This is a genomic window from Actinomadura hibisca NBRC 15177, from assembly GCF_001552635.1.
Classification (GTDB): Bacteria; Actinomycetota; Actinomycetes; order Streptosporangiales; family Streptosporangiaceae; genus Spirillospora; species Spirillospora hibisca.
This window is the reverse complement of record NZ_BCRO01000001.1, coordinates 167955-224221: the sequence shown is the minus strand read 5'-3', so window position 1 is coordinate 224221 and position 56267 is coordinate 167955. Positions and strand designations below refer to the sequence as shown.

The 56267-nt window shown below is 74.1% G+C and carries 49 protein-coding genes (2 of these 49 cut by a window edge); 22 read left to right on the top strand and 27 right to left on the bottom strand.

Translation table 11 applies throughout. The features are described from left to right. Nucleotides 1-903 carry the 3' portion of a cytochrome P450 gene (locus AH6_RS01035; RefSeq protein ID WP_067471840.1) on the top strand. 357 nt of this gene lie to the left of the window's left edge, so the window shows 903 of its 1260 coding nt (coding positions 358-1260); the start codon falls outside the window, past its left edge; it ends in the stop codon at nt 901-903. 73 nt (nt 904-976) lie between these two features. On the opposite strand, the gene AH6_RS01030 is transcribed toward AH6_RS01035, so the two are convergent. From AH6_RS01030 to AH6_RS00990, 9 genes are all read right to left on the bottom strand, one after another. Continuing rightward, nucleotides 977-1174 carry a hypothetical protein gene (locus tag AH6_RS01030; RefSeq protein ID WP_067471837.1) on the bottom strand — a complete coding sequence of 66 codons (198 nt, stop codon included), beginning with the start codon at nt 1172-1174 and terminating at the stop codon, nt 977-979. A gap of 116 nt (nt 1175-1290) precedes the next feature. After that, complete coding sequence (locus tag AH6_RS01025) at nt 1291-2280, bottom strand: aldo/keto reductase (RefSeq protein ID WP_067471834.1); 990 nt, start codon at nt 2278-2280, stop codon at nt 1291-1293. Nucleotides 2281-2357: 77 nt separating this feature from the next. Continuing rightward, nucleotides 2358-3776, bottom strand: a complete 1419-nt coding sequence (locus AH6_RS01020) for an aldehyde dehydrogenase (NADP(+)) (protein ID WP_067471831.1) — start codon at nt 3774-3776, stop codon at nt 2358-2360. A gap of 30 nt (nt 3777-3806) precedes the next feature. After that, nucleotides 3807-4808, bottom strand: a complete 1002-nt coding sequence (locus AH6_RS01015) for a proline racemase family protein (protein ID WP_067471828.1) — start codon at nt 4806-4808, stop codon at nt 3807-3809. Continuing rightward, nucleotides 4805-5734 (bottom strand): dihydrodipicolinate synthase family protein, encoded by a 930-nt coding sequence (locus AH6_RS01010; RefSeq protein WP_067471825.1) that lies wholly within the window; start codon nt 5732-5734, stop codon nt 4805-4807. Before AH6_RS01010 ends, AH6_RS01015 begins: the two co-directional genes overlap by 4 nt. Beyond that, entirely contained in the window at nt 5734-7185 is a 1452-nt protein-coding gene (locus AH6_RS01005; RefSeq protein ID WP_067471822.1) for an FAD-dependent oxidoreductase, read from the bottom strand. Before AH6_RS01005 ends, AH6_RS01010 begins: the two co-directional genes overlap by 1 nt. Next, nucleotides 7182-7496 carry a (2Fe-2S)-binding protein gene (locus AH6_RS01000; RefSeq protein WP_067471819.1) on the bottom strand — a complete coding sequence of 105 codons (315 nt, stop codon included), beginning with the start codon at nt 7494-7496 and terminating at the stop codon, nt 7182-7184. Before AH6_RS01000 ends, AH6_RS01005 begins: the two co-directional genes overlap by 4 nt. Next, nucleotides 7493-8656 (bottom strand): NAD(P)/FAD-dependent oxidoreductase, encoded by a 1164-nt coding sequence (locus tag AH6_RS00995; protein WP_067471815.1) that lies wholly within the window; start codon nt 8654-8656, stop codon nt 7493-7495. Before AH6_RS00995 ends, AH6_RS01000 begins: the two co-directional genes overlap by 4 nt. Before the next feature lie 87 nt (nt 8657-8743). After that, on the bottom strand, nt 8744-9355 hold the full coding sequence (locus AH6_RS00990) for a helix-turn-helix domain-containing protein (RefSeq protein WP_245679104.1): 612 nt from the start codon (nt 9353-9355) through the stop codon (nt 8744-8746). Nucleotides 9356-9751: 396 nt separating this feature from the next. Here AH6_RS00990 and AH6_RS00985 point away from each other — a divergent pair, with 396 nt between their 5' ends. From AH6_RS00985 to AH6_RS00950, 8 genes are all read left to right on the top strand, one after another. Beyond that, nucleotides 9752-10780 carry an NrtA/SsuA/CpmA family ABC transporter substrate-binding protein gene (locus AH6_RS00985; RefSeq protein WP_067472003.1) on the top strand — a complete coding sequence of 343 codons (1029 nt, stop codon included), beginning with the start codon at nt 9752-9754 and terminating at the stop codon, nt 10778-10780. Then, nucleotides 10777-11661, top strand: coding sequence for an ABC transporter permease (locus AH6_RS00980; protein ID WP_083982090.1), 885 nt, complete (start codon nt 10777-10779; stop codon nt 11659-11661). Before AH6_RS00985 ends, AH6_RS00980 begins: the two co-directional genes overlap by 4 nt. Further along, nucleotides 11658-12398 (top strand): ABC transporter ATP-binding protein, encoded by a 741-nt coding sequence (locus AH6_RS00975; protein WP_067471812.1) that lies wholly within the window; start codon nt 11658-11660, stop codon nt 12396-12398. Before AH6_RS00980 ends, AH6_RS00975 begins: the two co-directional genes overlap by 4 nt. Before the next feature lie 8 nt (nt 12399-12406). Then, nucleotides 12407-13432 carry an ABC transporter substrate-binding protein gene (locus AH6_RS00970; protein ID WP_067471809.1) on the top strand — a complete coding sequence of 342 codons (1026 nt, stop codon included), beginning with the start codon at nt 12407-12409 and terminating at the stop codon, nt 13430-13432. After that, entirely contained in the window at nt 13429-14364 is a 936-nt protein-coding gene (locus tag AH6_RS00965) for an LLM class flavin-dependent oxidoreductase (protein WP_067471806.1), read from the top strand. Before AH6_RS00970 ends, AH6_RS00965 begins: the two co-directional genes overlap by 4 nt. After that, nucleotides 14354-15553 (top strand): LLM class flavin-dependent oxidoreductase, encoded by a 1200-nt coding sequence (locus AH6_RS00960; protein ID WP_067471803.1) that lies wholly within the window; start codon nt 14354-14356, stop codon nt 15551-15553. The genes AH6_RS00965 and AH6_RS00960 overlap by 11 nt, the downstream gene beginning before the upstream one ends. Beyond that, nucleotides 15553-16467, top strand: coding sequence for an ABC transporter substrate-binding protein (locus AH6_RS00955; protein ID WP_067471801.1), 915 nt, complete (start codon nt 15553-15555; stop codon nt 16465-16467). The genes AH6_RS00960 and AH6_RS00955 overlap by 1 nt, the downstream gene beginning before the upstream one ends. Before the next feature lie 132 nt (nt 16468-16599). Continuing rightward, nucleotides 16600-17430, top strand: coding sequence for an NmrA family NAD(P)-binding protein (locus AH6_RS00950; protein WP_067471798.1), 831 nt, complete (start codon nt 16600-16602; stop codon nt 17428-17430). A gap of 62 nt (nt 17431-17492) precedes the next feature. On the opposite strand, the gene AH6_RS00945 is transcribed toward AH6_RS00950, so the two are convergent. Next, complete coding sequence (locus tag AH6_RS00945; RefSeq protein ID WP_067471795.1) at nt 17493-17999, bottom strand: hypothetical protein; 507 nt, start codon at nt 17997-17999, stop codon at nt 17493-17495. A 170-nt stretch (nt 18000-18169) separates the two neighbouring features. Here AH6_RS00945 and AH6_RS00940 point away from each other — a divergent pair, with 170 nt between their 5' ends. Further along, complete coding sequence (locus AH6_RS00940) at nt 18170-18571, top strand: hypothetical protein (RefSeq protein WP_067471792.1); 402 nt, start codon at nt 18170-18172, stop codon at nt 18569-18571. A 52-nt stretch (nt 18572-18623) separates the two neighbouring features. On the opposite strand, the gene AH6_RS00935 is transcribed toward AH6_RS00940, so the two are convergent. Then, nucleotides 18624-20468 (bottom strand): transketolase, encoded by a 1845-nt coding sequence (locus tag AH6_RS00935; RefSeq protein ID WP_067471790.1) that lies wholly within the window; start codon nt 20466-20468, stop codon nt 18624-18626. A gap of 106 nt (nt 20469-20574) precedes the next feature. Further along, nucleotides 20575-21459 (bottom strand): helix-turn-helix transcriptional regulator, encoded by an 885-nt coding sequence (locus AH6_RS00930; RefSeq protein ID WP_067471996.1) that lies wholly within the window; start codon nt 21457-21459, stop codon nt 20575-20577. A gap of 110 nt (nt 21460-21569) precedes the next feature. Here AH6_RS00930 and AH6_RS00925 point away from each other — a divergent pair, with 110 nt between their 5' ends. Next, nucleotides 21570-22988: an MFS transporter gene (locus tag AH6_RS00925; protein WP_067471787.1), complete on the top strand. Its 1419-nt coding sequence runs from the start codon at nt 21570-21572 to the stop codon at nt 22986-22988. Here AH6_RS00925 and AH6_RS00920 read toward each other — a convergent pair. Further along, the gene (locus AH6_RS00920; protein WP_067471784.1) at nt 22978-24159 is read right to left on the bottom strand and encodes a zinc-dependent alcohol dehydrogenase; all 1182 of its coding nucleotides are present in this window, start codon (nt 24157-24159) and stop codon (nt 22978-22980) included. The two genes, AH6_RS00925 and AH6_RS00920, sit on opposite strands and share 11 nt — an antisense overlap. A 64-nt stretch (nt 24160-24223) precedes the next feature. Then, nucleotides 24224-24829 carry a flavodoxin family protein gene (locus tag AH6_RS00915; protein WP_067471782.1) on the bottom strand — a complete coding sequence of 202 codons (606 nt, stop codon included), beginning with the start codon at nt 24827-24829 and terminating at the stop codon, nt 24224-24226. A gap of 237 nt (nt 24830-25066) precedes the next feature. Between AH6_RS00915 and AH6_RS00910 the strand changes: the two genes are divergently transcribed. From AH6_RS00910 to AH6_RS00895, 4 genes are all read left to right on the top strand, one after another. Next, a complete protein-coding gene (locus AH6_RS00910) occupies nt 25067-25537 on the top strand; it encodes a DUF2243 domain-containing protein (RefSeq protein ID WP_067471779.1) in 471 nt (156 codons plus the stop codon). A gap of 9 nt (nt 25538-25546) precedes the next feature. Next, nucleotides 25547-26356 carry a cytochrome c oxidase assembly protein gene (locus AH6_RS00905; protein WP_067471777.1) on the top strand — a complete coding sequence of 270 codons (810 nt, stop codon included), beginning with the start codon at nt 25547-25549 and terminating at the stop codon, nt 26354-26356. Between the two features lie 38 nt (nt 26357-26394). After that, complete coding sequence (locus AH6_RS00900; protein WP_067471774.1) at nt 26395-27270, top strand: hypothetical protein; 876 nt, start codon at nt 26395-26397, stop codon at nt 27268-27270. 214 nt (nt 27271-27484) lie between these two features. Then, nucleotides 27485-28522 (top strand): Gfo/Idh/MocA family protein, encoded by a 1038-nt coding sequence (locus AH6_RS00895; protein WP_083982089.1) that lies wholly within the window; start codon nt 27485-27487, stop codon nt 28520-28522. A gap of 61 nt (nt 28523-28583) precedes the next feature. Here the strand turns inward: AH6_RS00895 and glpK are convergent, their stop codons facing one another. The 6 genes from glpK to AH6_RS00865 all read right to left on the bottom strand — a co-directional run bounded on the left by glpK (nt 28584) and on the right by AH6_RS00865 (nt 37760). After that, nucleotides 28584-30101: a glycerol kinase GlpK gene (gene glpK, locus AH6_RS00890; RefSeq protein WP_067471771.1), complete on the bottom strand. Its 1518-nt coding sequence runs from the start codon at nt 30099-30101 to the stop codon at nt 28584-28586. A gap of 39 nt (nt 30102-30140) precedes the next feature. Beyond that, nucleotides 30141-30989, bottom strand: coding sequence for an MIP/aquaporin family protein (locus AH6_RS00885; protein ID WP_067471767.1), 849 nt, complete (start codon nt 30987-30989; stop codon nt 30141-30143). A 162-nt stretch (nt 30990-31151) separates the two neighbouring features. Then, nucleotides 31152-31880, bottom strand: coding sequence for a respiratory nitrate reductase subunit gamma (gene narI / locus AH6_RS00880; RefSeq protein WP_067471764.1), 729 nt, complete (start codon nt 31878-31880; stop codon nt 31152-31154). Beyond that, on the bottom strand, nt 31877-32470 hold the full coding sequence (gene narJ / locus AH6_RS00875) for a nitrate reductase molybdenum cofactor assembly chaperone (protein ID WP_067471761.1): 594 nt from the start codon (nt 32468-32470) through the stop codon (nt 31877-31879). Before narJ ends, narI begins: the two co-directional genes overlap by 4 nt. Then, the gene (gene narH, locus AH6_RS00870; RefSeq protein ID WP_067471758.1) at nt 32467-34116 is read right to left on the bottom strand and encodes a nitrate reductase subunit beta; all 1650 of its coding nucleotides are present in this window, start codon (nt 34114-34116) and stop codon (nt 32467-32469) included. Before narH ends, narJ begins: the two co-directional genes overlap by 4 nt. Continuing rightward, nucleotides 34116-37760 (bottom strand): nitrate reductase subunit alpha, encoded by a 3645-nt coding sequence (locus AH6_RS00865; RefSeq protein WP_083982088.1) that lies wholly within the window; start codon nt 37758-37760, stop codon nt 34116-34118. The genes narH and AH6_RS00865 overlap by 1 nt, the downstream gene beginning before the upstream one ends. A gap of 103 nt (nt 37761-37863) precedes the next feature. Here AH6_RS00865 and AH6_RS00860 point away from each other — a divergent pair, with 103 nt between their 5' ends. Then, nucleotides 37864-39201: a nitrate/nitrite transporter gene (locus AH6_RS00860; protein ID WP_067471755.1), complete on the top strand. Its 1338-nt coding sequence runs from the start codon at nt 37864-37866 to the stop codon at nt 39199-39201. Between the two features lie 85 nt (nt 39202-39286). Beyond that, nucleotides 39287-40135 (top strand): siderophore-interacting protein, encoded by an 849-nt coding sequence (locus AH6_RS00855; protein ID WP_067471752.1) that lies wholly within the window; start codon nt 39287-39289, stop codon nt 40133-40135. A gap of 16 nt (nt 40136-40151) precedes the next feature. On the opposite strand, the gene AH6_RS00850 is transcribed toward AH6_RS00855, so the two are convergent. The 6 genes from AH6_RS00850 to AH6_RS00825 all read right to left on the bottom strand — a co-directional run bounded on the left by AH6_RS00850 (nt 40152) and on the right by AH6_RS00825 (nt 49878). After that, nucleotides 40152-41498, bottom strand: a complete 1347-nt coding sequence (locus AH6_RS00850; protein ID WP_067471746.1) for an ABC1 kinase family protein — start codon at nt 41496-41498, stop codon at nt 40152-40154. A 148-nt stretch (nt 41499-41646) separates the two neighbouring features. Further along, the gene (lysX, locus tag AH6_RS00845; protein WP_067471743.1) at nt 41647-44916 is read right to left on the bottom strand and encodes a bifunctional lysylphosphatidylglycerol synthetase/lysine--tRNA ligase LysX; all 3270 of its coding nucleotides are present in this window, start codon (nt 44914-44916) and stop codon (nt 41647-41649) included. A 93-nt stretch (nt 44917-45009) separates the two neighbouring features. After that, nucleotides 45010-45780 (bottom strand): phosphatase PAP2 family protein, encoded by a 771-nt coding sequence (locus AH6_RS00840; protein WP_067471740.1) that lies wholly within the window; start codon nt 45778-45780, stop codon nt 45010-45012. A 59-nt stretch (nt 45781-45839) separates the two neighbouring features. Then, a complete protein-coding gene (locus AH6_RS00835; RefSeq protein WP_067471736.1) occupies nt 45840-48047 on the bottom strand; it encodes an MMPL family transporter in 2208 nt (735 codons plus the stop codon). Between the two features lie 108 nt (nt 48048-48155). Further along, on the bottom strand, nt 48156-48749 hold the full coding sequence (locus tag AH6_RS00830; protein ID WP_067471732.1) for an acyl-CoA-like ligand-binding transcription factor: 594 nt from the start codon (nt 48747-48749) through the stop codon (nt 48156-48158). A 127-nt stretch (nt 48750-48876) separates the two neighbouring features. Further along, complete coding sequence (locus AH6_RS00825) at nt 48877-49878, bottom strand: sigma-70 family RNA polymerase sigma factor (protein ID WP_067471728.1); 1002 nt, start codon at nt 49876-49878, stop codon at nt 48877-48879. A gap of 231 nt (nt 49879-50109) precedes the next feature. Between AH6_RS00825 and AH6_RS00820 the strand changes: the two genes are divergently transcribed. The 4 genes from AH6_RS00820 (at nt 50110) to AH6_RS00805 (ending at nt 54241) form a co-directional block, all read left to right on the top strand. Beyond that, nucleotides 50110-51078, top strand: coding sequence for a TIGR03885 family FMN-dependent LLM class oxidoreductase (locus AH6_RS00820; RefSeq protein WP_067471725.1), 969 nt, complete (start codon nt 50110-50112; stop codon nt 51076-51078). After that, on the top strand, nt 51075-52733 hold the full coding sequence (locus AH6_RS00815; protein WP_067471722.1) for an alpha-amylase family protein: 1659 nt from the start codon (nt 51075-51077) through the stop codon (nt 52731-52733). The genes AH6_RS00820 and AH6_RS00815 overlap by 4 nt, the downstream gene beginning before the upstream one ends. A gap of 174 nt (nt 52734-52907) precedes the next feature. Next, on the top strand, nt 52908-53123 hold the full coding sequence (locus AH6_RS00810; RefSeq protein WP_067471719.1) for a hypothetical protein: 216 nt from the start codon (nt 52908-52910) through the stop codon (nt 53121-53123). Between the two features lie 50 nt (nt 53124-53173). Further along, entirely contained in the window at nt 53174-54241 is a 1068-nt protein-coding gene (locus AH6_RS00805) for a YhaZ family DNA alkylation repair protein (RefSeq protein ID WP_067471716.1), read from the top strand. A 23-nt stretch (nt 54242-54264) separates the two neighbouring features. Here the strand turns inward: AH6_RS00805 and AH6_RS00800 are convergent, their stop codons facing one another. Then, a complete protein-coding gene (locus tag AH6_RS00800) occupies nt 54265-55140 on the bottom strand; it encodes an SDR family NAD(P)-dependent oxidoreductase (RefSeq protein ID WP_067471714.1) in 876 nt (291 codons plus the stop codon). A 148-nt stretch (nt 55141-55288) separates the two neighbouring features. Here AH6_RS00800 and AH6_RS00795 point away from each other — a divergent pair, with 148 nt between their 5' ends. Next, nucleotides 55289-56267 carry the 5' portion of a tetratricopeptide repeat protein gene (locus AH6_RS00795; RefSeq protein WP_067471711.1) on the top strand. Its footprint extends 815 nt past the window's final position, so 979 of the gene's 1794 nt are visible here — the first part of the coding sequence; the start codon lies at nt 55289-55291; its stop codon lies beyond the right edge, outside the window.

Here is a 56267-nt window from a genome sequence, read left to right as displayed (position 1 = left end):
ACCCGGCGCAGCGTGGGCGCGATGGAGCCGGAGATCCGCCGCATCGCCGCCGGGCTGGCCGGGGAGCTGGCGGCCGCGGGGACGGCCGACTTCGTCACCGGCTTCGCGGTGCCGCTGCCGGTGCGGGTGATCGGCCGGATGCTGGGCGTGCCGGAGGAGCGGCTGCCCGACGTCAAGCGCTGGTCCGACGACTTCGCCGTCACGATCGGCGCCGACACCCCCGACGAGCGGCGGATCGAGGCGGCCGAGGGCGTGCTGGAGTTCCAGCGCTACTTCGCCGGCCTGCTGGAGGAGCGGCGCGCCGAGCCGCGCGAGGACCTGGTGACCGGGCTGGTCCGGGCGCACCTGGGCGAGGACGAGACGCCGCTGTCCACCGCCGAGAACCTCAGCATCATCCAGCAGATCCTGGTGGCCGGGAACGAGACCACCACCAAGCTGCTGACGGGCCTGGCGCACCTGCTGGCCACCGAGCCGGAGCTGTGGAAGGCGCTGCGGGCCGACCCCGGTTACGCGGAGGGTCTGGCCGAGGAGGGGTTGCGGTTCCTGACGCCGGTGCAGGGCATGTTCCGCCTGGTCACGACGCCGACCGTGCTGGGCGGCGTGGAGCTGCCCGCCGGGGCGATGGTGGTGTTGTCCTATGCCGCCGCGAACCGGGACGGCGAGCACTTCGAGGCGCCGGAGGAGTTCCGGCCGGGCCGGTCGCGGGCCCGCGACCACCTGGCGTTCGGGTGGGGCGTCCACCACTGCCTGGGCGCGCCGCTGGCGCGGCTGGAGACGGTGGCGGCGCTCCAGGAGCTGGCGCGGGCCGTCACCTCGATCGAGCTGGCCGACCCGGCGGGCCTGGAGTACGAGCCGAGCTTCCTGCTGCGGGGCCTCAAGCGGCTGCCGGTGACCGTCGCCTGAGGTCAGCGGTGCCGCCGTGTCCGTTCCGGGGCGGTCCGCCGGTGTCGGCGGGCCGCCCCGGAGCGGGGCCGGGTCACTTGCTCGGCTCGGGCGTCTTGCAGGAGATCTTGGGGTTGAGACCCACGTAGTTGAGCGGCCCGGCGATGATCGTGACCAGGATGGTCCCCGCCTTGCTGCAGTTCTCCACCTCGCCGGTGTAGTAGCCGCGCTGGCCCGCGGCGATGCCGCCGATGACGAGCCAGATGATCAGCACCAGCGTTCCGATTCTCATGGGGCGGCCTTTCCGTTGACGGCGGTGTCCGGCTTGTCCCCTGAAAAAGCTTCGGAAAACGGCGCGCAGATCACGTCACGGTCACGCCCGGCCCGCCGTCCCGCCCGCTGACCTGGCTACCAGGCGAACGCCTCCGGGGCCGGTCCGGGCCCCGGAAAGATGCGATCCAGCTCGGCCAGGAACTCGGCGGACAGCTCCAGGTCGACCGCGCGCAGCGCCGAGTCGAACTGCTCCTTCACGCGCGGGCCGACGATGGGCGCGGTCACCTCGGGCCGGGTCAGCAGCCACGCCAGACCCACCTCGCCGGGCTCCAGGTCGTGCTTGGCGCACAGGTCCTCGTACTCCTGGACGGCGGCGCGTTTGGCGGGGTCGGCGAGCGCGTCGTCGGCGCCGGAGGTGCGGGTGTTGCCCTCGCGCCGCTTGCGCAGCACGCCGCCCAGCAGGCCGCCCGCCAGCGGCGACCACGGCAGCACGCCGAGCCCGTACGCCTCGGCGGCCGGCAGGACCTCCATCTCGGCGCGGCGCTCCATGAGGTTGTACAGGCACTGCTCGCTGACCAGGCCGAGCGAGCCCCGGCGGGCGGCGGTCTCGTTGGCGCGGGCGATGCTCCAGCCGGGGAAGTTGGACGAGCCGACGTACAGCACCTTGCCCTGCTGCACCAGCACGTCCATCGCCTGCCAGATCTCGTCCCAGGGCGTGGCCCGGTCGACGTGGTGGAACTGGTACAGGTCGATGTGGTCGGTGTTGAGCCGCTTGAGGGACGCCTCGGCGGCGCGGCGGATGTTGAGCGCCGACAGCTTGTCCTCGTTCGGCCAGGGCGCGCCGCCGGTGGTGGACATGCTGCCGTAGACCTTGGTGGCCAGCACGGTCTTCTCACGGCGGCCGCCGCCCTGCGCGAACCAGGTGCCGAGGATCTCCTCGGTGCGGCCCTTGTTCTCGCCCCACCCGTACACGTTGGCGGTGTCGAAGAAGTTGACGCCCGCGTCGAGGGCGGCGTCCATGATGGTGTGCGCGTCGGGTTCGGTGGTGTAGGGGCCGAAGTTCATGGTCCCGAGGACCAGGCGGCTGACTTTGAGACCGGTTCGTCCGAGTTGCGTGTACTTCATGCTCCCACCCAAGCACTCCGGGCGCGCGTCCGGTCAAGCCGGGTGGCGCGCCCGGAGTGTCGGGGGCGGGGTGCCGGTCAGTTCCGCTGCTGCGGGACCCGCCACGGGTTGTCGTCGCGCAGCGGCGGCGGCAGCAGGTCCTGCGGCCAGCCCTGGTAGGACACCGGGCGCAGGAACCGTTCGACGGCCGCGGTGCCGACCGAGGTGGTGGTCGGCGCGGTGGTGGCGGGGAACGGGCCGCCGTGCTGCATGGCGTGGGTGACCGAGACGCCGGTGGGCCACTGGTTCCACAGGACGCGGCCGCTGCGCGCGGCGAGCGCGGCGGCGAGATCGGCCAGGGCGCCGGTCTCGTCCGGCTCGGCGTGCAGAGAGGTGGTGAGCTGGCCGGGCAGGGCGGCGATCGCGGTGGTGACGTCGGCGAGGTCGTCGTAGACGACGACCAGGCCGAGCGGGCCGAAGCACTCCTGGGCGGCGGCGTCGCGGTCGGCCTTGAACGCCGCCAGGTCCATGACGAGCAGGCGCGGGGCCAGCGCGTCGTCGGGCCACACCGCGCGGCGCGCGCCCGGCAGGTCGCCGAGGGCGCGGGCGGTGTCGCGGTATCCGGCGGCGATGCGGTCGTTCAGCATCGGGGCGGGGCCGGTCGCGGCGACCGCGCCGGTGAGGCGGTCCACCAGGGCGGCGGGTGCGAACAGCAGGCCGGGGTTGGTGCAGAACTGGCCCGCGCCGAGGGTGAGCGAGCCCGCGTACCCGGCGGCGATCTCGTCGGGCCGGGCGGCGGCCGCGCCGGGGGTGACCACGACGGGGTTGACGCTGCCCAGCTCGCCGTAGAACGGGATGGGCTCGGGGCGTTCGGCGGCGATCCGGGCCAGGGCGAGGCCGCCGCGCTCCGAGCCGGTGAACGCTGCGGCGGCCAGCGCCGGGTGCTGAAGCGCCGCGACGCCTTCGGCCTCGCCCTCGATCAGCGCGAACACCCCGTCGGGCAGGACGCCGCGCACGATCTCGGCGGTGCGCCGCGACAGCCGGGGGTGGCCGGGGTGCGCCTTGAGCACCACGGGGCAGCCCGCCGCGAGCGCCGAGGCGGTGTCGCCGCCCGCGACGCTGAACGCGAAGGGGAAGTTGCTCGCGGCGAACACCAGGACGGGGCCGAGCGCGGTGCGGTAGCGGCGCAGGTCCGGGCGGGGGCCGGTGGGCCAGTCCGGGTCGGGCGCGTCGATGCGGACGTCCAGGAACGTGCCCGCGCGGGCCTGCTCGGCGAACAGGCCGAGCTGGAAGGTGGTGCGGGTCAGCTCACCGTTCAGCCGGGCGGGGCCGAGCCGGGTCTCGGCGTCGGCCAGCTCGACCAGCTCGGCGCGGGCGGCCTCCAGGGCGGCGGCGACGGCCTCCAGCGCGGCGGCACGGCCGGCGGGGGCGGTCGCCGCCCAGCCGGGCGCGGCCGCTACGGCGGCGTCCAGGACCGCGGACACCTCGGCCGGTGTCTCAGCGGGGGGCTGTGTCATGGCGTGCTTCCTTCGTCTGGAGCCGGACCGCTAGAGAACGAAGCCCTCGGGGAAGGGGTCGCTCGGGTCCAGCAGGTAGTTGGCGGTGCCGGTGATCCAGGCGCGGCCGGAGATCTCGGGGACGACGGCGGGCACGCCGCCGACCTCGGTGGCGCCGACCAGGCGGCCGGTGAAGCGGGTGCCGATGAACGACTCGTTGACGAACTCGGTGTCCAGCGGCAGCTCGCCGCGCGCGTGGAGCTGCGCCATCCGGGCGGAGGTGCCGGTGCCGCACGGCGAGCGGTCGAACCAGCCGGGGTGGATGGCCATCGCGTTGCGCGAGTGGCGCGCGTCGGAGCCGGGGGCCAGGAACTGCACGTGCTTGCAGCCGCCGATGAGCGGGTCCTCGGGGTGCTGTGGGCGGTCGGTCTCGTTGATGGCGGCCATGATGTCCAGGCCCGCCTTGAGGATGTCGTCCTTGCGGGCGCGGTCGAACGGCAGGCCGACGCTCTCGATGTCGACGATGGCGTAGAAGTTGCCGCCGTAGGCCATGTCGTAGCGGACCTCGCCCAGGCCGGGCACGTGGACCTTGGCGTCCAGCGCCGTCGCGAACGAGCCGACGTTGCGGAGGGTGACCTGCTCGGCGCGGCCGTCGCGGACGCGCACGCGGGCCTCCACCAGCCCGGCGGGCACGTCCAGGCGGACGACGGTCTCGGGCTCGGTCACCTCGACCATGCCGGTCTCCACCAGCACGGTCGCGACGCCGATGGTGCCGTGCCCGCACATCGGCAGGAACCCGCTGACCTCGATGTACAGCACGCCCCAGTCGGCGTCGGGCCGGGTCGGCGGCTGGAGGATCGCGCCGCTCATCGCGGCGTGGCCGCGCGGCTCGTCCACCAGAAAGCGGCGCAGGCCGTCCAGGTGCTCGACGGCGTACCGGCGGCGCTCGGCCATGGTCGCGCCGGGGACGGGCGCGACGCCGCCGGTCACGACCCGGGTCGGCATCCCCTCGGTGTGGGAGTCGACGGCGCTGATCGTGCGCAACGACCTCATGCGGCGAGCCCCTTCTCCAGCGCGGCGATCGCGCGCTCCATGTCGGCGGTGACGCCCGCGCGGTGCTCCTCGGTGAGCGGGCCGCGCGGCGGGCGGCACGGGCCGCCGTAGCGGCCGACCATCTCCATGCCGAGCTTGATGGCCTGCACGAACTCGGTGCGTGAGTCCCAGCGGAACGCCGCGACCAGCGGCTCGTACAGGGCGCGGGCCCCGGCGAGGTCACCGGCGAGCGCCAGCTCGTACAGCCGCGCCGACTCGGCGGGGAACACGTTGGGGAACCCGGCGAACCAGCCGGTCGCGCCCATCAGCAGCGCCTCCAGCGTCACGTCGTCGGCGCCCGCGACGACCTCCAGGCCGGGCGCCCGCTCCTTGATCTCCAGGACGCGGCGGACGTCGCCGGAGAACTCCTTGACCGCCACGACGTTGTCGATCTGCGCGATCTCGGCGAGCAGGCCGGGGGTGAGGTCCACCTTGGTGTCGATGGGGTTGTTGTAGACCATGACCGGCAGGCCGACCGACGCGACGGCCTCGAAGTGGGCGACGACCTCGCCGTGGTTGGCGCGGTACATCGTCGGGGGCAGGCAGAGCACGCCGTCCGCGCCGTCCTCGGCGGCGATCTCGGCCCAGTGCTTCGCCTGGTGCCAGCCGGGGCCGTGCACGCCGACGACCACGACGCCGTCGTCGCCGACGGCCTCCACGGCGGTGCGGGCGACGCGGCGGCGCTCCTCGTCGGTGAGCGAGGAGTACTCCCCGAGCGAGCCGTTGGGGCCGACGCCCCGGCAGCCGTTGTCGACCACCCAGCGGCAGTGCTCGGCGAACCGGTCGTAGTCCACGGCCAGCCCGGCGGGGGCGGAGGCGTCGCCGTAGTAAGGCAGGGCGGTCGCGACGATGACGCCGCCCAGACCAGTGACTTTCTCCTTGCTCATCAGAGGTTCTCCTTCGGGGGCCGGGCCAGTTCGCCGAGCCGGATCGGCTGGGCGACGGGACGGTGGTGGGGGGTCGCGGGGCGGTGTCCGCCTGCCGCGAGGTCGGGGGGCGGACTGCGGCGGGCCAGCAGCTCGGCGACGGAGGGGCCGCAGATCCGGGCCTGGCAGGGGCCGAGCCCGGCGCGGGTGCCGAGCTTGACGGCGCGGGCGGCGGCGGACGCCGGGGCGTCGGCGGCGCGGCACAGCGCGCCGTAGGTGGTCTCCTCGCACCGGCACACCACGGTCTCGGGGCGCAACCAGCCGGGCCAGCCGTCGCCGATCGGGTGGGCGGCGGCGAGGCGGGCGGCGAACGCGCGGGCCCGGTCGCGGCGGCGGCGGGCCGCGCGCGCCTCGGGGGCGGCGGCGTCGCCTCCCCCGGCGGCCCAGCCCGCCACCAGGCCCTCGACCCGCGCGGCGGGGGCTCCGGCGATGCCGGTGATCTCTCCGGCGGCGAGGACGGCGGGCGCGGTGGTGCGCTGGTCGCCGTCCACCTGGACGAAGCCCTCGCGCAGCGCGCATCCGGCGGCGAGGGGCAGTTCGAGTTGCGGGGTGAAACCGTGGCCGACGCAGACCGCGTCCACCGCGACGATCCGCTCGGTGCCGGACACCACCGACCAGTCGGCGCGCAACCGGGCGGTGACGACCTCCTCCACGCGGCCGTCGCCGCGCGCCTCGATCACGGCGCGGCCGGTCCGGTAGGGGACGCGGTGGCGGGCGAGCAGGGCGGTGTACTCGGCCAGCTCCCCCGCCTTCCCCGCCTGGGACGCCAGCTCCCACGGCCGCCTGCCCCAGCCGCGCAGCACGGTGGCGGCGGGGTTGGCCTCCAAGACCTCCAGCACGGTGGAGCCCGCCTCCAGGAGCGACGCGGCGACCGGCAGCAGGAACGGCCCGGCTCCGGCGACCACCACCCGGTCGCCGATCACGACGCGCTCGCCCTTGGCCAAGGCCTGGGCGGCTCCGGCGGTGAACACGCCCGGCAGGTCCCAGCCGGGGAACGGCAGGACGCGGTCGTGCGCGCCGGGGGCGAGCACGAGGGCGTCGGGGTCGAGGACGAGGCGTTCGCGGCCCGCGCCGTCGGCCGGGCCGCGCACCACGTGCACGCGCGGGGCCGTCTCGTCGCCGGGGCCGGGGCGTTCCAGCGACCACACCGACGACTCGGCCCACCAGGCGCAGCGCGGGTGCCCGAGGACGTGGCGGCGCAGCCGGTCGAAGGCCGCCCAGCCGTGGTGGAGGCGTTCGGGGCGCGCGGCCCGGTACTGCTCGGGCAACATCCGGTGGTACTGGCCGCCGGGCCGCTCGGCGGCGTCGACGAGGGTGACGCGGGCTCCGGCGCGCAGTGCGGCCGCCGCGGCGGCCAGTCCGGCGGGCCCCGCGCCGACGACGGCGACGTGCCGCCTCGTCCGGGCCGTCACCGGGCGTCCCCGGGCTCGCGCGACTGGGTCGTCACCACGTCGCCGTCGGCGGCGCGGCGGCGGCAGGCCCGCACGTCGCGCTCGCCGTTGACGGTGACCAGGCAGTCGAAGCACACGCCGATCCCGCAGAACACCCCGCGCGGCGCGCCGGACGGGCCCGCCCGCCAGGAGCGGCGGCCGGACGCCAGCAGCACGCCCGCGACGGTCTGGCCCGCGACGCCCGCCAGGGGCTCGCCGTTCACGGTGACGGTCAGGGGCGTGTCGTGCCGCCCGACGGGGTCGGCGTCGGCGCGCAGGAGTCTGGGGCTCACTGGTCGTCTCCTTCGAAGAGCACGGCGGGCCGGTCCACCCGGAACGGCGCGGGGTCGATCTGCGGTGCGCGGCCGGTGAGCAGGTCGGCCAGCAGCAGCGCGGTGCCGGGCGACAGGCCGATGCCCGCGCCCTCGTGGCCGCCCGCGTGCCACAGGCCGGGCAGGCGCGGGTCGGGGCCGATGACCGGCAGGTGGTCGGGCACGTAGGGGCGGAAGCCGCCGTAGGCGCGCATCACCGGGACGCCGGCGAGGCACGGGAACAACCGCAGCGCCTTGCGGGCGATGACCGACAGCACCTCCGGGCGCAGCCGGTCGTCGAAGCCGACGCGGCGGCGCGAGGAACCCAGCAGGATCGTCCCGGCGCGGGTGGACTCCACGACCGCCGACGCCTGGAGCTCCTCGGCGCCGCTGCCGACCGCGCCGACGTAGTCGGCGTCGTAGACCTTGTGGAAGACCAGCGGCGGTTGCGGCGTGGTGACCAGCACCTCGCCGCGCCGGGGCCGCACGTCCACCGGCGCGCCGAGGCGCGCGGCGACCTCGCCGGACCAGGGGCCGGTCGCGTTGACGAACGCGTCCGCCTCGATCGTCCCGGCGGAGGTGCGGACGGCGGTGAGGCGGCCGCCGGAGGTGACCGCGCCCAGGACCTCGCAGCCGGTGCGCAGCTCCGCGCCCGCGCGCAGCGCGCCGCCGAGCAGGAACGCCGCCGCGCCGGAGGGCTGCACCTGCGCGTCCTCGGGGTAGTGGACGGCGAGCGCGACGTCGCGGGTGACGTGCGGCTCGGCCTCGGCGAGCGCCGCCGCGTCCAGGGTGTCGGCGGTGATCCCGGCCGCGCGCTGGGAGTCGGCGAACCGGGCCAGCTCGCGGGCTCCGGCGTCGGTCGTGGCGACGACGATGCCGCCCTTAGCGTCCCACTCGACCGCGTCGGCGGGAGGGGCTTCGTGTTCGGCGAGGATCTCCGGCCAGAGCCGCCGCGACAGCCTGGCCAGCTCCAGTTCGGGGCCGGGGCCCTTGTCGGACACCAGCACATTGCCCTCGCCGTGCGCGGTGGTCGCGGCCGCCGGGCCGCCCCGGTCCAGGACGGTCACCGCCAGGCCCCTGCGGGCCAGCTCGCGCGCGCAGGCCGCGCCGACGATTCCGGCGCCCAGCACCACGACCCGCATCCGCACCTCCCGAACGTTCGGTTTACCGAACGAGTTGGAGGTTATGCCCCGGTTCCGAGCAGTGTCAATGCCCGGATGAGATCGGCGTCACCTCGCGTCGGCGAGGCACGGCGGGTGCGTGGGCGCCGAGTGAAGTCGCTGGTCGGAGCGGTACTGGAGCAGCAGCACCGAGCGCACCGGGCCGTCCAGCGCGGTGTAGGAGTGCGGCAGCAGCGCGTCGAAGCCGACGTAGTCGCCGGGGCCGAGCTCCACCTCCCGGCCGTCGACCCGAACGCCGAGCCGGCCCGCCTGGACGACGGTGTGCTCGGTGCCGACGTGGCCGAGCGAATCCTGCCGCGAGTCGGCGCGAACCCGCTGGTCGTAGACCTCGAAGACCGCGTCGCCGGACTCGATGCCGCGCAGCGGGCGCAGGTCCACCCCCTGCCCGCGCAGCACCTCGACGTCGGCGGCGCGCACCACCGTCAGCCCCGAGGTGCGCGGCGGGTCCAGCAGGTCGGAGATGGGGACCTCCAGGACGCGCGACAGGCTGAAGACGGTCTCGATGGTGGGGTTGCCCGCGCCCGCCTCCAGCTGCGACAACGTCGCCTTGCCGATCTTGGAGCGGCGGGACAGCTCCGACAGCGACAACCCCCGGCCGGTGCGGACGCGCCGCAGGTTGGCCGCCAGCATGTCCCGCACCGACTCGCCTGGAGCGCCCACGCGCGACCCCCTCGTCCTCGCCGCCGCCCGGCCGGGGCCGGGCACCGCCCACGTTCGTTTTACCGAACGATTATAGGGCGGGCCCCTGTGACGCGCGCCGCCGAGGCGTACGGGCCGGGGACCTTGACTTATGTAAAACCGACCTGAATTATAGGAAATATGCCGCACGTCGCCCTGGTCGTCCGGCGCGTGGTCGATCTCATGCGCCTGGACAGCGCCCTCTGTTACAGCGCCCTCTGTCACTGACCCGTCCCGCCGCCTGAGCACTCCTTCTCCCGCTCGCCCGGCGGAACCGCGCGGTCCGACCGCGCCCTCCCCTCTCCCCATCCCCCGGATCATCGGCCCCGCCCTGCCTGCGTGCCGCCGTTCCACCCCACCCTGAAGGGCCACATCACCATGTCCAGATTCCGTCCACGCCTGCGCCTGGCGGCCGCCGCCACCGCCACCGCCCTGCTCGGCCTCACCGCCGCCGCCTGCGGCGGGTCCGCCGAAGCGGGCGGCTCCGGCGGCGGTTCCGGCGTCGTCCTGAAGCTCAAGGACCCCGGCAACGAGGGCCCGCTCGCCTACGCCAAGCGCGAGGGCATCCTGGAGAAGCGGCTCAAGTCCGTGGGCGCGCGGGTGGAGTGGGGCGGTTCCTACGCCTCGTTCACCGCCACCATCGACGCCGTGCGCTCCGGCTCGGTGAACGTGCTGGAAGGCGCGATCTCCCCCGCGCTCGGCTACCTGGCCAACAGCCGCAACATCAAGATCTTCTCGTTCACCGACCCGGTCACCGGCGCGGACGCGCCCCGCGAGGACGGCCTGGTCGTCCCGGCGGGCAGCCCGGTGAAGTCGGTGCGGGACCTGGTCGGCAAGCAGGTCGCGGTGAACAAGGGCGGGCGCGGCGAGTACCTGCTGCTGCTCGCCCTGGAGAAGGAGGGCGTGCCCGTCGACAAGGTCAAGCGCGTCTACCTCAACCCGGTGCAGGGCGCGTCGGCGTTCGCCACGGGCAAGGTGGACGCGTGGTGGGCCATCGTCCAGGCGTATCCCGAGGTGGTCGCCAAGGGCGCGCGGACGCTGGTGACCAGCCGCGACCTGCCCGACAAGGACCTCAACATCTGGGCGGCCCGCAACGAGCTGCTCGACCGCAACCCCAAGGCGGTGCAGGCCTTCCTGGACGTGCTGCGCGAGCTGACCGAGCAGGAGAAGCGCGACCCGGCCAAGTTCCAGAACGTCTTCCTCCAGAAGGGCCCGTCGGCGGTGTCGGGACCGCGCCTGGCCGACAACATCGCCAAGGCGCGGGTCCAGAACGTCCCGCGCAACGCGGGCGGTGACGACGGCCAGTACGTGTCGGCGGTCAGCGGCGTGTTCCGCAAGCACGGCGTGCTGCCCGTGGACATCCGGCCCCAGGACGTCATCTTCGACCTGCGGACGGCCAAGCCGTGACGCTGGAGAAGGTGCCCCCGGCACCCCCCGACGGGACCGTCGCGAAAGACGCCGCCCCTGAGGAGACCGGGGCCGCGGACCTGCGGACGCCCGCGTGGATCGGGACGCGCCGCCGCCACCCGCTCACCTCGCTGGCGGTGCGCGCCAGCGTCCCGGCGCTGCTGGTCGCGGTCTGGTGGTACGGGTCGGCGAACGGCCGCATCTCCCCCGACGTGCTCGCCGGGCCGGGCGCGGTGCTCGGCGCGTTCGAGGAGCTGGTCGGCACCGGGCAGCTCGCCGACTACCTGCTGGCCTCCGGGCGGCGCGCGCTGCTCGGCGTGCTGGCCGGGGCCGGGCTCGGGCTGCTGCTCGGCATCGCCGCCGGGTTGTCGGCGCTCGGCGAGGAGCTGATCGACCCGACCCTCCAGATGAAGCGCGCGGTGCCGTTCCTGGCGCTGGTGCCGCTGTTCATCTCCTGGTTCGGCGTCGGCGAGACCTTCAAGATCGTGCTGATCGCGGTGGCGACGGTCGCCCCGATGTACGCCTACACCTACCTCGGCGTGCGCGGCGTGGACCGCAAGGTGGTCGAGGCGGCGCGCGGGTTCGGGCTGCGCGGCGCGCGGCTGGCCGCGCAGGTGGTGGTGCCGAGCGCGCTGCCGAGCATCCTGATGGCGCTGCGCATCAGCCTGTCGGTGTCGCTGACCGGCCTCATCGCCGCCGAGCAGATCGGCGCGACCGAGGGCATCGGCTACCTGGTGACGCTCGCCCAGCAGTACTACCGCAACGACTACATGGTGTTGTGCATCGTCATCTACGCGCTGCTCGGCCTGGCCATCGACCTGGCCATCCGGGGCGTGGAGCGGCTGGCGATGCCCTGGCAGCGGCAGGTGAGGGCCCGATGAGCGCGCCCGCCGGTGAGGTGGCCGTGCGCGTGCGCGGGCTGCGCAAGGCGTTCGGGGACAAGGTGGTCCTGGACGGGATCGATCTGGAGATCCGCCGTGGCGAGTTCTTCGCGCTGCTCGGTCCGAGCGGCACCGGGAAGACCACGCTGCTGCGGGTGCTGGCGGGCCTGGAGCGGCCCGACTCCGGCACCGTCCTGACGTCGGCGCGCCGCACCACCGTCTACCAGGAACCCCGGCTGGTGCAGTCGCGGCGCGTCCTCGCCAACGTGACGCTCGGCCTGCCGCGCTCGGCTCGCGACGCCGGGCGGCGCGCGCTCGCCGAGGTCGGGCTGGCGGGCCACGAGCGGGCCTGGCCCGCCACCCTGTCGGGCGGCGAGGCGCAGCGCGCGGCGCTGGCCCGCGCGCTGGTCCGCGACCCGCAGGTGCTGCTGCTGGACGAGCCGTTCGCCGCTCTGGACGCCCTCACCCGCCTCCAGACGCAGGACCTGGTCGCCGAGCTGTGCGCGCGGCACCGCCCCGCGGTGGTGCTGGTCACCCACGACGTGGACGAGGCGCTGCGGCTCGCCGACCGCGTCGTGGTGCTGCGCGACGGCGCGTTCGCCAGCGACCAGACCATCGACCTGCCACGGCCCCGCGACCGCGACGACCCCGCCGCGGTGGACCTGCGCCGTTCCCTGCTGTCCGATCTCGGCGTCACGCCCGTCCCCGCGCTGACGCCCCGCACCGAGGAGTACTGAGGAGTCACGTGACCTCCGTAGACAAGATCTGGTTCACCCGCTGCCCGGTGCCCACCGCGAGCGGGCTGGCGCACAACCTCGGCTGGCTGGCCGAGGAGTTCGGCGGCGCCGGCCTCGACGTCGGCGTCCTCCAGGACGCCGGGCCCGAGCTGGCTCTGCACCACTTCGACCACGAGCTGCTCGGCCTGTTCCGCGAGGGCGGCAACGTCCCCGCGCTGGCCGCCCGCTCGGCCGGCGCGCCGACCCGGCTGATCGGCCTCACCTGGATCGAGGAGTGGCAGTCCATCCTGGTCCGCCCCGATTCGGGCATCACCGGCGCGGCCGGGCTGCGCGGCGCGCGGGTCGCGCTGCCGGGCTGGGCCGCGACCCGCGCGCAGAGCTTCCCGCGCGCGATGGCGCTGCACGGCGTCAAGGGCGCGCTCGCCCAGGGCGGCCTCACCCTCGACGACGTGACGTTCGTGGAGGTGGCCGCCGACCCGTCCCCCTCGGTCGGGCGCGGCGCGGACCGCCGGTCGCGGCCGTGGCCGGGGCTGGAGGAGCTGGCCGCCGGGACGGTGGACGCGGTCTACGTCAAGGGCGCGCGCTCGGCCGACCAGGCCCGCGAACTGGGCCTGGTCGTGGCGGTGGACCTGGACGCCCACCCCGACCCGCGCACCCGCGTCAACAACGGCACGCCCCGCCCGATCACCGTGCACGAACGGCTGCTGGAGGAGCGGCCCGACCTGGTGACGGCGTTCCTGGCGCAGACGTTGCGCGCCGCCGACTGGGCCGCCGGTCACCTGGCCGAGGTCCGCGAGATCCTCGCCCGGGAGACCGGCTCGCAAGCGGCAGGCGTCACCACCGCCTACCGGGGCGACTTCCACCGCTCCCTGCACCCCGACCTGTCGGACGAGCGGCTGGACCTGCTGCGCGTCCAGAAGGACTTCCTGCTCGTGCACGGCTTCCTGGACGCCGACGTGGACCTGGACGCCTGGGTCGCGCACGAGCCCCTGCGACTGGCCCGCGAACGCCTCACCCTGGGGGTCCCGGCATGAGCACTCCCGAGTTCCACCTCGTGCTGCCCACGCGCGGCGGACCCGCCCCCGCGCCGCTGCCGTCGTTCGTCACCGACCTGCGGCCCGGCGCGTTCGGGCCGCTGGAGCACCTGGCCGAGATCGGCCGCGCCGCCGACGTCGCCGGTTTCCACGGCGTGCTGACGCCGTTCGACCCGGGCGGCGAAGAGTCCCTGGTCGTGACGGCGGGCCTGCTGCGGCAGAACCGGTGGCTGCGCGGCATCGCCGGGTTCCACCCGGGCATCGCCACCCCCGTCTACGCGGCCAAGGTGTCGGCGTCGTTGCAGCGGTTCTCCGGCGACCGGCTCGACTGGCGCCTGACGGTCGACCTGGACCCGGCGGTCGCGCGGTCGCAGGGCGACTTCCTGGAGGGCGCCGACCGGTACGTGCGCGCCGACGAGTTCCTCACCATCGCCAAGGGCGTGTGGCACGAGGAGGACTATACCTACGAGGGCCGGTACTTCCAGGTGCTGGCCGGGGGCTTCCAGGGGCCGCTGGCGGGCCGCGCCTTCCCGCGCGTCCTGCTGTCGGGCACCTCCACCGAGGCGCTGGAGTTGTCGGCCGAGCACGCCGACGTGCACCTGTTCGGCCTCGGCGACGACCTCGACGCCGGGATCGCGGAGCTGTCCGAACTGTCCGTCGGGCGCGGCCCGACGCCCGCCTTCGGGCTGCGGCTGCCGGTGCTGGTCCGCGAGGACCGGGCGGAGGCGGAGGCCGAGGCCCGCAGGCGCGGTGACGACGCGCCCGCCGGGCTGTTCGGCTCCTACGGCGAGGTCGCCGACACGATCCGCGCCCACCTGTCCCGCGGCGTCACCGTCTTCGTCCTGGAGGCCGAGCCGGGCGTCGAGGAGACCTACCGGCTGGGCGAGCACCTGCTGCCCTTGTTCACCGAGGAGTACACGCATGCCGATTGACATCTACTGGCGGATCGGCACCCACGGCGACCAGTCCTCGCTGCGCCGCCGCGAGACCAGCCGGGGCGACTGGACGCCGCTCGCGCCGGGCGGCATCACCCCCGGCGTGCGCGGCGGCCGCCCGGACGGCTACACCCACCTGGACCACATGGCCGACGTGGCGCGGGCGTCGGAGCTGTCGGGCTTCGTCGGCGGGCTGCTGCCGTCGTTCCCGTTCACCGACGACCCGTGGGCGGCGGCCGCGAGCCTGGCCCGGGAGACCACCACCTACCGGTTCATGATCGCCTACCAGCCGGGCTTCCTGCACCCGGTGCAGGCGGCGCGGATGTCGGCCACCCTCCAGCGCGCCACCGGCGGCCGCACGGTCTACAACGTCATCTCCGGCGGCGGCGGTCCCCCGCAGCTGTGGTGGGGCGACAAGGTGGACCACGACGACCGGTACGCCCGCACCTCGGAGTTCCTGGACGTGCTGAAGGGCGTCTGGGACGGCGGCCCGTTCGACTACGACGGCCGCTTCTACCGGGTGGCGGGCGCGGGCCTGCCCGAGCCGCTGGCCGGGCAGCCGTTCCCGGAGATCTACTTCTCCGGGTCCTCGCCCGCCGCGATCGCCGCCGCCGGGCGGCACGCCGACTACTACCTGTCCTGGCTGGAGCCGTTCGAGGCGCTGGCGGCCAAGTTCGCGCAGGTCCGCGAGCACACCGAGGCCATCGGGCGGTCGCCGAAATTCGCGGTGCGCATCGACGTGCTGGCCCGCGAGACCGAGCAGGCGGCCTGGGCCGAGATCGAGCGCGGCTGGCGGCACGTCGACCCGGCCGCGCTGCGCGGTCCCGAGGCGAGCGGCGACTCGGTCGGCTGGCTGCGCGGCCAGTCGTTCGTGAACTGGCCGGTGTCGCGCCCCCGCGACCTGGAGGCGGCCCCCAACGTGTGGGGCGGCTTCCACCTGCTGCGCGGCGGGCCCGCGTTCGGCCTGGTCGGCAGCTACGAGCAGGTCGCCGCCCGGCTGGACGAGCTGATCGCGCTCGGCGTGGACTCCTTCGTCCTGGCGGGCGTCCCGCACCTGGAGGAGGCGCACCGCGTCGGCGAGCACGTCCTGCCCCTGCTCCGCCACCACGACCTCCGCGACCACTCGCCCCTCGCCGCCCCCTCTCTCGCCACCCCCTCTCTCACCGCTGTGAAAGGAACCGTCTGATGTCGATCCGCGTGGGCTTCTTCCCGCACAACAACTCGCTGTGGGTGCTGCGGCACCGGGGCGTCCTGGAGCGCTCCCTGCCCGACGTGGAGTGGGTGGACCTGCGCTCCCTCCCCGAGGGTGAGCGGCCCGGCCCGGCCGAGGGGCTGCCGTCGCTGCACGGCGACCACCTGTTCGACAGCGGCTACGACTTCATCGGCACCGGCTCCACGCCGCCGGTGACCGCGCAGGCCAAGGGCCACGACATCGTCTACGTGGCGATCTCGGGCTCCCGGCACGAGAACGGCCGGCTGGTCGTGCGCGCCGACTCCGGCATCGAGACGCCCGCCGACCTCAAGGGAAAGCGGGTGGCGCTCGGGCACGGATCGTGGCAGACCACGCTGCTGCTGTTCGCGCTCGACGAGGCCGGGCTGACCTGGAGCGACATCGAGCCGGTGGACGTCGGCGCGGACGCCGCCCAGAAGTTCCTGGACGGCGAGGTCGACGCCTGGACCGGCTCCTACCCGGCGCTCACCCACGTCGAGGAGCAGGCCGAGCTGCGCACCCTGATCAAGACCGACGGGCTGTTCAGCCACCGGTCGTTGTGGTTCACCCGCCGCGACTTCGCCGAGAAGCACCCCGAGGAGCTGGCGGCCATCGTCGGCGCGCTCCAGGAGTCCGACGAGTGGATCGCGCAGAACCCGCGCGAGGCGGCCGAGCTGTTCGCCGCCGACGACGGCGGGGACCTCGACGCCTGGGAGCACGCGCTGCGCTCGCGGCCGTTCGGGCTGCGGCCGGTGAGCGAGGAGTTCGTCGCCGAGCAGCAGCGCGCGGCCGACCTGTTCCACGCCAACGGGCTGGTGGACCGGAAGATCACCGTGGCCGACGCGGTGCTGCCGGACCTGGCGAAGGTCGTGGCGGCGACCCTGCGGTGAGCCGGGGGCGGGCGGCCGCGCGTCCGGGACCGCGCCGACCGTCCGCCCCCTTTCCCTCATTGTGGAATGAAGCGTTCCGTTCTGCTATAGTAGAACCGAACGTTCCGTTCCGGACTGATGAGGAGAACGCTCATGACCTTCCTGGTGACGGGTGCCACGGGTACGGTCGGCCGCCACGTCGTGGCGGAGCTGCTGCGGCTGGGGCAGGACGTGCGGGCGCTCACCCGCGACCCCGCCAAGGCGGACCTCCCGGCGGGCGTCGAGGTCGTGGGCGGCGACCTGGCCGACCCCGCGACGCTGACGGAGGCGTTCGCGGGCGTGACCGGCGTCCACCTGATCAACTTCGCGGGCGACGCCTACGGCGCGTTGGAGTCGGGCGCGGAGCTGGTGCGGCTCGCCGTCGCGAGCGGCGTGCGCCGGGTGACGGTGCTCGGCGGGCGCGACCAGGGCCCGCTGGAGGACGCGCTCGGGGCGAGCGGCCTGGAGTGGACGATGCTGGCCCCCACCGAGTTCATGAGCAACACGCGGCAGTGGTGGGCCGGGAGCGTGCGCGCCGAGGGCGTGGTGCGCGAGCCGTTCGGCGGGCGGCGCAGCGCGATGGTCCACGAGGCCGACATCGGCGCGGTCGCGGCGGCGCTGCTGGTCAACGGCGGGCGGCACGGCGAGGAGATCGTGCTGACCGGACCGGAGGCGATCACCACCACCGCCAAGGTGCGCCTCCTCGCCGAGGCGGTCGGGCGCGAGATCGAGTACGTCGAGCTGACCGAGGAGCAAGCGCGCGCCAGGTGGGCGGCCGACGGGATGCCCGCCGAGCTGATCGAGTTCCTGGTGGAGGCGCTCGGCAACACCCCCGAGATCGGCTACACCGTGACGACGGCGGTCGAGGACGTCACCGGGCGCCCGGCGCGCACGTTCGCGCAGTGGGCGGCCGAGAACGCCGCCGACTTCCGCCCGGCGGCCTGACCCGCCGCCCGTGCCCGGCCCCCTCGGGCCGGGCACGGGTGTCCCGGCTGCACGACACCGGTTCAGACGCAGCACCAGGTGAACAGGTGCTCACCGTTCTGCTTGGCCCGCCGTGCCAGCGTCACCAGCTCGGTGATGATCTCCACCAGCTCCCCGGGGTCGGTGTCGCGCCCGAACTCCTCGATGCCGGCCCAGCGCTCGGCGAGTTCGGGGAACCGCGCCTCGTCGGCCCCGGCGAGGCCGTCGCGCGCCGCGTCGCCGAGCACCTCCACGGTGACACCGGTGTTCCAGGGCGAGTCGTCGGGCAACTCCTCGGCCTCCCGCTCGGAGGCCGGCGGCGACTGCGGCCACACCAGCTCGCTGGACATCAGGTCCACGTCCCAGGGCACCTCCAGGATGAACGCCAGCAGCTGGCCGACCGTCACTGTGGAGTCCATCCCCTTGGCCTCCACCGCGTCGGCCCCGCGCATGGTGGGCGCGGCGGGAACGCCGGGGTCCTCGGGGTCGTCCAGCAGCCGCAACGCCTCGGCCGCGTCGGGCGCGCGGAAGTACTCGAACGGAAAGCCCATCGTCTTCTCCTTCGGTAGGAACCGCCGGACACGCTAGAGCCCCCGGCCGCTCGACGGGCGTTTTACCGCATAGCCGCCCGATTACCCACCGGGTAATCGTTTTGCCGTGCTCCGGCTTCTAGCGTCGTCGTTGTCAGCACCACGCACTTCTTCCCGGAAGGGGAACGCCGATGACCGCGATCCTGTCCACCACCGACGCCCGTACCGCGCTCAAGCTCGTGTTGCGCCTGGACGCGGTGGTCACCGGCGTGAACGGCGCGGCCTATCTGGCGCTGGCCGGACCGCTGTCGGACCTGCTCGGCCTGCCCGCCGGGCCCGGCCGCGCGATCGGCGCCTTCCTGCTGCTGTACGCGGCGGCGGTGTGGGCGGTCTCGGTCCCGGCCCGGCCGAACCGGTGGGCGGTCACCGCCCTGGCCGAGGGCAACGCGGTGTGGGCGGTGCTCAGCGTCGTGGCGGTCGTGACCGGCTGGTTGTCGCTCAACACCGTGGGGAGCGTGTGGGCGGTCATGCAGGCGGGCGTGGTCGCCGCCTTCGCCGCCGCGCAGTTCATCATGCTGCGCCGCAGCCGTTGAACGTTCACGAAGACGGAGCCGGGAGGGACGCCCCCTCCCGGCTCCTTCCGTGTCAGGCGGTCGCGGCCAGGTCGTGCGCGGCGGCCACGATCGCGTCGGCGTCGATCCCGGCCAGGCGCAGTTCCTGCTCGGGGGTGGCCGAGCCGGGCATGTGCCGCACGGCGAGACGGGTGACGCGCGGCGCGGGGCGGCCGTCGGCGAAGGCGTCCATCACCGCGTCGCCCAGGCCGCCCTCGGGCCAGTGGTCCTCGACGGTGACGAACCGGCCGGTGCGGTCGGCGGCCTCGCGCAGCGTCGCGGCGTCCACCGGCTTGACCGAGTACAGGTCGATGACGCGCGCGGGCGTCCCGGCGGCGGCCAGCCGGTCGGCGGCCGCCAGCGCCTCGTGCACGGTGGTCCCGGCCGCGACGATGGTGACCTGGTCGTCGGCGGAGGAGCGCAGCACGCGGCTGCCGCCGATGACGAACTCCTCGTCCGGCCCGTAGATCACCGGCGTCTTGCCGCGGGCGGTGCGCAGGTAGCGCACGCCCTCGGCGTCGGCCATGGCGGCGACCAGGCGCGCGGCCTGGTTGGCGTCGCACGGGCACAACACGGTGCTGCCGTGCACGGCGCGGAACGCCGCCAGGTCCTCCAGCCCCATCTGCGACGGCCCGTCCTCGCCGATCGCGACCCCGGCGTGCGAGCCGACCAGGTTGATGCCGGCGCGGCTGACGGCGGCCATGCGCACGAAGTCGTAGGCGCGGGTGAGGAACGCCGCGAACGTCGAGACGTAGGGCGTCCAGCCGCGCGCCTGCATCCCGACGGCGGCGGCGACGAGCTGCTGCTCGGCGATGTAGGTCTCGAAGAAGCGGTCGGGGTGTTCCTTGGCGAAGAACTCGGCGCGCGTGGAGTCGCTGACCTCGCCGTCGAGCGCGACCACGTCGGGGCGGGCGGCGCCGAGCGCGGCCAGCGCCTCGCCGTAGGCGTTGCGGGTGGCGACCTCGTCGCCGACCTCGTAGCGGGGCAGCTCGGCCTGGCGCGGCTCGTCGCGCCGTTCGGGCGGGTCGAAGTCGGGGCGGGCGATCCGCACGCGGACGTCGCGGCGGCCGCCGAGTTCGGCGACGGCCTGCTCGGCGTCAGGCAGCGGCTTGCCGTGCGCGCCCTCCTGGTCCTCCACGGCGGCCACCCCCCGGCCCTTGCGGGTGCGGGCGACGACGGCGGTGGGCCGTCCCGTGGTCGCGGCGGCCTCGCGGTAGGCGGCGTCGACGGCGGCGACGTCGTGGCCGTCGACCTCGATCGTGTGCCAGCCGAACGCGCCGAGCCGCCGGGCGTACGCGCCGGTGTCGCCGCCGTGCCGGGTGGGGCCGCGCTGGCCCAGCCGGTTCACGTCGATGATCGCGGTGAGGTTGTCCAGGCCCTCGTGCGCGGCGTGCTCGACGGCCTCCCAGATGGAGCCCTCGGCCATCTCGCTGTCGCCGCACAACACCCAGACGCGCGCCGGGGACCGGTCCAGGCGGCGCGCGGCGAGCGCCATGCCGACGCCGACCGGCAGGCCCTGGCCGAGCGAGCCGGTGGCGACCTTCACCCACGGCAGCCGGGGCGTGGGGTGGCCTTCCAGGCGGCTGCCCTCCTTGCGGAAGGTGAGCAGTTCCTCGTCGGTGACGAGTCCGGCGGCGGCGTAGAGCGCGTACAGCAGCGGCGAGGCGTGCCCCTTGGAGAAGACCAGCTCGTCGTTGCCGGGCGCGGCGGGCCGGTCGGGGTCCCAGCGCAGGTGCCCCGCCGCCAGGACGGCGACCAGGTCGGCCGCCGACATCGAGGAGGTGGGGTGCCCGGACCCGGCGGCGTCGGCGGCGCGGACGGCGTCCACCCGCAGCCGCTGCCCCAGCTCGCCCAGCTCGTTCAGACGGTCGTGTTCCATGATCCTTTCCCCTCGCGCGGGTACGGCGGACCGTCCGCCCCTACCCGGGGCGCGCGAAGGGATGCCCCGTACGGCGGATCGTCCGGCGGGCCGGTCAGTGGGCCGGTCAGTGGGTGTGGTCGGCGGCGGCCGCGCCGGGGTTGTCGAGGAGCCACTCGACGCGCTTGCGGTCGTCCTCGCCCAGCGGCCGGTACACGACCATGCGGACGCCCCGCGCCGAGGCGACGTCGAACGCGGTGGCGCGGGTCGCCACCTCCCCCACCGCAGCGTGCCGGAACACCTTGTCCCGCGACCCGGGCTCGGCGACGTCCTGAGTGGCCCACAACCGCGCGAACTCCGGGCTGGCCGCGCGCAGCCGCCGCACGAAGTCGTCCCAGCCCGGCTCGTCCATGTGGCGGCTGTAGCGCTGGCGGAACGAGGCGACGAACACCGCCCCCTCGTTGTCGAGGTCGACGATCGGGTTGCAGCAGGGCGGCACCGTGAAGGCCATCCACATCGTGTTGCGCTCGGCGGCCGGCGCGTTCACCAGGTGCGGGAACAGGGCGGCGTACGCCCGGTTCCAGGCCAGCACGTCCGAGCGGGCGTTGCTGACGGCGGCCGGGAGCGGGTCCAGCCCGGCCAGGACCTCGCGCAGGTCCGGGGCCTCCGACAGCAGGCAGGAGACCGGGTCGGACGGCTCGTCCAGCGGGACGCCGGCCAGCCGGAACAGGTGGGCGCGCTCGGCGGCGTCCAGCCGCAACGTGCGGGCGACCGCCTCCAGCACCTGCGGGCTCGCGTTGATGGGGCGGCCCTGCTCCAGCCAGGTGTACCAGGTGATCCCGACCCCGGCGAGCTGGGCGACCTCCTCGCGGCGCAACCCCGGCGTGCGGCGGCGCGGGGCCGGGGGCAGCCCCACGTCCTCGGGGGTGATGCGGGCGCGGCGGCTGCGCAGGAACGCCGCCAGCTCGGGGCGGCGGCGCCCCCGGGAGGCGGGCGCGCGGGGGTCCGACATGATGGTCACCCTCCCAGCCTCGCCGACGCGCCCGGCCCGTGCCAGGTGTTGTCAGTACCAGTATCAGGGGGCTCTCGGTACCCGCATCGGGACGGCCGCACGCTGGGACCATGACAACGACGACCGACCTGTCCCTCGAAGGACCGCCCGAAGGGCCACCGGCGGAACGGCCGCGCACCGCCGGCCGGACGTTGCTGGCGGTGCTGCTGCTCGGCCAGTTCATGGCCATCCTCGACGTCAGCATCGTCAACGTCGCCCTGCCGACGCTGCGCGCCGACCTGCACGCCTCCGGCGCGGGCCTGCAACTGGTGGTGGCCGGGTACTCCATCGCCTACGCCGTCCTCATGGTCACCGGGGCGCGGCTGGGCGACATGGCCGGGCACGGCCGGATGTTCCGGCTGGGCCTCGCGGGGTTCACCGCCGCGTCGCTGGCGTGCGGCCTCGCGCCGGGCGCCTGGACGCTGGTGGTGTTCCGCTTCGTGCAGGGCGCGGCCGCGGCGCTGATGACGCCGCAGGTGATGAGCATGATCCAGCGCGGGTACCAGGGTCCGGCGCGGGCCCGCGCGCTCGGCCTCTACGCGGCGGTGTTGTCCGGCGGCATCGTCGTCGGGCAGGTCGCGGGCGGGCTGCTGGTCGGCCTGGGCTGGCGCGTGGTGTTCCTGGTGAACGTGCCGATCGGGCTGGCGCTGCTGGCCGCCGCGCCGCGCGTGCTGCCGCCCCGCGCCCCGGGCCGGACGGCGCGGCTGGACGTGCCCGGCCTGCTGGTGCTGACGCCGACGGTGCTGCTGCTGGTGGTGCCCCTGATCATGGGGCACGAGCTGGGCTGGCCCGCCTGGTGCCTGGCCGCGCTGGCCGCCGCCCCGCTGTCGGCGGCGGTGCTGGTCGTGGTGGAGCGGCGGGTGGCCGCGCGCGGCGACCGCCCGCTACTGCCCCTGGGACTGCTGCGCTCCCCCGGCCTCGCCCCGGCGGCGATCGCCGTGCTGGCCGGGCCGTGCACGTGGGCGGCGTTCCTGTTCACCACCACGCTGCACCTCCAGGGCGACCTGGGGTACGGGCCGCTGGCCTCAGGGCTGGCGTTCGTGCCGTGCGTGACGGCGTTCGCGCTGGTCGGCCTCCGCTGGCAGCGGCTGCCCGAGCGCTGGCACCGGCCGCTGATCCCGATGGGCTTCGCGGTCGCGGCGTTCGGCTACCTGTGGATCGGCCCGTTGTCGGGCGGCGGCGTGGCCTACGAGGCGCTGACGGTGGTGATCGGCGGCGGCCTCGGCGTCATGCCGATCGCGATGACGGCCGCGCTCGCGCACGTCCCGGCCGAGGACGCCGCCGACGGCAGCGGGCTGCTGCTCACGCTGATGCAGCTCGGGCAGGTGACCGGCATCGCCACCGTCGGCACCCTGTTCCTCACCTCGGCCGCCGCGGCGGGCTCGACCGGCCGCGCCGAGTACCCGACCGGCCAGGCCCTGGCCGCGGCGGCGCTGCTGGCGGCGCTGTGCGCGCTGCCGCTGGCGCTGCGGCGGCGGGTCAGGGCGTGAGCAGCACCTTGATCGCGCCGTCCTGCTTCTTCTGGAAGATCTCGTAGGCGTGCGGGGCCTGGTCCAGCGGCAGCCGGTGGGTGGCGAGGTCGGCGACGCCGAGCGGGTCGGCCTCGTCGAGCACCAGCGGCAGCAGGTCGTCGATCCAGCGCTTGACGTTGGCCTGGCCCATCCGCACCGCGATGCCCTTGTCGAACATCTGGAGCATCGGCAGCGGGTCGGCCATGCCGCCGTACACGCCGCTCAGCGAGATCGTCCCGCCGCGCCGCACGGTGTCGATCGCCGTGGTGAGGGCCGCCAGCCGGTCCACGCCCGCCTTCTGCATCAGCGGCGCGGCGGCGCGGTCGGGCAGCAGCCCGGCCAGGGTCTGGGCGAGCTTGCCCGCCGGGGAGCCGTGCGCCTCCATGCCGACCGCGTCGATGACCGAGTCGGTGCCGCGGCCGTCGGTGAGCTGCCGGATCGCGCCGGGCACGTCGTCGGTGGCGGTCAGGTCCACCACCTCGATGTCGTGGCGGCGGGCCATGGCGAGGCGCTCGGGCACCAGGTCGACGCCGATGACGCGGTGGCCGAGGTGGCGGGCGATGCGGGCCGACATCTGCCCGATCGGGCCGAGGCCGAGCACGGTGACCGAGCCGCCCTCGGGGATCTGCGCGTAGTCCGCCGCCTGCCAGGCGGTCGGCAGCACGTCCGACAGGTACACCAGGCGCTCGTCCGGCAGGCCCTCGGGCACCTTGATCGGGCCGAACTGGGCCTGCGGGACGCGCAGGTACTCGGCCTGCCCGCCGGGCACCTGCCCGTAGAGCTTAGTGTAGCCGAACAGCGCCGCGCCCATGCCGTGCTCGCGGACCTGCGTGGTCTCGCACTGCGCGTACAGCTGCATGCCGCACGTGTGGCAGTGGCCGCAGGAGATGTTGAACGGGATCACCACGCGGTCGCCGGGCGCGATGTGGGTGACCTCCGCGCCCACCTCCTCCACGACGCCCATCGGCTCGTGGCCGAGGATGTCGCCCTCCCCCATGAACGGGCCGAGCACCTCGTACAGGTGCAGGTCCGAGCCGCAGATCGCGGTCGTGGTGACCTTGATGACCGCGTCGGTCGGCTCCTTGATCGCGGGGTCGGGGACGGTGTCCACGCGGACGTCGCGCTTGCCGTGCCAGGTGACGGCCTTCATGGTGCTCCTTGTCGTGGTGCTGTCTCGGGTCGGTCCGGGCGGGCCGCCGGGGGCGGCCGCCGGATCACGACGGCGGGGCCGGGATCGGCCTGGCCGCCAGCGCCGCCGCGACCGCGACGAGGTTGGACGCCATGGCGCGTCCGGTCTTGGCGGCCCAGTCGCGGCCGCGCTCGGCCTCCAGGTAGCTGGGGCCCGGCCCGGGGCCCTGGTTCCAGTAGGTCCACGCCTGCCCCGGGACGGTGTAGCCGTAGTCCCCGAGCGCGCCGGTGATCTCGCTGATGACGTGGTGGGCGCCGTCCTCGTTGCCGGTGACCACCACGCCCGCGACGCGGTTGTAGGCGACCGGGCGGCCCGTGTCGTCGGTCTCCGAGATCATCGCGTCCATGCGCTCGATGACGCGCTGCGCGATCGACGACGGGTGCCCGGCCCAGGTCGGCGAGGCGACGACCAGGATCTCCGCCGCCAGCAGCTTGCCGTGCACGGCGGGCCAGGGGTCGCCGTCGCCGAGGTCGGTCTCCACGCCGGGCGGGATGTCCAGGTCCACGGCGCGGACGACCTCCACCTCCACGTCCCTGGCGCGCAGCTCCTTCACCACCACGTCCGCCAGGGCCTCGGTGTTGGAGGTCTCCGGCGAACGCTTCAGCGTGCAGTTGATGACCACGGCGCGCACGGGCGGCTCCTTCGTCCGGTCGGGGGGCGATGAGATCCCTTGAGCGGGATCTCTTGGGTGGAATCTCTGTCGCCCTACCCTCGCCGACCGGCCGAAACCTGCGGGGCCGGGCGGCTTGGCGCAACGTTTAACCGCCCGTGATCGGGGAGGGAGGGGGCCCGGGGATCAACCGGGGAGACACCGGAAGGAGATCTCCATGGCCACCTCCGCCGTGTCCCGGTCCCGAGGGGGCTCGCCGTGCCGGCGACGATCCTCGGCGTCGGGATGGGGGGCTTCGTGGACGGCATCATGCTCCACCAGGTCCTCCAGTGGCACCACATGCTGAGCAGCACGGGCAGCGACCGCATCGGCCTGCGCGAGTACCCCGTCACCACCGTCCCGGGCCTGGAGATGAACACGCTGTGGGACGGCTTCTTCCACGTGTTCACCTGGTTGTCGGTGCTCACCGGCCTCGCGCTGCTGTACGCGCGGATGAACCGCACCGGCAGGCCGGTGTGGCGCTCGCGCGAGTTGTGGGGCTGGCTGGCGGTCGGCTGGGGGTTGTTCAACGTGGTGGAAGGGCTGGTCGACCACCAGATCCTCGGCATCCACCACGTCCGCAGCGGCCCGCACCAGACCTGGTGGGACATGGGCTTCCTGCTGCTCGGCGCGCTCCTGATCGTCGGGGGCTGGCTGTTCCAGCGCGGCGGCACCCGCACGGAAGGCTAGGCCGGCCCCATGCCCCTAGCCCCGCTCCCCCTCGCCCACGAACTCGCCCACGGTGGGCACGCGCACGAAGGCGCAGGCCTGTCCCTCCCCCTGCTCGCGGTCGGCCTGCTCCTGGCCTGCTACCTCGCCGCCGCCACGCGGCTGTGGCATCAGGGCGGGCGGCGCTGGAGCCCGTGGCGGACCGGCGCGTTCACGCTCGGCTGCGCCCTGCTGGCGCTCGCCCTGGCTCCGCCGCTGGCCGCCGAGGCCCACGCGGACTTCCGCGGGCACATGCTCCAGCACCTGCTGATCGGCATGTACGCGCCGCTCGGCCTGGTGCTGGGCGCGCCGGTGACGCTGGCGTTGCGGACGCTCGGCGGCGACGGCGGGCGGCGGCTCGTGCGCGTGCTGAACCTGCCGCCGGTGCGCGCGCTCACCCATCCCGTCACCGCGCTGCTGTTCAGCGCGGGCGGCCTGTACGTGCTCTACGGCACGCCGCTGTACCACGCCACGGCCGCGAACCCGCTGCTGCACGAGCTGGTGCACCTGCACTTCCTGGTCTCCGGCTGCGTGTTCGCCTGGTCGGTCGCCGGGCCCGACCCCGCGCCGCACCGCCCGTCGGCGCCGTTCCGGCTGGTGGTGCTCGGTCTCGCGATCGCCGCCCACGCCACGCTGTCGCAACTGCTGTACGCCGGGCTGCTGGACGTGGACGCCCCGGCGGCGCAGGTGCGGGGCGGCGCGGAGCTGATGTACTACGGCGGCGACTTCGCCGAGATCCTGCTGGCGCTGGCCCTCATGGCGACCTGGCGGCCCCGCCGCGCCGCCCTCGCGACGCCCTGACCTGCGGCCCCTTCCGGCCCCTCGCCTAGCCTTGGGGCATGGGGGGACATCGGAGACTGCCGCGCGCCTATCGCGGGGGCGAACTGCTGGAGTGGTTCGTCCTCGCCGGGATCAGCACCGTCCTGCTGACCCGGGGCTACCTGGAGGTGACCGGCTACCCGAAGATCGGCGGGGACGGCCTGCACATCTCGCACGTGTTGTGGGGCGGCCTGCTGATGCTGGTCGCGCTGGTGCTGGCGCTGCTGTACGACGGCCGCCGCGCCCGCCGCTGGGTGGCGCTGCTCGGCGGCGTCGGCTACGGGCTGTTCGTGGACGAGGTCGGCAAGTTCATCACCAGCGACAACGACTACTTCTACCAGCCGGCGGGCGCGGTCATCTACCTGTCGTTCGTGGTGCTGGCGCTGGTGCGGCTGGTGGTGGCCCGCCACTCCGGCGACGCGCCCGCCCCGTCCGCCCCGCACCACGAGGTCACCGCGCCGGTGCGGTGGGCCCGCCACGCGGCCGACGTCGGTGGCCGCTGGATCCGGCGCCGCTGGGTGGTGGCGCTGGTCGCGCTGGTGTTCGTCGCGCAGGCCGTGCCCGGCGTCACCGTCGTGGTGTCCTACCTGGCGCGGGTCACCGACCCGCCCGAGCTGATCGCCTCGCTGGACACCGTCTCGGAGGTCACCTCGATCGGCACGGCGGTGTCGGCGCTGGTGTCGGCGGGCTTCGCCGTCGCCGCCGCGTCCGCGCCGCGCGACCGGCCGGAGACGCTGCTGAAGCGGCTGCGCTGGGCGGTGCTGGTGGACATGGTGATCACCCGGATGTTCGGCTTCTCCTACGGGCAGTTCGCCTCGACGGCGTGGCTCGCGTTCGACCTGGTGCTGTACGGCTTGGTCGCGCGCGAGTTGCGGCGCGACCGGCAGGACGACTGACCACGCGGAAAGGGCCGTGCCCCGCGCCGGGGCGCGGGCGCGGGGCACGGCTCAGGGGCGCGGTCCGGGCGGGTCAGCCCTTCGCGGCTCCGGCGAGACGTCGGATCATGGGGGGGTCCTTCCGGCACGGCGCTGTGACACGGCGATGCTAGGTGATCGTTTTTGCCCGCGGTAGGGCCCGGTCACCGGCGCGGCGCTGCGTACGATCATCGGTATGAGCGAGAACAACGAGGTCACGGCGGGGAACGAGGACGGGCGCGGAACCGGACGGGAAGGCCGGGACAGGACACCGATCCGCTGGGGCGTCCTGGGCACCGGCGGGATCGCCGCCGTTTTCACCGAGGACCTGCTGACGCTGCCCGGCCACACCGTGGCCGCCGTGGGGTCGCGGGCCGCCGGGACCGCCGAGGCGTTCGCCGGGCGCTACGGCATCGCGCGGTCGCACGGCTCCTACGCCGACCTCGCCGCCGACGCCGAGGTGGACGTCGTCTACGTCGCCACGCCCCACCCCATGCACTACGAGCCCGCCCGGCAGTGCCTGGAGGCCGGGCGGGCGGTCCTGGTGGAGAAGCCGTTCACCACCTCCGCCGCCGACGCCGAGTCCCTGGCGCGTATCGCCCGCGACAAGGGCGTGTTCGCGATGGAGGGCATGTGGACGCGGTTCAGCCCGCTGGTCCGCCGCCTGCACGACCTGGTCGCCGACGGCGCGATCGGCGAGGTCACCGCCGTGTACGCCGACTTCTCCATCGCGCCCGCCTTCGACCCGCACAGCCGCCTGTGGGACGCCGGCCTCGGCGGCGGCGCGCTGCTGGACCTCGGCTGCTACGTGTTGTCGTTCACCTGGCCGCTGCTCGGCCCGCCCGACACCGTCCAGGCCACCGCCGCGCCCGCGCCCACCGGGGTGGACGCCAACACCGGCATCCTGCTCGGCTACCGGGGCGGCGGGATCGCGCTGCTGCACTGCGGGCTGATGGGCGACTCGCCGCACGCGGCCACCGTCGTGGGCACCAAGGGCCGCGTCGAGATCGCCGCCCCCTTCTACCGCCCCACCGCGATGACGCTGGTGCGGACCGGCGCCGAGCCGGAGACGATGACCGCCGGGCTGGCGGGGCACGGCTACACCTACCAGGCCGAGGAGGTGGCGCGCTGCCTGCGCGCCGGGCTGACCGAGTCGCCGCTGCTGCCGCTGGAGGAGTCGGTGGCGGTGATGCGCGTCATCGACACCGTGCGGGAGCGCCTCCAGCAGCGGTGACCCTTCCGGGAGGGCGAACGCCCGGACGCCGCGCGGCGTCCGGGCGTCGATCCGGCCGGGGTCAGTCCACGTCCACCCAGCCGTAGGTGCGCTCGACCGCCTTGCGCCAGCCCGCGTACCCCTCCTCGCGCTTCTCCTCGTCCCAGGAGGGCTGCCAGCGCTTGTCCTCGTTCCAGTTCTGGCGCAGCTCGTCGGTGTTGTTCCAGAACCCGACCGCGAGGCCCGCCGCGTACGCCGCGCCCAGCGCGGTGGTCTCGGCCACCACCGGGCGGGACACCGGGACGCCGAGGATGTCGGCCTGCATCTGCATGCACAGCTCGTTGGCCGTCACGCCGCCGTCCACCTTCAGCACGTCCAGCGAGACGCCCGAGTCCTCGCGCATCGCCTCCACCACGTCGCGCGACTGGTAGCAGATCGACTCCAGGGTCGCCCGCGCCAGGTGCGCGTTGGTGTTGTAGCGCGACAGGCCCACGATCGCGCCGCGCGCGTCGCTGCGCCAGTACGGCGCGAACAGGCCGGAGAAGGCGGGCACGAAGTACATGCCGCCGTTGTCCTCCACCTGCGCCGCCAGCGCCTCGCTCTGCGCCGCGCCGGAGATGATGCCGAGCTGGTCGCGCAGCCACTGCACCGCCGAGCCGGTGACGGCGATGGAGCCCTCCAGCGCGTACACCGGGTCCTGGTCGCCGAACTTGTAGCAGACGGTGGTGAGCATCCCGGCCTTGGAACGCACCAGGTCGCCGCCGGTGTTCAGCAGCAGGAAGTTGCCGGTGCCGTAGGTGTTCTTGGCCTCGCCGGGCGCGAAGCACACCTGGCCCACGGTGGCGGCCTGCTGGTCGCCCAGGATGCCGCTGAGCGGCACCTCGCCGCCGAGCGGGCCGTGCTCGCGGGTGAGGCCGTAGGGGTCGGGCGCCGAGGACGGCCTGATCTCCGGCAACATCGCGCGCGGGATGTCGAAGAACGACAGGAGCTGGTCGTCCCAGTCCAGGGTCTCCAGGTCCATCAGCATGGTGCGGCTGGCGTTGGTGGGGTCGGTGACGTGCACGCCGCCGTCGGTGCCGCCGGTGAGGTTCCAGAGCACCCAGGTGTCGATGTTGCCGAAGATCGCCTCGCCGCTCTCGGCGGCGGCGCGGACGCCGTCGACGTTCTCCAGGATCCACTGGATCTTGCCGCCGGAGAAGTAGGTGGCGGGCGGCAGCCCGGCGCGGTGCCGGATCGTCTCGCCCCGGCCGTCGCGCTCCAGCGCCGAGGCGATGCGGTCGGTGCGGGTGTCCTGCCACACGATCGCGTTGTGGTACGGGCGGCCGGTGCGGCGGTTCCACACCACGGTGGTCTCGCGCTGGTTGGTGATCCCGAACGCGGCCAGGTCGGAGCTGGTCAGGTTCGCCTGGTTGAGGGTGGTCTCGATGACCGCGCGGGTGCGTTCCCAGATCTCGGTGGGGTTGTGCTCGACCCAGCCCGCGCGCGGCAGGATCTGCTGGTGTTCGAGCTGGTGGCGGGCGATCTCGTTGCCGCCGTGGTCGAAGATCATGAATCGGGTGCTGGTGGTGCCCTGGTCCAGCGCTCCGACGAAGTCGGCCATCCGACTCTCGCTTTCTGCTTCGGTGGGGGGGCGTGGCGATCAGGGTCGCACGTCGTACTCGGGCTTGTGCTCGTCCTCGCGGGGGGCGGGCTCGGGCTCGGGCGGCAGGTTCCGCCCGATGAGCAGACCGTAGAGGAAGGCCCCGACCACGCCGCCGATCAGGGGCCCGATGATCGGCACCCAGAAGTAGAGGTCGCCGTTCTGGTCGCGCCAGGCGCCGCCGTAGCCGGTGAGGAACTGGGCGAGGCGCGGCCCGAAGTCGCGGGCGGGGTTGATGGCGTACCCGGCGTCGGCGCCCCAGGCCATGCCGATCGCGACGACCAGCAGGCCGATGGCGACGGGGGTGAGGTTGGCGAGCGGCGGCCGGTTGCGCGCGTCGGTGAGGGCCAGCACCACGAACAGCAGGATCGCGGTGCCGATGATCTGGTCGCGGAACGCGCCCCAGGTGCTGACGGGCAACGATCCGTTGCCCGGCAGGGTGGAGAACACGCCCTGGGTCTTGATGGTGTGGCCGGGATCGGCCTTGGCGAGAACCTCGGTGTAGTTCCACCGCACGATGAGCGCGGCGACGAACGCCCCGGCGGTCTGCGCCAGGGTGTACGGGGCGACCTTGGACCACGGGAACCGCTTGGTCGCCGCGAGCGCGAACGTGACCGCCGGGTTGATGTGGCCGCCGCTGACGGCCGCCGAGACGTAGACGCCGAGGACGACGGCGATGCCCCAGGCCCAGGCGATGCTGTCGTGGTCGCCGAGGGTGTTCTGGCCGCCGATGTTGCCCGCGGTCACCTGGGCGACCACACCGACGCCGAACAGGATGAGGATCAGCGTCCCGGCGAACTCGGCGGACAGCTCCCGGGCCAGCGAGGAAAATCTCAGTCTTTCCGCCATGTCTCCTCCTTGAGGGCGGCGTGACGTGAGACACAACTGACGCGACGGTAAGTAGACGGGACAAACCGGGTCAACCTGCAAGTGCTGCCAACATCGCGCCGCCCGCGCTGGCACGGCGCGTGCGCTTCGGGGCGATCGGGACCGGGTAGTGGTGTGGGGCGGTCAGCGGCGGGTGATCGGCTGCCAGCCGCGCGCCGGGTCGCGGGTGGCGGGGCCCCGCCCGTCGCGGCTGCGGTAGACGATGTAGGGCCGGAAGGCGTACCGCCACGGCGCGGAGAAGGCGTGCACCAGGCGGGTGAACGGGAACAGCGCGACCAGCAGGAACCCGAACACCGCGTGGAAGCCGTACAACCACGGGATGCCGTTCATCAGGTCCGGGTCGGGCCGCAGCAGGAAGATGCCCCGGAACCACGGCGCGACGGTCTGCCGGTAGTCGTAGCCGCCGCGCACGCCGTTCTCGATGATCGTGACCGCGCAGCCCAGCAGCAGCGAGCCGCCCAGCAGCACGTACATCAGCTTGTCGTTGCGGGTGGTGGCCGAGAAGACCGGGCCGGTGGCGCGGCGGCGGTAGATGAGGATCGCCATCCCGGCCAGCGCCGCCAGCCCCGCGGCGGCCCCGCCCCACAACGACACCGCGTGGTAGGCGCCCTCGGAGACCCCCACCGCCTCCGTCCAGTTCTCGGGGATCAGCAGGCCCATGACGTGGCCGAGGATCACGAAGGCCAGGCCGAAGTGGAACAGCGGGCTGCCGACGCGCAGCAGGCGGCTCTCGTACAGCTCCGAGGACCGGGTGGTCCAGCCGAACTGGTCGTAGCGCCACCGCCAGACGGTCCCGACGATCAGGATCGCGATGGCCGCGTAGGGCAGCGCCACCCACAGCAGCAGTCTCATCGGGTCGCTCCCAGCGTGAACGGTTCCAGGCCGACGTTCTCGGCGGGCGGCCCGGAGCGGGCCATCCGCTGCGCCTCGGCCCGGTCGCGCGGCGACGGGCCGGGCAGGGTCGCGCAGACCGCCTCGACGGGCGCGGCGTAGGGCGAGCCCCGGTCCAGCAGCGCCATGCGCAGCAGCTCCAGGCCGGGGCGGTGCTCGGCCAGCAGGTCCGCGCCGCCGTGCAGCGCGGCGAACTCCAGCACGATGGGCAGGAAGTCGGGCAGCTCGCGGCTGTCCAGCTCGACCCCGGCGGCCCGGTAGCGCCGCTTGAGCGCGGCCAGCGACTCGCCGCGCCGCCGGGTGTCGCCGTCGCGGTAGTAGGTCAGGTAGAGGCAGCAGCGGCGGCGCAGGTCGAAGGTCTCGACGTAGTGCTCGGCCAGTGTTTCCAGCGGTGTCGCGTCGAGGTGGTCCAGGAAGGCGGCGAGGCGTTCGGCGGCCGGTCCCGGTCCGAGCCCGGCCACGGCCTCGCGCACCATCGCGCGCCGCTCGTACAGATCGGGGCCGGGATAGGCGAGCAGGAGCGAGGCCGCCTGCCAGACGACGGGGCTCATCGGTCCTCCTCCACGTCGCGCATGGGGAACATGCCCTCGGGGCGGCCCTTGCCGTCCCAGTTGAGCAGGTTGACGCGGCCCCGGCGGTCGTCGGGGCTGACCAGCGCGCCGCTGGTCTGGCGCTCCTTGAGGGCGTGGAAGCTCTCCACCGACGCGGGCGCGGGCTTGCGCGACGCCTCGCCGAACGGGCCGTCGCCCTTGGGCTCCTCGTAGTCGACCGGGCACACCGTCTCCTCCAGCGCGGCGGCCTCGGCCCTCGCCTGGGTGGGGATGACGTAGCGCTCGTCGTACTTGGCGATCGCGAGCAGCCGGTACATCTCCTCCATCTCGTGGGCGCTCATCCCGACGGCGGCGGCCTTGTCGGGGTCGCCCGGGTCGCCGAGGTTGAGGTCGCGCATGTAGGAGCGCATCGCGGCCAGCTTCCGCAGCACCCGCGTGACCGGCGCGGTGTCGCCCGCGGTGAACAGCTCGGCCAGGTACTCCACCGGGATGCGCAGGGTGTCGATGGCGCCGAACAGGTTGTCGGCGTTCTCGCCGTCGTGCCCGGACCCGCGCAGCGCCTCCACCACCGGCGACAGCGGCGGGATGTACCAGACCATCGGCATGGTGCGGTACTCCGGATGCAGCGGCAGCGCCACCCGGTGGCGGCTGATCAGGGCGTGCACCGGGGAACGCTCCGCGGCCTCCACCCAGCTCGCGGGCACCCCGTCGCGGCGGGCCGCCTGCCGCACCTCGGGGTCGGCGGGGTCGAGGAACACCCCGAGCTGCGCCTCGTAGAGGGCGGTGTCGTCCTCGACGCTCGCGGCCTCGGTGACGCGGTCGGCGTCGTAGAGCAGCACGCCGATGTAGCGCAGCCGTCCGACGCAGGTCTCCGAGCAGACGGTGGGCAGGCCGACCTCGACGCGCGGGTAGCAGAAGGTGCACTTCTCGGCCTTGCCGGTCTTGTGGTTGAAGTAGATCTTCTTGTAGGGGCAGCCGGTGACGCACATGCGCCAGCCCCGGCACTTGTCCTGGTCGACCAGCACGATGCCGTCCTCGGTGCGCTTGTAGATCGCGCCGGACGGGCAGGCGGCCATGCAGGTGGGGTTCAGGCAGTGCTCGCAGATGCGCGGCAGGTAGAACATGAACGCGCGCTCGAAGTCGAGCCGCACGCTGTCGGAGATCTTCTCCACGACCGGGTCGCGGCGGGCCAGCTCGGGGCCGCCGCCCAGGTCGTCGTCCCAGTTGGCGCTCCACTCCACCTTCATGGGCTCGCCGCTGATCAGCGAGTAGGGGCGGGCGACCGGCACGTCGTCGCCCAGCGGCGCGGTGGTGAGCGTCTCGTAGTCGTAGGTCCAGGGCTCGTAGTAGTCGCCGATGGACGGCATGACCGGGTTGGCGAAGATCGACAGCAGCCGGCGGGCGCGACCGCCCGAGCGGGGCCGCAGCCGCCCCCGGCGGTCCAGCGTCCAGCCGCCCTTCCAGCGCTCCTGGTCCTCGTAGCGGCGGGGGTAGCCCTGGCCGGGCCGGGTCTCGACGTTGTTGAACCACACGTACTCGGTGCCCGACCGGTTGGTCCACGCCTGCTTGCACGTCACCGAGCAGGTGTGGCAGCCGATGCACTTGTCCAGGTTCATCACCATGGCGAGCTGGGCCATGACCTTCATCAGTAGCTCACCTCCTGCGAGCGGCGGCGGATCAGGGTGATCTCGTCGCGCTGGTTGCCGGTCGGGCCGAGGTAGTTGAAGCCGAACGACAGCTGCGCGTAGCCGCCGATCAGGTGGGTGGGCTTGACCAGCAGCCGGGTCAGCGAGTTGTGGATGCCGCCGCGCCGTCCGGTGCGCTCGGTCTTGGGGACGTCGATGAGGCGCTCCTGGGCGTGGTGGTAGTAGACGGTCCCGGCGGGCATCCGGTGGGAGACGATCGCGCGGGCGTCGACCACGCCGTTGCGGTTGACCATCTCGACCCAGTCGTTGTCGGCGACGCCGACGCGCTCGGCGTCGGGCACGCTGATCCAGACCGACGGGCCGCCGCGCGCCAGCGTCAGCATGAACAGGTTGTCCTGGTACTCGGAGTGGATGGACCACTTGGAGTGCGGGGTGAGGTAGCGGACGGCGAGCTCCACGCCGTCCCCGCTCTGGCCGGCGGTGGCGGTGCCGGGCGACGGCTCGCCGAACAGGACGTTCATGTTCAGCGGCGGCCGGAACACCGGGAGCTGCTCGCCCAGCTCGGCCATCCACTCGTGGTCGAGGTAGAAGTGCATCCGGCCGGTGAGGGTGTGCCAGGGCTTGTCCTGCTCGACGTTGATGGTGAACGGCGAGTAGCGGCGGTCCGGCGCCTCGACGCCCGACCACTCCGGCGACGGCCCCACCGACGTCGGGCGGGCCTGGGTGTCGGCGAACACGATGCGCCGCTCCCGGCCCTCCTCGATCAGCGCGTCGTAGGAGACGCCGGTGCGCTCGGCGAGTTGCGCGAAGCCCTGCGCGGCCAGGCGGCCGTTGCTGGTGCCCGACAGCGCGAGGATCGTCTCGCACCACTTGGTGTCGGTGTCCAGCAGCGGGTTGCCCTCGGTGTCGGTCCCGGCGCGTTCGCGCAGCCACTCGACCTCGCGGTCGGGCTGGAACGCCACGCCCTTGACGGGCAGGCCCGCCGCGGCGGCCTTGGGGCCGAGCGCCGCCATGCGCGCGCCGACGGCCCGGTAGTCGCGCTCGACGACGGTGTAGGAGGGCGAGGTGCCGCCCGCCACGCCGTAGGGCGCGCCGCGCTCGCCCGGCGTGTCGTGCTGCAACGGCGAGGCGACCAGGTCGTGCCGCACGCCCAGGTGGATGACGGCCAGCTCGCTGAACCGGCGGGCGATCGCCTGGAAGGCGGCCAGGTCGGTGCGCGCCTCCCAGGGCGGGTCCACCGCCGGGTTGAAGGCGTGCACGAACGGGTGCATGTCGGTGGACGACAGGTCGTGCTTCTCGTACCAGGTCGCGGCGGGCAGCACGATGTCGGACATCAGGGTGGTGGAGGTCATCCGGAAGTCCAGCGACAGCAGCAGGTCGAGCTTGCCCCGCGGGGCCTCGTCCCGCCAGGCGACGTCGGCGGGCCGCCCTTCGGGCGGGGTCTCGGCGGCCTGGAGGTTGGCGTCGGTGCCGAGCAGGTGCTTCAGGAAGTACTCGTCGCCCTTGGCGGAGGAGCCGAGCAGGTTGGCGCGCCACACCGTCAGGACGCGCGGCCAGTTCTGCGGCGCGTCGGGGTCGGCGGCGGCGAGGCCGAGGGAGCCGCCGGCCAGCTCGTCGGCGATGTACTCCCCCGGCTCCTTGCCGTGGGCGGCGGCCTCGTCGGCGAGGTCCAGGGGGTTGCGGTCGAAGGCGGGCGCGAACGGCATCCAGCCGAGCCGCGCCGACTGGGCGACCAGGTCGGCGGTGTGCTTGCCCGCGAAGAGCCCCTGGCCGAGCGGCGAGGCGAGCGCGTCGGCGCGGTAGCCGTCGTAGCGCCACTGGTCGGTGTGCAGGTACCAGTAGGGCGTGGCGGGGATCTGCCGGGCGGGCCGCGCCCAGTCCAGACCGAACGCGAGCTGCGCCCAGCCGGTGAACGGGCGGACCTTCTCCTGCCCGACGTAGTGCGCCCAGCCGCCGCCGTTGACGCCTTGGCAGCCGGTCAGCATCAGCAGCGACAGGAAGGTCCGGTAGATGGTGTCGGAGTGGAACCAGTGGTTGGTGCCCGCGCCCATGATGATCATGCAGCGGCCGCCGGAGCGCTCGGCGGTGTCGGCGAACTCGCGGGCCAGCCGGACCGCCGTCGCGGCCGGGACCGAGGTGATCTCCTCCTGCCAGGCGGGGGTGCCGGGCGCGGCGGCGTCGTCGTAGGAGGCGGGCCACGCGCCGGGCAGGCCGGGGCGGGCGACGCCGTACTGGGCGAGCATCAGGTCGAACACGGTGGTGACCAGGCGGCCGGCGACGCGGCGGGCGGGCACGCCGCGCCGCAACGTCCCGGCCGAGCCGTCGGGCGCGTCGAAGCGCGGCAGCAGCACCTCGACGTTCTCGGTCGCGGCCGCCTCCCCGGCGTGCCGGACGGCGTCCTGGACGCTGAGCTGCGGGTCGACGTCGCCGAGGTCGAGGTTCCAGCGGCCCTTGCCCGCCTCGCCCCAGCGGAAGCCGAGCGAGCCGCCCGGAACGACCGGTTCGCCGGTGGCGGCGTCGAGCAGCACGGTCTTCCAGGGCGCGTCGTCGCCCTGCTCGCCGAGGTCGGCGGCGGTGAGGAAGCGGCCGGGCGCGTGCGCGCCGTCCCGCTCGTCCAGGGTGACCAGGAACGGCAGGTCGGTGAAGCGCTTGACGTAGGAGGCGAACGCGGGGACGCGGCGGTCGGCGAAGTTCTCCTTGAGGATCACGTGGCCCATGGCCATGCCGAGCGCGCCGTCGGTGCCCGGGTGCGGCGCGACCCACTCGTCGGCGAACTTGGTCGCGTCGGAGTAGTCGGGCGACATCACCACGACCTTCTGGCCCCGGTAGCGGGCCTCGGCCATCCAGTGCGCGTCGGGGGTGCGGGTGACCGGGACGTTGGAGCCCCAGAGCATCAGGTAGGCCGCGTCCCACCAGTCGGCCGACTCGGGCACGTCGGTCTGGTCGCCGAACACCTGCGGGCTGGCCACCGGCAGGTCGGCGTACCAGTCGTAGAACGACAACATCGCCCCGCCGAGCAGCGACACGAACCGCGACCCGGCGGCGTGCGACACCATCGACATGGCCGGGATCGGCGAGAACCCCGCGACGCGGTCCGGCCCGAACTCCCTGATCGTGTGCACGTGGGCGGCGGCGATCATCTCGACCGCCTCCTCCCAGTCCACCCGGACCAGGCCGCCCTTGCCGCGCGCCGACTGGTAGCGGCGGCGCTTCTCGGGGTCGGTGGTGATCTCGGCCCACGCCGCCACGGGGTCGCCGAGCCGGGCGCGGGCCTCCCGGTACATCTCCACGAGCTTGCCGCGGGCGTAGGGGAAGCGGACGCGGGTGGGCGAGTAGGTGTACCAGGAGAACGCCGCGCCGCGCGGGCAGCCGCGCGGCTCGTACTCGGGGCGGTCGGGCCCCACCGACGGGTAGTCGGTCTCCTGGGTCTCCCAGGTGATGATGCCGTCCTTGACGTACACCTTCCACGAGCACGAACCCGTGCAGTTCACCCCGTGCGTGGACCGCACCACCTTGTCGTGGCTCCACCGGTCCCGGTAGAACGCGTCGCCCTCCCGGCCGCCGCGCAGGTAGACGGCCCGGTGGTCGGGCGAGACCTCTCCCCCGGCGAAGAACCGGCCCGTGCGCAGCAGCGCGTCGCTCATCAGACCCCCCGAAAAGATCGCGCCGGTGATCATTCCCACACGCTGGGTAGATAAGCGGTGACGGAACGAAGTAATGACACGGTGCCGAGGAGCGGGGGGACGGATGGACGGCGGCGCGCCGGGCCCGGAGGCGGGTCGCACGAGCGGAGGCACGGCCGGGGGCACGGGCGGGAGCACGGCCGGGAACACGGCGGCGGGGGCCGCCGGGACGACGGGGCGCGGGGCGGGGTTCAACCTCGCGCTGGCGACCTGGACGTTCGCGATCAACTTCTGGGCCTGGAACCTGGTCGGGCCGCTGTCGGCGGCCTACGCGCGGGACCTGCGGCTGTCGCCGTTCCAGACCTCGATGCTGGTGGCGATCCCGGTGCTGGTCGGCTCGGTCGGGCGCATCCCGGTGGGCGCGCTCACCGACCGGTACGGCGGGCGGCTGATGTTCGCGGCGGTCAGCTTCCTGTCGATCCTGCCGGTGTTGTACGTGGCGTTCTTCGGCTCCTCCTACGGGTCGATGTTGTTCGGCGGGTTCGTGCTGGGCATCGCGGGCACCGCGTTCGCGATCGGCATCCCGTTCTGCAACGCCTGGTACGACAGGTCGCGGCGCGGGTTCGCCACCGGAGTGTTCGGCGCGGGCATGGGCGGCACGGCGCTGTCGGCGTTCTTCACCCCGCGCCTGGCCGACGGGATCGGCCGCGTCCCCGCGCACCTGGTGATCGCGGCGGCGCTGGCGGCGACCGGCGTGCTGGTGCTGCTGGCCGCGCGGGACGCGCCGGGCTGGCGGCCGTCCAGTGACCCGGTGCTGCCGCGGCTGCGCGACGCGCTGCGGATCAGGACCACCTGGTCGACGTCGCTGCTGTACGCGCTGGCGTTCGGCGGGTTCGTGGCGTTCTCCACCTACCTGCCGACCTACCTGAAGAACGTCTACGACTTCGACGCGATCGACGCCGGGATGCGCGCGGCCGGGTTCTCGCTGGCGGCGGTGGTCGCGCGGCCGCTGGGCGGGGTGTTGTCGGACCGGATCGGGCCGCGCACGGTGCTGATGGTCTCGTTCGGGCTCGCGGCCGTGATGGCGCTGGTGGTGTCGCTGGAACCGGCGCCCGAGCTGGGCGCGGGCCTGTCGTTCGTGCTGCTGGCGTTCGCGCTGGGCCTGGGCACCGGCGGCGTGTTCGCGCTGATCGGGCAGCAGGTGCCCCAGGAGAAGGTCGGCAGCGTCACCGGGCTGGTCGGCGCGGCCGGGGGCCTCGGCGGCTACTTCCCGCCGCTGCTGATGGGCGCGGTCTACGGGGCGTCCGGCTCCTACTTCGTCGGGCTGCTGCTGCTCGCGTGCGCGGCGCTGGCGGCGCTGCTGTTCACGGCGCTGGCGTTCCGGCCGCGCCCGGCGGGCCGGACCCGCGCGCCGGACGCCGGTGACCGGCGGGCGTCCTCGGACGGCGCGCGGCGGCGATGAACCTGGCGGTTCGGGAACAAACCGGCGCGCCCTACAGGTTAGGGTTACCTAAGTCATTGATCGGAAACGTCGATCGGGAGGGCGTATGGCGACGGAGCCGGCGCGCAAGGGACCCAAGCTCACCACGGCGACGGTGCTGCGCACCGAACGCCTCACCCCGCACATGATCCGCGTGGTGCTCGGCGGGCCGGGGCTCGCCGGGTTCCCGGCGGGCGAGTTCACCGACCACTACGTGAAGCTGCTGTTCCTCCAGCCCGGGGTGGACTACCCCGAGCCGTTCGACATGGCGGTGATCCGAGCCGAGCTGCCGCGCGAGCAGTGGCCGACCACGCGCACCTACACCGTGCGCTCCTGGGACGCCGACACCGGCGAGCTGGCGCTCGACTTCGTGTACCACGGCGACCAGGGGCTGGCCGGGCCGTGGGCCGCGGCCGCGCGGCCCGGCGACGAGCTTCGCTTCATGGGTCCGGGCGGCGGCTACGCGCCCGACGCCGAGGCCGACTGGCACCTGCTGGCGGGCGACGAGAGCGCGCTGCCCGCCATCGCCGCGTCGCTGGAGCGCATCCCCGACGGCGCGCCCGCCCGCGTGTTCATCGAGGTGGAAGGGCCCGCCGAGGAGCAGGACCTCAAGACGCCGGGCGACGCGGAGATCGTGTGGCTGCACCGCGACGGCGGCCGGGTCGGCGAGGCGCTGGCGCGGGCCGTGCGGGAGCTGGAGTTCCCGGCCGGGCGCGTGCACGCCTTCGTGCACGGCGAGGCCGGGTTCGTCAAGGAGCTGCGCCGCCACCTGCGGGTCGAGCGCGGCCTGCCGCTGGCGCAGCTGTCGATCTCCGGCTACTGGCGGCTGGGGCGCGACGAGGACGGCTGGCAGTCCTCCAAGCGCGAGTGGAACGCCCAGGTCGAGGCCGAGGAGGCCGCGGCCCTGCCGTCCTGACGGGGAACGGTCGCGGTCAGGCCGTCGCCTCGGTGGCGTCGGGGTCGTCGTCGGCGAACCCCGGCAGCCACCGGACGGCCTCGGCCCGGTAGGCGCCCTCGGCCTCCAGCTGGCAGAGCACGCCCCCGCACCCGCTCAGCGCGCGGCTGACCGCCAGGTACTGGGGCGGCAGCCGCAGCTGGCGGGCCAGCGCGCCCGGCCGCATGTCGGTGGCGAGGCCGATGCCGCGGGTGGTCTCCTGCCGCAACCACTCGCGGGTGTAGCGGAAACGCTCGGTCATGAACGGCGTGGCGTGCGGGGTGACGATCGCGGCGATCTCGTCGGGGTCGACCTCGCCCTCGGGGGCCAGGAAGCCCTCCTCGCGCAGCGCCGCCACCATCTCCTCGCCGCTGCCCAGCGTGCCGATGCGCAGCAGCCGCCCGATCGACCACTGGAGCTCGGCCGGGACGCGGGCCGCGCCGCCGAAGTCCAGGACGCCGAGCCGCCCGTCGTCCAGCAGCCGGAAGTTGCCCGGGTGCGGGTCGATGTGGATCATCTGGCAGCGCGCCGGGCCCGACAGCAGGAAGCGGAACAGCAGCAGCCCGGCGCGGTCGCGGCGCTCCTGGTCGTCCCCGGCGATCACCTTGGCCAGCGGGGTGCCCTCCAGCCACTCGGTGACCAGCACGTCGCCCGCCTGCGCGACCACCGCCGGGACGACGAAGTCCGGATCGCCGGCGTACGCCTCGTGGAAGGCGGTCTGCGCGCGGGCCTCGTCGGCGTAGTCCAGCTCCTTCTCCAGCCGCCGCTTGAGGTCGGCGATCACCGGTTTGATCTCGACGCCGGGGAACAGCGGGGTGATCAGGCGGCTCAGCCGGGAGATCTGGTTGAAGTCGCTCATCAGCGCCTTGCCCGCGCCCGGGTACTGCACCTTGACCGCGACGGTCCGGCCGTCGTGCCAGACGGCCTTGTGCACCTGCCCGATGGAGGCGGCCGCGGCGGGCCGCTCGTCGAACTCGGCGAACCGCTCGCGCCAGTCGGCGCCCAGCCCCTCGGCCAGCACGCGGTGGGTGGTGGCGGCCGGCATCGGCGGCGCGGACTCCTGGAGCTTGGTGAGGCTGGCGCGGAACGGCCCGGCCAGCTCCTCCGGCAGCCCCGCCTCGAAGATCGACATGAGCTGGCCGACCTTCATCGCGCCGCCCTTGAGCTCGCCCAGCACCGCGAACAGCTGGTCGGCGGTGCGGCGCTGCACCTCCAGCGCCACCGCCTCGGCGGGCTTGCCGAGGGTGCGCTTGCCGAGGCCGAGGGCGGTGCGCCCGGCGAAACCGAGGGGCAGGGACGCCAGCTTGGCGGTCCGGGTCACCGCCCGGCGGGGGATGTCGCTCACGGCGTGGTGGTCCCAACTGTCGGAAGACGGGGCGGGACGGGCCCGCGATGGTCGCACTCTCTCATGTCAACGCGGCTTTCGTCACGGTCTGTTCCTTCCCCTCGCGGGACCGCCGCACTCGGTGACGGCGCACCGGGTCCGGGCGCGCTCAGCGGCTCGGCTTCACCAGTGGGAAGGCGATGGTGTCGCGGATCGACCGCCCCGTCAGGGCGATCAGCAGCCGGTCGACCCCCATGCCCATGCCGCCAGCGGGCGGCATCCCGTACTCCAGCGCGCGCAGGAAGTCCTCGTCCAGCTCCATCGCCTCGGGGTCGCCGCCCGCCGCCAGCAACGACTGCTCGGTCAGGCGCTGCCGCTGGAGGACCGGGTCGATCAGCTCGGAGTAGGCCGTGCCCAGCTCCATGCCGAACACGATCAGGTCCCACTTCTCGGCCAGCCGGGGGTCCGCGCGGTGCGGGCGGGTCAGCGGCGAGGTCTCGGCGGGGAAGTCGCGCACGAACGTCGGGGTGGTCAGGTGGTCCTCCACCAGCGCCTCGTACAGCTCCTGCACGACGCGGCCCTGGCCCCACTCGGGCGCGACCTCGATCCCGGCGGCCTCGGCGCGCCGGACGGCCTCCTCGCGCGGGGTGCCGGGCGTGATCTCCTCGCCGAGCGCCTCCGACACCGACCCGTAGACGGTGATGTGCCGCCACGGGGCGGCCAGGTCGTGCTCGACGCCGTCGCGCGCCACGACCGTGCCGCCGAGCGCGGCGCGGGTCCCGGCCAGCACCAGGTCGCGGGTCAACTCGGCCATGGTGTCGTAGTCGCCGTAGGGCTCGTACGCCTCCAGCATCGTGAACTCGGGGTTGTGGGTGGCGTCCACGCCCTCGTTGCGGAAGTCGCGGCCCATCTCGTAGACCTTGCCCAGGCCGCCGACCAGCAGCCGTTTCAGGTACAGCTCGGGCGCGATCCGCAGGTACAGCCGCATGTTGTAGGCGTTGATGCGGGTGGTGAAGGGCCGGGCGGACGCGCCGCCGTGCACCGGTTGCAGGATCGGGGTCTCGACCTCCAGGTAGCCGCGCCCGCGCAGCACGCCGCGGATCGCGTCCACCGCGTCGCCGCGCATCCGGAGCATCGCGCGCGCGTCGTCGTTGACGATCAGGTCGACGGCGCGGCGGCGCACGCGCGTCTCGGGGTCGGCGAGCCCGGCGTTCTTGTCGGGCAGGGGGTGCAGGCACTTGGCGGTGAGCGTCCAGGCGTCGGCGAGCACCGACAGCTCGCCGCGCCGGGAGGTGACGATCTCGCCGGTGAAGCCGACCTGGTCACCCAGGTCGATCATCGTCTTCCAGTCCGCCAGGGCGCGGTCGCCGAGCGCGTCGGCGGTCAGCATGACCTGGAGGTCGCCGGTCTCGTCGCGCAGCGTCACGAAGACCAGGCGGCCGTGCTCGCGGGCCAGCATGACGCGTCCGGCGACGGCGGTCCGGTCGCCGGTGCGGGTGTCGGGCGGCAGGTCGCCGTACCGGGCGCGCAACCCGGCGACCAGGTCGGCGCGGTCGAAGCCGAGCGGGTAGGGATCGACGCCCGCCGCGCGGATGCGGTCGAGCTTGGCGTGCCGGACGCGCTCCTGCTCCGACAGGCGGCGCTGCGGGGCGCGGGCGGCGTCGGCGGCGTCCTCGATCTCCTTGATCTTCTCGACGAGGCCGGGCGCGGGGGCGGTCCGGGCGGCCGCGTCGAGCCTGCGCCGGTCGAGGCTCGGCAGGAAGCCCTCGGCGCTGGCGTAGGCCAGGCCGAGGCGGATCAGCCCGCCGCCGCCCTGGTGGAAGCAGATGTAGCGGGGCACCCATTCGGGGTGGTACTTGGCGTTGGCCAGGTACAACGACTCCAGCTGCCAGAACCGGGAGGCCAGCGACAGCGCCCGGTAGGCCAGCCGGACGATGGGTCCGGCGCCGATCTGCGAGCCGCGCTCGAACACCGACCGCAACATGGCGAAGTTCAGCGAGACGCGGCGCGCTCCGACGGCGGCGGCCTTCTCCACCAGCTTGGCGACCATGAACTCGTTGAGGCCGTTCTCGGCGGCGCGGTCGCGGCGCATCAGGTCCAGCGACAGGCCGGTGCGTCCCCACGGCACGAAGCTGAGCAGGCCGCGCAGCTCGCCTTGGGCGTCGAACGCCTCCACCATCACGCAGCGCCCGTCGGTCGGATCGCCCAGACGGCCCAGCGCCATCGAGAAGCCGCGCTCGGTCTCGCCCTCGCGCCACTGGTCGGCGCGCTGCACGATCCCGGCCATCTCCGCGGGCGGGATCTGCGCGTGGCGGCGGATGCGGACGGTGTACCCGGCGCGCTCGACGCGCCGCACGGCCTGCCGCACCTGCCGCATCTCGCGGCCGTCCAGGTTGAAGTCGGCCACGTCGATGATCGCCTCGTCGCCCAGTTCGAGGACGTTCAGGCCGTGCCGGCGGTACTCGACGGCGGCGCGCTCCCCCACGCTGACCGCGCCCGGGATCCAGGCGTGCGCGCGGCACTCGGCGAGCCAGGTCTCGATGGCCTGCCCCCAGGACTCGGGGTCGCCGAGCGGGTCGCCGCTGGCCAGGCACATCGCGCCCTGGGCGCGGTAGGCGATGGCGGCCCTGCCGTTGGGGGCGGTGATGACGTCCTTGTCGCGGCGCAGCGCGAAGTAGCCGAGGGAGTCCTGGTCGCCGTACTCGGCCAGCAGGCGGCGCGCGTCCAGCTCCTCGCGCTCGCTGAGCACCGCGTCGCGGCGGCCGGGCCGGAACAGCGCCCACATCGTGAGCAGCAGCAGGCCGGTGCCGAGCACGCCGAGGATGAGGTCCACCCAGCCGGGCACGTCCACGTTGACGGTGCTGCCGGTGACGCCCGCGCCCAGCAGGGTCTGGAGCACCGCGTACACGGGCTGGGTCCAGGGCTCGCCCCTGGGGTCGGAGTCGGTCAGGTGCACCAGCGTCGTGCCGATCACGCCGTTGACCACCAGCAGCGCGCAGAACACGATGAGGGCGAGCCGCCGGTTGGCGCGGTCGGGCAGGGCGGTGAACTGACCGCGGGCCGCGACCAGCAGCACCAGCGCCAGCCCGTATCCGGCGGCGGCGAACCAGTCGCCCGCGCCGAGCGCGTCGGCGCCGGGTCCGGACTCGGGGTCGATCAGCCCGTCCAGCAGGACCAGCAGCGAGACCGCGAAGAACAGCCCGAGCAGCGCCAGCGTGATCCGCCACGCCGACTTCTTGCGCCGCCGCAGGCCGGTGGCCAGCAGCAACATCATCGCGCCCCACGGCAGGCTGGGCAGCCAGCCGAAGTAGCCGATCCAGCGCAGCACCCACAGGTCGAGCAGCCGCTCGATCCAGTCGGCCGACAACCACGCCAGGATCGAGACGACCCCCGCCAGCCGCAGATACCACGAGAGCACGCCCGGCACGGCCCGGACCATCGTTGTGACGCGCACCTGTCCCCCGACCGACGCTTCCTTCGAGCAGCCCCCGCCCACGCCGCGGAAAGGAGCCTACCCGTGCGTTGATCGGCTTTAACTGGTCTCCGGGGCGGTGCGGGCGGGCGGGCGCAGCACCAGCAGGACGGCGGTGAGCAGCGCGCCCACCACGATGCCGTCCAGCCAGTAGTGGTTGGCGGTGCCCACCACGACCGCGACGGTGAGCAGCGGATGGGCCAGCCACAACCAGCGCCAGCGGGTGCGGGTGGCGGCGATGAGGCCGATCGCCACGATCAGCGCCCAGCCGATGTGCAGCGACGGCATCGCGGCGTACTGGTTGGCGACGGTGTCGGTCTGCGGCGCGCCGTAGACGGCGGGCCCGAACCGCGCGCCGGTGTCGATCAGCCCGGTGAACCCCAGCATCCGGGGCGGGGCCAGCGGCACCAGCAGGTGCAGCGCCAGCCCGGACGTGGTGAGCGCGACGACCGTCCGGCGGGCCCAGCGGTAGTGGCCGGGCCGCCGCCAGTACGTCCACAGCAGGAACGCGGCGGTGGCCGGGAAGTGCACGTAGGCGTAGTAGGAGTTGGCGGCGTGCACCAGGGCCTGGCTGTCCAGCAGGGCGTGCTGGAGGCCGGTCTCGGCGGGCAGGCCGAGCCGGCGCTCCAGGTCCCAGACGCGCCGGGCGTTGCCGAACGCCTCGCCGACCCGCCCGGCCGCCGCCAGCCGGCCCAGCTTGTACGCGGTGAACAGCACGGCGATCAGCAGCAGCTCGCGGACCGGGCGGGGCCGCGCGGCGGCGGAGGCGTCGCCGACCGTGCGCCGGGCCGTGCGCCGGGCCGGGGTGGGGGGCCGTTCGAGCAGGTTCATGGGGGTCTCTTCACGCGGGCCGGGCCGCCCTCCGGTGGGAGGGCGGCCCGGGAGGGGGGTCAGGTGCGGGCGGACTGCGGCGCGCGTTCGTCCGCCGGGGCCGCCTCGCCGTCGAGGACCTGGCGCAACTTCTCGCCCTCGACGTCCACGTTGGGCAGCACCCGCGACAACCAGCGCGGCAACCACCAGGCGGCGCGGCCGGCCAGCGCCATGACCGCCGGGACCAGCGTCATGCGGACCACGAAGGCGTCGAAGGCGACGCCCGCGGCCAGCGCGAACCCGATCATCTTGATCATCGAGTCGCCGGAGGCGATGAAGCCGGCGAACACCGCGATCATGATGACGGCGGCGGCGACGACCACCCGGGCCCCGTGCCGGAACCCGATCACCACCGCCTCGCCCGGCGCGGCGCCGTGCACGAACTCCTCGCGCATCCGCGTCACCAGGAACACCTGGTAGTCCATGGCCAGGCCGAACACCACGCCGATCAGCAGGATCGGCAGCATGCTCATGATCGGCCCGGTCTGCTCCACGCCGAACAGGCCGGCGAGCCAGCCCCACTGGAAGACCGCCACGACCGCGCCGAAGGTGGCCGCGACCGTGAGCAGGAAGCCCAGCGTCGCCTTCAGCGGCACCAGCACCGACCGGAACACCAGCATCAGCAGGATCAGCGCCAGGCCGACCACCACCAGCAGGTAGGGCAGCAGCGCGTCGCCGAGCTTGGCCGACACGTCGATGTTCATGGCGGTGGAGCCGGTGACCATGGCGTGCGCGCCGGTGCTCCCGGCGAGGCCCTTCCCGTGGTCGCGGATCTCGGCGACCAGGTCCTCGGTGGCCTTGTCGCTCGGGCCGCTCTTGGGCACGACGGTCAGCAGCGCGGTGTCCCCGGCCGGGTTGGGCGCGGGCGGCGTCACCGCGGCCACGTCCTTCAGGCCGCGCAGCTCGCCGGCGAACTTCTGGGCGGCGGCCTGGGCGTTGCCGCCGTCGGCGCTGTCCACCACGACCAGCAGCGGGCCGTTGGAGCCGGGGCCGAAGCCCTCGGCGAGCATGTCGTAGGCCTTGCGCTGGCTGCTGGAGGGGGCGGCGGCCTCGTCGCCGGGCAGGCCGAGCCGCAGGTCGAGGGCGGGCGCGGCGACCACGCCGAGCGCGGCCACCGCCGCCAGCAGCACCGGCAGCGGGTGCTTGACGACCATGCGGGCCCAGCGCTCGCCGAGCGGGGCGCGGCCCTCGCGCGGCCCGCCGCGCAGGCCCGGCAGGCGGCCGCCGAGCACGCGGCGCCCGGCGAAGCCGAGCAGGGCGGGCAGCAGGCTGAGCGCGATCAGCACCGCCACGGCGACGGCGAAGGCGGCGGCCAGCCCCATCTCGGTGAGGATCGGGATGTCCACCACCATCAGGCCGACCAGCGCGATGACGACGGTGAGCCCGGCGAACACCACGGCCGAGCCGGCGGTGCCGACCGCGCGCCCGGCGGCGTCCGGCCCGTCGCGTCCCTCCGCCAGCTCGTGCCGGTAGCGGGAGACGATGAACAGCGCGTAGTCGATGGCGACCGCCAGGCCCAGCATCAGCGCCAGCGTGGAGGTCATCGAGCTCATCTCGAACAGGCCGGTCGCGGCGGTGATCGCCGACATCGCGATGGCCACGCCGAGGATCGCGTTGAGCAGCGGCAGCCCGGCGGCCACCAGCGACCCGAACGTGATGATCAGCACCACGGCCGCGACCGCCACGCCGATGATCTCGGTGGCGCTCTGCTCGGGCATCGCCTGGGTGGCGGTGCCGCCCGTCTCCACCGTCAGCCCGGCGGCGCGGCCGGGCTCGGCGGCGTCCGCCAGCGCGTCGCGTGTCTGCTCGGTGATGTCGATCGGCGTCACCTTGTAGGTGACCTGCGCGTAGGCGAAGCGGCCGTCGGGCGAGACGGCCTTGGCCTGGTAGGGGTCCACGACCCCGGCGACCTGCGGCGCGCCCTTCAGCGTCGCGACGGTCCTCTCGACGGCGGCCTTGGCGGCCGGGTCGGTGACCTTGCCGCCCTGGGGCGCGCCGAACACCACGCTGGCGGTCGCGCCGTCGGCGTTGGCCTGCGGCATCCGCTCCTGGAGGAGGTCGATCGCCTTCTGGGCCTCGGTGCCGGGGATGGAGAAGTCGTTGGCGGTGGGCCCGCTCAGCGTGGCCGCGCCGACGCCGAACAGGACCAGCAGCCCCGCCCAGATCAGGGCGACGAGCCTGCGCCGCAGGTAGGAGAACCGGCCGAGCCGGTAGAGGAAGGTGGCCAAGAGAGATCCCCTCGAATGGTCACTCGGACGTGCGGGACTCGCCCGGGGCGGGCTGGCCGCGGGCCTTTCAGGGGGTGGGAGGTCGGAGGTGGCGCGGGGCGCGGCGGATCAGGGGCCGGGCAGCCCCGCGCGGAGCCGGGCGAACGCCTCGTCCACCAGGTCGGCCAGGCTGGCCGCGCCGCCGCCGCAGACCCACAGGTCGGTGGCGGTGCGGATCGCGTTGCCCATCGACCCGGCCAGCAGGTGCGGGTACAGGTCGCGGTCGGGGTCGGTGCCGGTGCGGGCGGCGATGACCTCGCTGATGCGCCGCTCCATCTCGCCGAGGCCCGACAGGTGCTGGGCGAACAGGGCGGGGTTGTCGCGGACCAGGCGCAGCAGGGCGGCGGTCTCCTCGTGGCGCTCGGGCTGCAGCAGCCCGCGCACCACCAGGCGCAACGACTCCCAGATGGGCTCGTCGGCGGGCCGGGCGCGCAGTTCGTCGATCAGCGACTCGGCGCCGTCGGTGAGGCAGGCGACGATCGCCTCCTCCTTGCCCGGGAAGTAGTTGTGGAAGGTGCGCGGCGACACCCCCGCGGCGTCGGCGATGGCCTCGACGGTGACGCCGTCGGGGCCGCGCTCGACCGCGAGCAGCATCGCCGCGCGGCCGAGGGCCGCGCGGGTGGCGGCCTTCTTGCGCTCGCGCAGGCTGAGTTCCACGGACATGTCCCCCACCGTAGAACAAACTTGCATGACGAGCAAAATTTCAGGACACGTCATTTTGCGTGACGTGCATCTCGTGACGCGGGTCTCATCCCGGACCAAGACCCGCGTCCGACCCTGCGAAGTACGGCTAGGGCGCCTCCGCACCGTTCTTCGGGAGCACCTCGGGCAGCCCGAACAGCGCGAACAGGCGCGTGTCGAAGAACGCCGCCACCCGCGACACCCGGCCGTCGACCACGTCGAGCACCTCGATCTGGAACGGCCGGTGCACGCCCTCGGCGTCGGCGCGGTACATCGCGAAGGCGGGCTGGCCGTTGGCCGCGACCGGCACCATCCGCAGCTCGCCCGGCGAAGGGGCGCACTGGGCGCCGATGAGCCGCACGATGTGGTCGACGCCCTGGAACCACTGCGGGAACGGGGGCATCTCCCAGACGGCGTCCTGCTTGAACAGCTCGACCAGCCCGGCGATGTCGGCGTCCTCGAACGCCTTGGCGTAGCGTTCGAGCAGCTCGCGCTGGGCGGGGTCGGTGGGCTCGACCAGCGTCTCGGGCTCGGGCGCGACCTGCTCCAGCTGGGCGCGGGCGCGCTGCAGCGCGCTGTTGATCGAGGCGACCGAGGTCTCGAACAGCTCGGCGACCTCGGCGGCCTTCCACTTGAGCACGTCGCGCAGGATCAGCACGACGCGCTGGTTGGCGGGCAGGTGCTGGAGGGCGGCGACGAACGCCAGCCGGGTGGTCTCGCGGGCGGTGACGATGGTGGCGGGGTCGGCGGCGTCGGCCCCCAGGACCGCGTCGGGCACCGGCTCCAGCCACGGCACCTCGGGCGCGGCGACGACCGGCGTCTCCGGCTCGCCGCTGGGCGCGCCCAGGCCGGAGGGCAGGGGCCGCCTGCCGCGCTGCTCGATGGCGGTCAGGCAGACGTTGGTGGCGATGCGGTAGAGCCAGGTGCGCAGCGAGGAGCGCCCCTCGAAGTCGCCGTAGGAGCGCCAGGCCCGCAGCCAGGTCTCCTGCACCAGGTCCTCGGCGTCGTGGATCGAGCCGAGCATCCGGTAGCAGTGCGCCAGCAGCTCCCTGCGGTAGGGGTCGATGAGGCGCTGGAAGTCCTGATCCAGGTCGATCGTGCTGTTCGCCATGAGTCGGTCCTTCGGTCGACGGCGCGGGGAACTGGGCCTGGTCCGACGGTAGGCGATGGCACCGACAGAACAGGGGCGAACGGCGGCGGAGACCTCGCCGGTGACCACGGGCGGCCAACCGGGACGTCACGCACCGTCGTCCCCGCAGCGTGCGGGCACCGGCCGGAGGTCCGGACGCCGGGTGTGAAGGGAGGCCGCGTTGATCCGTTTCTCGCGGGTACCGACGCCCGCATGACGTTGTACGGACTGCACGCCTCCCACGAACAGGTCCACCCCCGACGCCTGCTGGACGCCGTCGTGCGCGCCGAGCAGGCCGGTTTCACCGCCGCGATGTGCTCGGACCACTTCTCCCCCTGGAGCGCCCGGCAGGGCGAGTCGGGCTTCGCCTGGTCCTGGCTCGGCGCGGCCATGCAGGCGACCGCTCTGCCGTTCGGCGTGGTCAACGCGCCGGGCCAGCGCTACCACCCGGCGATCATCGCGCAGGCGATCGGCACGCTGGGCGCGATGTTCCCCGGCCGGTTCTGGGCCGCGCTCGGCACCGGCGAGGCCAGCAACGAGCACATCACCGGCGCGGGCTGGCCGCGCAAGGACGTGCGCTCGGCGCGGCTGCGCGAGTGCGTGGCGGTGATCCGGGCGCTGCTGGCCGGGGAGGAGGTCAGCCACGACGGCCTGGTCACCGTCGACCGGGCGCGGTTGTGGACGCTGCCGGACACGCCGCCGCCGCTGGTCGGCGCGGCCGTGAGCGTCGAGACGGCCCGCTGGTGCGCCGAGTGGGCCGACGGCCTGATCACGGTGAACGCCCCCGTCGAGCGGCTGCGCGAGATGGTCGACGCCTACCGCGAGGCGGGCGGGCGCGGCCCGCTCACCCTCCAGGTGCACCTGAGCTGGGCTCCCAGCGAGGACGAGGCGGCGCGCGTCGCGCACGAGCAGTGGCGCAGCAACGTGTTCGCGCCGCCGGTGTGCTGGGACCTGGAGATGACCGACCACTTCGACGAGGTGTCCCGGAACGTCACCCCCGAGCAGGTCGCCGGGGTCGTCAACGTCTCGGCCGACCTCGGCCGCCACGCCGCCCGGCTGCGCGAGTACGCCGAGCTGGGCTTCGACAACGTGATGCTGCACCACGTCGGCCAGGAGCAGGACGCGTTCATCGACGCGTTCGGGGCCGAGGTGCTCCCCCAACTCAAGGACGTGACCTCGTGAGACTCAGCCGCACCGCCGACCTGTGGTGGAAGAACGCCGTCGTCTACTGCCTGGACGTGGAGACCTACCAGGACGCGCTGGGCGAGGGCTGCGGCGACTTCCGCGGCCTCACCCAGCGGGTGGACCACCTGGACCGGCTCGGCGTCACCTGCATCTGGCTGATGCCGTTCTACCCCTCGCCCGACCGCGACGACGGCTACGACATCACCGACTTCTACGGCGTCGATCCCCGGCTCGGCACGCTCGGCGACTTCGTGGAGTTCCTGCGCACCGCGCGCGACCGCGGGATGCGCGTCATCGCCGACCTGGTGGTGAACCACACCTCCGATCAGCACCCCTGGTTCAAGAGCGCCCGCGCGAGCCGTGAGTCCCCCTACCGCGACTGGTACGTGTGGGCCGACGAGCCGCCCGAGGACGGCCCGAAGGGCGTGGTCTTCCCCGACGAGGAGAAGAGCGTCTGGACCTACGACGAGGAGGCCGGGCAGTACTACCAGCACCGCTTCTACAAGCACCAGCCCGACCTGAACATCGCCAATCCCGCCGTGCGCGACGAGATCGCGCGGATCATGGGGTTCTGGATGGAGCTGGGGCTGTCGGGGTTCCGGGTGGACGCGGTGCCGTTCATGCTGGAGACCGACGGGCAGGCCGACGCCGAGAAGCTGCCCGACCCGCACGACTACCTGGCCGACCTGCGCGCGTTCATGGACCGCCGCGACGGGCAGGCGATCCTGCTGGGCGAGGTGAACCTGCCCTACTCCGACACCATGGCGTTCTTCGGCGACGAGGCCCCCGAGCTGACCATGTGCTTCGACTTCATCGGGATGCAGCGCCTGTACCTGGCGCTGGCGCGCGGCGACGTCCGGCCGCTGGCGGGCGCGCTGGCCGAGCGGCCCGCGCCGCCCAAGGACGGGCACTGGGCCACCTTCGTCCGCAACCACGACGAGCTGACGCTCGACAAGCTGAGCGACGACGAGCGCCAGGAGGTGTTCGACGCGTTCGGCCCCAAGGAGGAGATGCAGCTCTACGGGCGCGGCCTGCGACGCCGCCTGCCCCCCATGCTGGAGGGCGACGCGCGGCGGATCAAGATGGTCTACAGCCTGCTGTTCTCGCTGCCGGGCACGCCGGTGCTGTTCTACGGCGAGGAGATCGGCATGGGCGAGGACCTGTCCGAGAAGGGCCGCAACGCCGTGCGCACGCCGATGCAGTGGCGTCCCGGGCCCGGCGGCGGCTTCTCGTCCGCCGACCCCGAACGTTTCCCCGCCCGGCTCGTCCCCGGCGAGTACGGGCCGGACCACGTCAACGTGGCCGCGCAGCGCGGCGACCCCGACTCGCTGCTGTCGTGGATCAGCCTGCTGGTCGAGCGCTACCGCGAGACCCCGGAGCTGGCGTGGGGCGAGCTGACGCCGCTGGACTCCGGCGCGGACACGGTGCTGGCGCAACTGCACGCCGCCGATGACGGGGCCGTGCTCACCCTCCACAACTTCGCCGACGAGGAAATCGAGGTGACCCTGCGCCTCGATCGCGCGCACGCGCGAGCCGGGCTGATCGACCTGCTGTCGGACGGCCCCGCCGGCGCGGACGCCGAGGTCTCCCCCGAGGGCGAGGCGACCCTGCGCCTGGCCCCCTACGGCTGCCGCTGGATGCGCGTCGAATGAACTTTCGAACGCGGCGATGAGTTCTCGCCCGGCGCGCGGTCGGTACTAGGAACGCCCGACGACCGTGCGTCGCTGGGCAGCCTCGCCACCGCCGTCTACTGGGGCGCCCTGGACCTGCCGTCCGGGCTCGCGGCCGGGGACGCCCACGCGGCGCGCGAGGGGCTGGCGGGCGCGGTGGAGGTGGCCGGGCGGCTGCCCACCGCCGCCGGGGCCGAGCTGCTGGAGGCCGCGCGGTCGGCGTTCGTCTCCGGCCTGAACGTGACCGCCGCCGTGAGCGCGGTGCTCGCGCTCGCCATGGCCGCCGTCGCCGTCGCGGTGCTGCGCCAGGTGCGGACCGGCGGGTCCGAGCCCGCCGAGCGGGAGGCGGAGCCCGCGCTCACCGACGGCTGACCGGGACCGGGCCGGGCCGGAATGTCGGTGCCCTGTGCCAGGCTGGCGGGGTGGCACTACCCCTCAAAGAGATGATCAACGTGCGGTCCGTGCGCACGCTGGCCGACGGCGTCACCGCCGCGCTGCCCGCCTTCCCCCGCGACCGCTTCACCGCCGCCGCCGTGACCGGCCTGGACGGCCTGGAACTGAAGGACCGCGTCCGGCACGTGTCGGGGGCGCTGCACGACGCGCTGCCCGCGCCCCCGCCGGAGGCCGCCGCCGTGCTGGCGGCGGCGGCCGGGCACGTGCGGCTCGACCTGTGGAGCGGCTGGCCCGCCACCGACTACCTCGGCGCCCACGCGCTGGACCACCTGGACGAGGCCATGGCCGCGCTCGCCGCCATCACGCCGTTCGCGACCGGCGAGTTCGCAGTGCGGCCGCACCTGGTGCGGCACGGCGACGCCGCGCTGGCGATCATGCGGGGCTGGGCGGACTCGCCCGACGAGCACCTGCGCCGCCTGGCCTCCGAGGGCACCCGGCCCCGGCTGCCGTGGGGGTCGCGGGTGCGGTGGCTGATGGAGCCGGGCCCGGCGCTGCCGATCCTGGAGCGGCTGCGCGACGACCCCAGCGAGTACGTGCGCCGCTCGGTCGCCAACCACGTCAACGACATCGCCAAGGACCACCCCGACACCGCGCTGGAGCTGCTGGGCCGATGGCGGCGCGAAGGCGGCGAGCACGTGACCCGCGTGGTGCGCCATGCGGCGCGCGGCCTGCTGCGCGCCGGGCACCCGGGCGCGCTGACGCTGGTGGGCGCCGAGCCCGGCAACGGGACGGTCGACTCGCTGAGCCTCGCCGGCGACCGGGTCGCGGTCGGCGGGCGGCTGCCGTTCACCGTGGTGCTGCGCGCCGAGCGGCCCGGCCCGCTGGTGCTGAAGTACGCGGTGACGCGCCCCGGCTCGCGCCGCGTGTTCCACCTGGCCGAACGCGTCGCCGCCGAGCCCGGCGAGACCCTCACCGTCAGCCGGTCCCACTCCTTCAAGCCGGTCACCACGCGGGTGGAGCCGCCCGGCCCGCGCGAGCTGGAGATCGTGGTCAACGGGCGCGTGCGCGCCACCGTCCCGTTCGTCCTGGAGCCCTGACGCGTCCCGGGCCGCCCTGCCGGTTACAGGCCGCCGGTGCGGCGGGCGGCGCGGCCCATCACCCGCTCGACCACGCCGGGCACGGCCAGGTCGAGCAGGTGCCCGGCGGTCCCGGCGGGGTGGCTGACGCGGGCCGGGCGGTGCACGATCGCGTGCGCGAGCAGGCGCGCGCCCGAGCGGGCCGTCAGGGCGGGGAAGGCCCGGTAGGCGCGGGTGGGCGCGATCATCTCGGTGCGCACCAGCGGCATGTGCACGGTCGTCCACACCACCCCGTCGCGGCGGGTCTCGGGCGCGGCCGAGCGCGCGTAGGCGTCCAGCGCCGCCTTGGACGCCAGGTACCCGGCGAACAGGGGTTGCGCGCCGACCTGCACGCCGAGGGTGGAGACGTTGACGACGTGGCCGCGGCGGCGCTCGCGCATGTGCGCGACGACCGGGAGGGTGAGCCGCAGCGCGCCGAAGTAGTTGAGCTCCATCAGCCGCTCGGCGTCGCGCAGCGGGTCGGCGCTGGCGGCGAGGTTGCGGCGGATGGAGTGCCCGGCGTTGTTGACCAGCACGTCCACGCCGCCCAGCCCCTCGGTGGCGTACCCGGCCAGGGTCTCCACCTGCTCGGCGTCGGTGAGGTCGCAGGGGTAGGGGTGCGCGACGCCGCCGCGCTCGGCGACCTCGGCGGCCAGGTCCTTGAGCAGCGCGGAGCGGCGGGCGACCAGCACCAGTTCGGCGCCCGCCCCGGCCAGCAGCAGCGCGGTCTCGCGGCCGATCCCGGCCGACGCGCCGGTCAGCAGGACGCGCCTGCCCTCGACGGCGTCGCGCAGGGTGCGGCCGGGGGCGCGCACGCCGTCGAACTGGCGGCGCGGGTCGAGTTCCTCGCCGGCCCGCCAGATCAGGTCTCCCAGGTTCATCGGTCCCGTCCTCCTCGCGGTGGGGCGCTGCCTGCTATCCGGACATGTACCCGTTTCCACCGAAGGTGGGCGGTTCAGTACATCGGCGGGCGTTCTGTCACAGCCCCGTGGGAGGGTTGGCCGAAACGATCGTTCTGCGGGAGGGCGCGTGACCGAGGCGCACAGGCACGAGGGCGTCACCGATCCGAGGCTGGAGGCCGAGGGCGAGCTGGGGATGGCGCGGCTCGCGCTCGACGACGGCGAGTTGCGGCACGCCGCCGACCACGTCGCCCGCGCCCTGGTGCACGCGCCCGCGCTGCCCGAGGCGCACGAGCTGCTGGCGCTGCTGGCCGCGCGTCCCGACGGCGGCCCGGAGCTGTACCCGCTGGAGCAGCCGGTCTTCCTCGGCACCGTCGTCGCCCGCGCGCACGTGCTGGCGGGCCGCGGCGAGTACGGCGAGGCGGTCGGGCTGCTGGTGTCGGCGCAGTGCCACGAGCCGCGCGGCGCCTGGGCCGACGTGCCGTGGATGCACGACCCGTCGGCCGCCGCCCGGCTCGACCCCGACGACCTCGCGATGCGGGTGGTGCGGCTGGTCACCGGCCTGAACGATCCGGTGCCCGAGGACGAGCGGCCCCCGCTGCTGCCCTACGCGGCGCTGCTGCGCGCGGCCGTCGCCGCCCACCCCGGGCACGCCGGGCTGCTGTGGACGGGCTCGATGTTGCTGCGCCGGATCGCCGACCCGGCCGAGGCCGTCGAGTTCGCCGCGCGCGCCGAGGCGGTCGAGCCGTCCTTCAACGCCGCGATGGCGCTCGGCTACGCCCACCGCGCCGCGCGGCAGTGGGACCTGGCCGAGCAGGCGTGGCGGCGCGCCCTGGCCTTCGACCCGGGCAACACCGCGCTGCTCACCGACATCGGCGAGCTGATGGCGTCCGCCGGGCGGCCCGACGAGGCGATGCCGTGGCTGGAACGCGCCCTGGAGCTGGACCCCGACGACCCCAGCGCGTTCCCCACCGCCTGCGGGATGCGCTTCGACCGCGACGGCGACCCGGCCCACCTGGCGGCGCTGGCCGACCACCTGCGCGCCCGCCCCGACAACGCGCACGCCGACCGCGTCCTCACCAACGTGTCCCAGCGCCACTACTGGCTGG

Excerpts from the sequence above, each read along its gene's own strand:
- AH6_RS01030 (WP_067471837.1), bottom strand. The coding sequence starts at position 1,174 with ATGAGAATCGGAACGCTGGTGCTGATCATCTGGCTCGTCATCGGCGGC.
- AH6_RS01025 (WP_067471834.1), bottom strand. The coding sequence starts at position 2,280 with ATGAAGTACACGCAACTCGGACGAACCGGTCTCAAAGTCAGCCGCCTG.
- AH6_RS01020 (WP_067471831.1), bottom strand. The coding sequence starts at position 3,776 with ATGACACAGCCCCCCGCTGAGACACCGGCCGAGGTGTCCGCGGTCCTG.
- AH6_RS01015 (WP_067471828.1), bottom strand. The coding sequence starts at position 4,808 with ATGAGGTCGTTGCGCACGATCAGCGCCGTCGACTCCCACACCGAGGGG.
- AH6_RS01010 (WP_067471825.1), bottom strand. The coding sequence starts at position 5,734 with ATGAGCAAGGAGAAAGTCACTGGTCTGGGCGGCGTCATCGTCGCGACC.
- AH6_RS00995 (WP_067471815.1), bottom strand. The coding sequence starts at position 8,656 with ATGCGGGTCGTGGTGCTGGGCGCCGGAATCGTCGGCGCGGCCTGCGCG.
- AH6_RS00985 (WP_067472003.1), top strand. The coding sequence starts at position 9,752 with ATGTCCAGATTCCGTCCACGCCTGCGCCTGGCGGCCGCCGCCACCGCC.
- AH6_RS00975 (WP_067471812.1), top strand. The coding sequence starts at position 11,658 with ATGAGCGCGCCCGCCGGTGAGGTGGCCGTGCGCGTGCGCGGGCTGCGC.
- AH6_RS00965 (WP_067471806.1), top strand. The coding sequence starts at position 13,429 with ATGAGCACTCCCGAGTTCCACCTCGTGCTGCCCACGCGCGGCGGACCC.
- AH6_RS00960 (WP_067471803.1), top strand. The coding sequence starts at position 14,354 with ATGCCGATTGACATCTACTGGCGGATCGGCACCCACGGCGACCAGTCC.
- AH6_RS00955 (WP_067471801.1), top strand. The coding sequence starts at position 15,553 with ATGTCGATCCGCGTGGGCTTCTTCCCGCACAACAACTCGCTGTGGGTG.
- AH6_RS00950 (WP_067471798.1), top strand. The coding sequence starts at position 16,600 with ATGACCTTCCTGGTGACGGGTGCCACGGGTACGGTCGGCCGCCACGTC.
- AH6_RS00945 (WP_067471795.1), bottom strand. The coding sequence starts at position 17,999 with ATGGGCTTTCCGTTCGAGTACTTCCGCGCGCCCGACGCGGCCGAGGCG.
- AH6_RS00940 (WP_067471792.1), top strand. The coding sequence starts at position 18,170 with ATGACCGCGATCCTGTCCACCACCGACGCCCGTACCGCGCTCAAGCTC.
- AH6_RS00935 (WP_067471790.1), bottom strand. The coding sequence starts at position 20,468 with ATGGAACACGACCGTCTGAACGAGCTGGGCGAGCTGGGGCAGCGGCTG.
- AH6_RS00930 (WP_067471996.1), bottom strand. The coding sequence starts at position 21,459 with ATGTCGGACCCCCGCGCGCCCGCCTCCCGGGGGCGCCGCCGCCCCGAG.
- AH6_RS00925 (WP_067471787.1), top strand. The coding sequence starts at position 21,570 with ATGACAACGACGACCGACCTGTCCCTCGAAGGACCGCCCGAAGGGCCA.
- AH6_RS00920 (WP_067471784.1), bottom strand. The coding sequence starts at position 24,159 with ATGAAGGCCGTCACCTGGCACGGCAAGCGCGACGTCCGCGTGGACACC.
- AH6_RS00905 (WP_067471777.1), top strand. The coding sequence starts at position 25,547 with ATGCCCCTAGCCCCGCTCCCCCTCGCCCACGAACTCGCCCACGGTGGG.
- AH6_RS00900 (WP_067471774.1), top strand. The coding sequence starts at position 26,395 with ATGGGGGGACATCGGAGACTGCCGCGCGCCTATCGCGGGGGCGAACTG.
- AH6_RS00895 (WP_083982089.1), top strand. The coding sequence starts at position 27,485 with ATGAGCGAGAACAACGAGGTCACGGCGGGGAACGAGGACGGGCGCGGA.
- glpK (WP_067471771.1), bottom strand. The coding sequence starts at position 30,101 with ATGGCCGACTTCGTCGGAGCGCTGGACCAGGGCACCACCAGCACCCGA.
- AH6_RS00885 (WP_067471767.1), bottom strand. The coding sequence starts at position 30,989 with ATGGCGGAAAGACTGAGATTTTCCTCGCTGGCCCGGGAGCTGTCCGCC.
- narI (WP_067471764.1), bottom strand. The coding sequence starts at position 31,880 with ATGAGACTGCTGCTGTGGGTGGCGCTGCCCTACGCGGCCATCGCGATC.
- narJ (WP_067471761.1), bottom strand. The coding sequence starts at position 32,470 with ATGAGCCCCGTCGTCTGGCAGGCGGCCTCGCTCCTGCTCGCCTATCCC.
- narH (WP_067471758.1), bottom strand. The coding sequence starts at position 34,116 with ATGAAGGTCATGGCCCAGCTCGCCATGGTGATGAACCTGGACAAGTGC.
- AH6_RS00865 (WP_083982088.1), bottom strand. The coding sequence starts at position 37,760 with ATGAGCGACGCGCTGCTGCGCACGGGCCGGTTCTTCGCCGGGGGAGAG.
- AH6_RS00860 (WP_067471755.1), top strand. The coding sequence starts at position 37,864 with ATGGACGGCGGCGCGCCGGGCCCGGAGGCGGGTCGCACGAGCGGAGGC.
- AH6_RS00855 (WP_067471752.1), top strand. The coding sequence starts at position 39,287 with ATGGCGACGGAGCCGGCGCGCAAGGGACCCAAGCTCACCACGGCGACG.
- lysX (WP_067471743.1), bottom strand. The coding sequence starts at position 44,916 with ATGGTCCGGGCCGTGCCGGGCGTGCTCTCGTGGTATCTGCGGCTGGCG.
- AH6_RS00840 (WP_067471740.1), bottom strand. The coding sequence starts at position 45,780 with ATGAACCTGCTCGAACGGCCCCCCACCCCGGCCCGGCGCACGGCCCGG.
- AH6_RS00830 (WP_067471732.1), bottom strand. The coding sequence starts at position 48,749 with ATGTCCGTGGAACTCAGCCTGCGCGAGCGCAAGAAGGCCGCCACCCGC.
- AH6_RS00825 (WP_067471728.1), bottom strand. The coding sequence starts at position 49,878 with ATGGCGAACAGCACGATCGACCTGGATCAGGACTTCCAGCGCCTCATC.
- AH6_RS00820 (WP_067471725.1), top strand. The coding sequence starts at position 50,110 with ATGACGTTGTACGGACTGCACGCCTCCCACGAACAGGTCCACCCCCGA.
- AH6_RS00800 (WP_067471714.1), bottom strand. The coding sequence starts at position 55,140 with ATGAACCTGGGAGACCTGATCTGGCGGGCCGGCGAGGAACTCGACCCG.